This is a genomic window from Desulfobacterales bacterium, assembly GCA_028704555.1.
In the GTDB taxonomy this organism is placed as follows: Bacteria; Desulfobacterota; Desulfobacteria; order Desulfobacterales; family JAQWFD01; genus JAQWFD01.
This window is the reverse complement of the sequence record JAQWFD010000004.1, coordinates 1-57671: the sequence shown is the minus strand read 5'-3', so window position 1 is coordinate 57671 and position 57671 is coordinate 1. Positions and strand designations below refer to the sequence as shown.

General features: G+C 47.3%; 51 protein-coding genes and 2 tRNA genes (1 of these 53 running past the window's edge). 29 read left to right on the top strand and 24 right to left on the bottom strand.

The annotated features are described in order from the left end of the window. The 6 genes in view from PHQ97_02815 to PHQ97_02790 are tightly spaced (at most 37 nt apart) and all read left to right on the top strand, a layout consistent with a single transcriptional unit that may run on beyond the window. Nucleotides 1–10, top strand: the end of a protein-coding gene (locus PHQ97_02815) for a GspH/FimT family pseudopilin (GenBank protein ID MDD4391666.1). 455 nt of this gene lie to the left of the window's left edge; the window shows 10 of its 465 coding nt (coding positions 456–465); its start codon lies beyond the left edge, outside the window; its stop codon occupies nt 8–10. An 18-nt stretch (nt 11–28) separates the two neighbouring features. After that, a complete protein-coding gene (locus PHQ97_02810) occupies nt 29–394 on the top strand; it encodes a prepilin-type N-terminal cleavage/methylation domain-containing protein (GenBank protein ID MDD4391665.1) in 366 nt (121 codons plus the stop codon). After that, complete coding sequence (locus PHQ97_02805) at nt 394–1044, top strand: prepilin-type N-terminal cleavage/methylation domain-containing protein (GenBank protein MDD4391664.1); 651 nt, start codon at nt 394–396, stop codon at nt 1042–1044. The genes PHQ97_02810 and PHQ97_02805 overlap by 1 nt, the downstream gene beginning before the upstream one ends. Nucleotides 1045–1060: 16 nt before the next feature. Next, nucleotides 1061–1570 carry a PilX N-terminal domain-containing pilus assembly protein gene (locus PHQ97_02800; GenBank protein ID MDD4391663.1) on the top strand — a complete coding sequence of 170 codons (510 nt, stop codon included), beginning with the start codon at nt 1061–1063 and terminating at the stop codon, nt 1568–1570. A 37-nt stretch (nt 1571–1607) separates the two neighbouring features. Further along, nucleotides 1608–4631 carry a PilC/PilY family type IV pilus protein gene (locus PHQ97_02795; protein ID MDD4391662.1) on the top strand — a complete coding sequence of 1008 codons (3024 nt, stop codon included), beginning with the start codon at nt 1608–1610 and terminating at the stop codon, nt 4629–4631. A gap of 29 nt (nt 4632–4660) precedes the next feature. Next, nucleotides 4661–5113 (top strand): hypothetical protein, encoded by a 453-nt coding sequence (locus PHQ97_02790; GenBank protein ID MDD4391661.1) that lies wholly within the window; start codon nt 4661–4663, stop codon nt 5111–5113. Nucleotides 5114–5733: 620 nt separating this feature from the next. Here PHQ97_02790 and PHQ97_02785 read toward each other — a convergent pair. The 5 genes from PHQ97_02785 to PHQ97_02765 all read right to left on the bottom strand — a co-directional run bounded on the left by PHQ97_02785 (nt 5734) and on the right by PHQ97_02765 (nt 10927). Further along, a complete protein-coding gene (locus PHQ97_02785; protein MDD4391660.1) occupies nt 5734–6720 on the bottom strand; it encodes a LysM peptidoglycan-binding domain-containing protein in 987 nt (328 codons plus the stop codon). Between the two features lie 596 nt (nt 6721–7316). Beyond that, complete coding sequence (gene groL, locus PHQ97_02780; GenBank protein MDD4391659.1) at nt 7317–8975, bottom strand: chaperonin GroEL; 1659 nt, start codon at nt 8973–8975, stop codon at nt 7317–7319. Nucleotides 8976–9023: 48 nt separating this feature from the next. Continuing rightward, nucleotides 9024–9311 carry a co-chaperone GroES gene (gene groES, locus PHQ97_02775; GenBank protein MDD4391658.1) on the bottom strand — a complete coding sequence of 96 codons (288 nt, stop codon included), beginning with the start codon at nt 9309–9311 and terminating at the stop codon, nt 9024–9026. Between the two features lie 666 nt (nt 9312–9977). Then, a complete protein-coding gene (locus PHQ97_02770) occupies nt 9978–10265 on the bottom strand; it encodes a zinc ribbon domain-containing protein (protein MDD4391657.1) in 288 nt (95 codons plus the stop codon). Nucleotides 10266–10384: 119 nt separating this feature from the next. Beyond that, entirely contained in the window at nt 10385–10927 is a 543-nt protein-coding gene (locus PHQ97_02765) for a hypothetical protein (GenBank protein MDD4391656.1), read from the bottom strand. 631 nt (nt 10928–11558) lie between these two features. On the opposite strand from PHQ97_02765, the gene PHQ97_02760 reads away from it, so the two are divergent. After that, nucleotides 11559–11657 (top strand): aurora kinase A-interacting protein, encoded by a 99-nt coding sequence (locus PHQ97_02760; GenBank protein MDD4391655.1) that lies wholly within the window; start codon nt 11559–11561, stop codon nt 11655–11657. Nucleotides 11658–11877: 220 nt separating this feature from the next. Here PHQ97_02760 and hflC read toward each other — a convergent pair whose 3' ends face one another. After that, on the bottom strand, nt 11878–12831 hold the full coding sequence (gene hflC, locus PHQ97_02755) for a protease modulator HflC (protein ID MDD4391654.1): 954 nt from the start codon (nt 12829–12831) through the stop codon (nt 11878–11880). Continuing rightward, nucleotides 12828–13877 (bottom strand): FtsH protease activity modulator HflK, encoded by a 1050-nt coding sequence (hflK, locus tag PHQ97_02750; protein MDD4391653.1) that lies wholly within the window; start codon nt 13875–13877, stop codon nt 12828–12830. Before hflK ends, hflC begins: the two co-directional genes overlap by 4 nt. A gap of 560 nt (nt 13878–14437) precedes the next feature. On the opposite strand from hflK, the gene PHQ97_02745 reads away from it, so the two are divergent. Further along, nucleotides 14438–14758 carry a DUF721 domain-containing protein gene (locus PHQ97_02745; GenBank protein ID MDD4391652.1) on the top strand — a complete coding sequence of 107 codons (321 nt, stop codon included), beginning with the start codon at nt 14438–14440 and terminating at the stop codon, nt 14756–14758. Next, the gene (locus PHQ97_02740) at nt 14758–15483 is read left to right on the top strand and encodes a tRNA1(Val) (adenine(37)-N6)-methyltransferase (protein ID MDD4391651.1); all 726 of its coding nucleotides are present in this window, start codon (nt 14758–14760) and stop codon (nt 15481–15483) included. The genes PHQ97_02745 and PHQ97_02740 overlap by 1 nt, the downstream gene beginning before the upstream one ends. 125 nt (nt 15484–15608) lie before the next feature. On the opposite strand, the gene PHQ97_02735 is transcribed toward PHQ97_02740, so the two are convergent. Then, nucleotides 15609–16940 (bottom strand): DUF1015 domain-containing protein, encoded by a 1332-nt coding sequence (locus PHQ97_02735; protein MDD4391650.1) that lies wholly within the window; start codon nt 16938–16940, stop codon nt 15609–15611. Between the two features lie 333 nt (nt 16941–17273). Here PHQ97_02735 and PHQ97_02730 point away from each other — a divergent pair. From PHQ97_02730 to murI, 6 genes are all read left to right on the top strand, one after another. Next, nucleotides 17274–17366: transfer RNA gene (locus PHQ97_02730), tRNA-Ser, on the top strand. Nucleotides 17367–17501: 135 nt separating this feature from the next. Further along, nucleotides 17502–17595, top strand: a tRNA-Ser gene (locus PHQ97_02725). A 307-nt stretch (nt 17596–17902) separates the two neighbouring features. Continuing rightward, nucleotides 17903–19582, top strand: coding sequence for a DNA polymerase III subunit gamma/tau (dnaX, locus tag PHQ97_02720; GenBank protein ID MDD4391649.1), 1680 nt, complete (start codon nt 17903–17905; stop codon nt 19580–19582). An 11-nt stretch (nt 19583–19593) separates the two neighbouring features. After that, on the top strand, nt 19594–19905 hold the full coding sequence (locus PHQ97_02715) for a YbaB/EbfC family nucleoid-associated protein (GenBank protein MDD4391648.1): 312 nt from the start codon (nt 19594–19596) through the stop codon (nt 19903–19905). A 74-nt stretch (nt 19906–19979) separates the two neighbouring features. After that, nucleotides 19980–20579, top strand: coding sequence for a recombination mediator RecR (gene recR / locus PHQ97_02710; GenBank protein ID MDD4391647.1), 600 nt, complete (start codon nt 19980–19982; stop codon nt 20577–20579). Between the two features lie 248 nt (nt 20580–20827). Beyond that, entirely contained in the window at nt 20828–21646 is an 819-nt protein-coding gene (gene murI, locus PHQ97_02705; protein ID MDD4391646.1) for a glutamate racemase, read from the top strand. 9 nt (nt 21647–21655) lie between these two features. Here the strand turns inward: murI and PHQ97_02700 are convergent, their stop codons facing one another. The 3 genes from PHQ97_02700 to PHQ97_02690 all read right to left on the bottom strand — a co-directional run bounded on the left by PHQ97_02700 (nt 21656) and on the right by PHQ97_02690 (nt 24955). Further along, entirely contained in the window at nt 21656–22480 is an 825-nt protein-coding gene (locus PHQ97_02700) for a universal stress protein (protein MDD4391645.1), read from the bottom strand. Between the two features lie 13 nt (nt 22481–22493). Next, nucleotides 22494–24152, bottom strand: a complete 1659-nt coding sequence (locus PHQ97_02695; GenBank protein ID MDD4391644.1) for a chloride channel protein — start codon at nt 24150–24152, stop codon at nt 22494–22496. 110 nt (nt 24153–24262) lie between these two features. Beyond that, nucleotides 24263–24955 (bottom strand): PTS sugar transporter subunit IIA, encoded by a 693-nt coding sequence (locus tag PHQ97_02690; protein MDD4391643.1) that lies wholly within the window; start codon nt 24953–24955, stop codon nt 24263–24265. A gap of 369 nt (nt 24956–25324) precedes the next feature. Between PHQ97_02690 and PHQ97_02685 the strand changes: the two genes are divergently transcribed. Beyond that, a complete protein-coding gene (locus tag PHQ97_02685) occupies nt 25325–25510 on the top strand; it encodes a hypothetical protein (GenBank protein MDD4391642.1) in 186 nt (61 codons plus the stop codon). A 150-nt stretch (nt 25511–25660) separates the two neighbouring features. Here the strand turns inward: PHQ97_02685 and PHQ97_02680 are convergent, their stop codons facing one another. From PHQ97_02680 to PHQ97_02670, 3 genes are read right to left on the bottom strand one after another with little or no spacing between them, the layout of a single operon-like run. Beyond that, nucleotides 25661–26425 carry a succinate dehydrogenase/fumarate reductase iron-sulfur subunit gene (locus PHQ97_02680; GenBank protein ID MDD4391641.1) on the bottom strand — a complete coding sequence of 255 codons (765 nt, stop codon included), beginning with the start codon at nt 26423–26425 and terminating at the stop codon, nt 25661–25663. Further along, nucleotides 26422–28335, bottom strand: a complete 1914-nt coding sequence (locus PHQ97_02675; GenBank protein MDD4391640.1) for a fumarate reductase/succinate dehydrogenase flavoprotein subunit — start codon at nt 28333–28335, stop codon at nt 26422–26424. Before PHQ97_02675 ends, PHQ97_02680 begins: the two co-directional genes overlap by 4 nt. 8 nt (nt 28336–28343) lie before the next feature. Beyond that, the gene (locus PHQ97_02670; GenBank protein MDD4391639.1) at nt 28344–28985 is read right to left on the bottom strand and encodes a succinate dehydrogenase cytochrome b subunit; all 642 of its coding nucleotides are present in this window, start codon (nt 28983–28985) and stop codon (nt 28344–28346) included. Between the two features lie 1219 nt (nt 28986–30204). Here PHQ97_02670 and tolQ point away from each other — a divergent pair. From tolQ to PHQ97_02620, 10 genes are all read left to right on the top strand, one after another. Then, the gene (gene tolQ, locus PHQ97_02665) at nt 30205–30930 is read left to right on the top strand and encodes a protein TolQ (protein ID MDD4391638.1); all 726 of its coding nucleotides are present in this window, start codon (nt 30205–30207) and stop codon (nt 30928–30930) included. A 3-nt stretch (nt 30931–30933) separates the two neighbouring features. Continuing rightward, a complete protein-coding gene (gene tolR, locus PHQ97_02660; protein MDD4391637.1) occupies nt 30934–31377 on the top strand; it encodes a protein TolR in 444 nt (147 codons plus the stop codon). 5 nt (nt 31378–31382) lie between these two features. Then, a complete protein-coding gene (locus PHQ97_02655) occupies nt 31383–32282 on the top strand; it encodes a TonB C-terminal domain-containing protein (GenBank protein ID MDD4391636.1) in 900 nt (299 codons plus the stop codon). A 233-nt stretch (nt 32283–32515) separates the two neighbouring features. Then, complete coding sequence (tolB, locus tag PHQ97_02650) at nt 32516–33880, top strand: Tol-Pal system beta propeller repeat protein TolB (GenBank protein ID MDD4391635.1); 1365 nt, start codon at nt 32516–32518, stop codon at nt 33878–33880. 348 nt (nt 33881–34228) lie between these two features. Continuing rightward, nucleotides 34229–34846 (top strand): peptidoglycan-associated lipoprotein Pal, encoded by a 618-nt coding sequence (gene pal / locus PHQ97_02645; protein ID MDD4391634.1) that lies wholly within the window; start codon nt 34229–34231, stop codon nt 34844–34846. Nucleotides 34847–35168: 322 nt separating this feature from the next. Then, nucleotides 35169–36065 (top strand): tol-pal system protein YbgF, encoded by an 897-nt coding sequence (gene ybgF / locus PHQ97_02640; protein MDD4391633.1) that lies wholly within the window; start codon nt 35169–35171, stop codon nt 36063–36065. Nucleotides 36066–36194: 129 nt separating this feature from the next. Then, nucleotides 36195–36689: a crossover junction endodeoxyribonuclease RuvC gene (locus PHQ97_02635; protein ID MDD4391632.1), complete on the top strand. Its 495-nt coding sequence runs from the start codon at nt 36195–36197 to the stop codon at nt 36687–36689. A gap of 447 nt (nt 36690–37136) precedes the next feature. Further along, entirely contained in the window at nt 37137–37760 is a 624-nt protein-coding gene (locus PHQ97_02630; GenBank protein ID MDD4391631.1) for an OB-fold domain-containing protein, read from the top strand. Continuing rightward, nucleotides 37747–38790, top strand: coding sequence for a Holliday junction branch migration DNA helicase RuvB (gene ruvB, locus PHQ97_02625; GenBank protein ID MDD4391630.1), 1044 nt, complete (start codon nt 37747–37749; stop codon nt 38788–38790). Before PHQ97_02630 ends, ruvB begins: the two co-directional genes overlap by 14 nt. Before the next feature lie 62 nt (nt 38791–38852). Then, nucleotides 38853–39674 (top strand): SAM-dependent chlorinase/fluorinase, encoded by an 822-nt coding sequence (locus tag PHQ97_02620; protein ID MDD4391629.1) that lies wholly within the window; start codon nt 38853–38855, stop codon nt 39672–39674. A 51-nt stretch (nt 39675–39725) separates the two neighbouring features. On the opposite strand, the gene PHQ97_02615 is transcribed toward PHQ97_02620, so the two are convergent. The 8 genes from PHQ97_02615 to PHQ97_02580 all read right to left on the bottom strand — a co-directional run bounded on the left by PHQ97_02615 (nt 39726) and on the right by PHQ97_02580 (nt 51928). Then, nucleotides 39726–42212, bottom strand: a complete 2487-nt coding sequence (locus PHQ97_02615) for a response regulator (protein ID MDD4391628.1) — start codon at nt 42210–42212, stop codon at nt 39726–39728. 22 nt (nt 42213–42234) lie between these two features. Further along, nucleotides 42235–43626, bottom strand: a complete 1392-nt coding sequence (locus tag PHQ97_02610) for a response regulator (GenBank protein MDD4391627.1) — start codon at nt 43624–43626, stop codon at nt 42235–42237. Nucleotides 43627–43687: 61 nt separating this feature from the next. Next, complete coding sequence (locus tag PHQ97_02605; protein ID MDD4391626.1) at nt 43688–44776, bottom strand: chemotaxis response regulator protein-glutamate methylesterase; 1089 nt, start codon at nt 44774–44776, stop codon at nt 43688–43690. A gap of 18 nt (nt 44777–44794) precedes the next feature. Further along, nucleotides 44795–47113, bottom strand: a complete 2319-nt coding sequence (locus PHQ97_02600) for a hybrid sensor histidine kinase/response regulator (protein MDD4391625.1) — start codon at nt 47111–47113, stop codon at nt 44795–44797. Nucleotides 47114–47154: 41 nt separating this feature from the next. Further along, nucleotides 47155–49218, bottom strand: a complete 2064-nt coding sequence (locus PHQ97_02595; protein MDD4391624.1) for a methyl-accepting chemotaxis protein — start codon at nt 49216–49218, stop codon at nt 47155–47157. A 136-nt stretch (nt 49219–49354) separates the two neighbouring features. After that, a complete protein-coding gene (locus PHQ97_02590) occupies nt 49355–49954 on the bottom strand; it encodes a chemotaxis protein CheW (protein MDD4391623.1) in 600 nt (199 codons plus the stop codon). Continuing rightward, nucleotides 49951–51465 (bottom strand): hypothetical protein, encoded by a 1515-nt coding sequence (locus PHQ97_02585; protein MDD4391622.1) that lies wholly within the window; start codon nt 51463–51465, stop codon nt 49951–49953. The genes PHQ97_02590 and PHQ97_02585 overlap by 4 nt, the downstream gene beginning before the upstream one ends. Beyond that, entirely contained in the window at nt 51446–51928 is a 483-nt protein-coding gene (locus PHQ97_02580; protein MDD4391621.1) for a chemotaxis protein CheW, read from the bottom strand. The genes PHQ97_02585 and PHQ97_02580 overlap by 20 nt, the downstream gene beginning before the upstream one ends. A gap of 1209 nt (nt 51929–53137) precedes the next feature. On the opposite strand from PHQ97_02580, the gene PHQ97_02575 reads away from it, so the two are divergent. Further along, entirely contained in the window at nt 53138–54028 is an 891-nt protein-coding gene (locus PHQ97_02575) for a L,D-transpeptidase family protein (protein ID MDD4391620.1), read from the top strand. Between the two features lie 27 nt (nt 54029–54055). Here the strand turns inward: PHQ97_02575 and PHQ97_02570 are convergent, their stop codons facing one another. Both PHQ97_02570 and cyaB read right to left on the bottom strand, forming a co-directional pair. After that, nucleotides 54056–54865, bottom strand: a complete 810-nt coding sequence (locus tag PHQ97_02570; GenBank protein MDD4391619.1) for an endonuclease/exonuclease/phosphatase family protein — start codon at nt 54863–54865, stop codon at nt 54056–54058. A 54-nt stretch (nt 54866–54919) separates the two neighbouring features. After that, the gene (gene cyaB / locus PHQ97_02565) at nt 54920–55525 is read right to left on the bottom strand and encodes a class IV adenylate cyclase (protein ID MDD4391618.1); all 606 of its coding nucleotides are present in this window, start codon (nt 55523–55525) and stop codon (nt 54920–54922) included. A gap of 466 nt (nt 55526–55991) precedes the next feature. Between cyaB and rplM the strand changes: the two genes are divergently transcribed. Both rplM and rpsI read left to right on the top strand, forming a co-directional pair. Then, nucleotides 55992–56426, top strand: a complete 435-nt coding sequence (gene rplM / locus PHQ97_02560) for a 50S ribosomal protein L13 (GenBank protein ID MDD4391617.1) — start codon at nt 55992–55994, stop codon at nt 56424–56426. A gap of 38 nt (nt 56427–56464) precedes the next feature. Then, nucleotides 56465–56860: a 30S ribosomal protein S9 gene (gene rpsI / locus PHQ97_02555; GenBank protein MDD4391616.1), complete on the top strand. Its 396-nt coding sequence runs from the start codon at nt 56465–56467 to the stop codon at nt 56858–56860. Nucleotides 56861–57671: the final 811 nt, after the last annotated feature.

Sequence of the window (57671 nt, the reverse complement as noted above, 5' to 3'; positions counted from 1 at the left end):
AATAAATTAATGTTTAATGGATGAAAAGATGCGCAAATTTTTCAATGATAGCGGCTTTACACTGATAGAAATCATGATAGCCATTTTTATCCTTACGGTCGGTCTTCTGGGTGTGGCGGGCGTGGCGATAACAGTTATTAATGGAAACGCATTCAGTAATAAGATTACCACCGCAACAGCACTGACCCAGGATAAGATGGAAGAATTAAGAGGCACCGCCTATACAAGCATCTCAGACGGCGGTCCAGAGACACTGGAGTCCATCTACACGCGGACATGGGCAGTCACAGATGATTCGCCTGTCGATGGCATGAAAACCATTGAGGTCAATGTGAAATTTCAATGGAAAGGCAGCTCACGCAATGTTACGCTCCAGACGATGGCGGGACAATAATGGAATATCTCAAGAGAAAAAGGGAAAAAATACTCCATCCATACCCGGAAAGCGTCTGCGGGTTCACGCTGGTAGAACTGCTGATCGCGATGGCCGTCGGACTGATTGTCCTCGGCGCTATGTACGGAGTTTTTACCACCCACAACAAAACCTTCAGCACTCAGGAGCAGGTAGCTGAGATGCAGCAGAATGCCAGGGCCGCCATGGACATGATGACCAGAGAGATAAGAATGGCAGGATACGATCCGCTGGGCTCGGCAGGCCCAGGAATTGTCATTGCCACATCCAGCTCCATCAATTTCACTCTCGACATAACAAGTACATCCGGCCCCGACGCACCCGATGGAGATACATCTGATCCGAATGAAAATATTACCTATTCACTTTACACAGCAGACGGCATTCAAAAACTCGGTCGAAAATCGAGTGCTGGCGCTGTCAATCAACCTGTTGCAGAACATGTCCAATCTCTTGAATTTGAATACTGGGATGCGAGTGGCACCATAACCAATACCGTGGTGGATATACGCCGGATACAGGTTGCCCTTACGGTCGAAACCGCCAAACCGGATCCTGATTATGCACCCAATGGCGGTTACAGAACATATACACTGACTTCTGGCATAACCCCGAGGAATCTCGGCTTGTAAAAGGGGGCATTTTCCCATGAAGATAAAAAAACGGTTTGACGTGACAGACAATGAAAAAGGAATGGTGCTAGTCGTAGCTATTCTGTTGCTTGCCGCCCTGATCATCCTTGGAACCACGGGCGTCATGCAGACATCAACAGACCTGAAAATCAGCGGCAATTATAAGACAAGCATCCAGACCTTTTATGACACCGAAGGCACACTACAGCATGCAATAGGAACCCCCGACACATGGCTGACCACAGATTTTTTGACGGAAGAAGAAACCGAGGCGTTCTATAAAGTTGATTTGGACAACAATTCAGTGGAAATCCGCTGTATTGAGGCTACAGGAACCGATATCGACGAACTGACTGACGCTGCCAACAACCTCCCTGCCATAAGCCATCGAGACTCACCTCCGGCCGGATCGGGGTACAGCGCGATGCATTTCGAGGTGCACAGGTATGGAATTACAACAACCTCCGCGGGTGGAAATGTCCGGATACAGACGGGGGTGTGGAAGGTGTTCAATAAGGTTCCCTGAGAAAATATCTGAAAGGTCGCACAGAGGAGAATATATTATGAAACGTACACTGTTTATAATAATCATAATGGCTGTCATGCTGTTCATATCGCCGGGAATGCTCACAGCGGATGACACGGAGATTTACGGCACTGTGACCCTTTCAGTCCAGCCCAATGTACTCATCATCTTCGACAACTCCGGAAGCATGGATACCGTCGACGTTGGAGGTGAACTGTACGATCCGGCGATAGAATACGTAGGATCATATACCACCGACAGCGTTTACGTAAAAGAGCAGATTAATAGGAGGTGGGTATGGTCATTGTTCGCGGACGATGTCGATGAACTGGAATGTGAATCGGTAAGAGATGAACTCCTCGAAAATGGCTACGCCAACGAAGTAAGAATCCGGGGGGCCTCCCCCTACGACTGCGATAGGAGCTGGTCAAGGAAAACGCTTCGACTGGGAAATTTCCGGAATTATGACGCGTCGGGTGTCGGCGACGCCAGTTCAAGGATATCCGTGGCCAAAGAGGTTGTCAAAACTCTAATAAATGACACAGAAAATGTGAGATTCGGCCTCATGGTCTTCAACGACTTTTATAACATTGGCTACTACGACTCTGATGCTGATGGGGGGCGTATCGTGAACGAATGCGGTACCGACAAGAGCACACTGACAACCTCAATCAACAACATCAACGCCAATACCTGGACACCCCTTGCGGAGACCCTGGCCGAAGCGGGGCTCTATTTCGCGGGTGCACAAAGCTGGTTTAACGCCGGCACTACTTATACAACGCCCATGGAGGAACGCTGTCAGAAAAACTATATCATTCTCATGACGGATGGAGAACCGGCCAGGGACGACGATCCAAAGCTTGCATCGGAGACCTATATCAACGGGGATACCATCGGTGATTATGACGGGGACGGGAAGGACCCCGGCGACTACGAGGACCCCAAAGGAACAGATTACCTGGATGATGTCGCGAAGTACCTCTATGAAAACGACTGCAACCCAACGCTTGGAACAGGAACCTCTTTTGAAAAGCAAAACATTATTATCTACACCATAGGCTTCAAGACAGATCAGCCACTTCTGCAAGACACCGCCGAGAACGGGGGTGGGGAATATTACACGGCCAACAGTATATCCGGCTTATCGGAGGCATTCGAAGCAATCATGTCCAATATTGCTGAGGTGAACGCGACATTTGTCTCTCCGGTTGTCCCGGTAAGCAGAATGAATCGGACCTATGCGGGAGATCGTATCTACCTGGGGTTCTTCAAACCCCAGCAGAGCGGTGCGTGGTTCGGAAACCTGAAAAAATACGGGCTGGACTCGCAAGGAGAGCTGTTAGACGCAAATGGTGTTTTGGCCACAACATCCACCGGCACAATTAAAGACAATGCCCGATCATACTGGTCAACCTCCCCCGATGGTCCAAATGTGATCTCCGGTGGTATCGGAGACGTCCTGCTCGACCAGACAAGCAGAAACATATATACCTATATGGGCACCCAATCCTCTCTTGCCGACGATGATAATGTGTTTTCAGCAGATAATGCATTGATTACCAATTCCGTATTAGACGTAACCGGCGATTCTGACAGAGAGAGCCTGATCAGTGATATCTTCGGCTACGGCAGTACCTGGATGCTGGGAGACATCCTCCATTCAGAACCCGCAGTTGTTCATTACACTTCAACAAGCTCTTTCATATTCGTGGGGAGCAATGATGGGATGATGCACTGTTTCGATGACTCTGACGGTAGCGAGCTGTGGGGTTTCATACCCCCCGAGCAACTCTCGCGTTTAACGCTGCTTTCCAATGACGATCACGACTATTTTGTTGACGGCGCGCCGGTGGTATATAATGGAAGCAGTCAGAAAGTACTGTTTTTTGGAGAACGGAGGGGGGGAGACCACTATTATGCCCTCGATGTAACATCGGTTTCCGCTCCATCCTACCTGTACACGATAAACCCGGATATATTGGGAGGAGAAACCCTCGGACAATCCTGGTGCAAACCTCAAATATGCACCGTAAAAACCTCAGCCGATTCATCGGAAAGTGTATTCCTGATGGCAGGCGGATACGACACAAATCAGGACGTAGCGACACCCGAATCTTCCGATACTAAAGGACGAGCAGTCTTCGCAATAAATACTTCCACGGGTGCCCTCAGCAGTCTGAACATTAATGCAGGTACTGATGCATCAATGACACACTGCATCGTGGCTGTATCCGGGCTTGACACCGATTCGGATGGCATAGTCAACAGCGTGTACGCGGGCGACCTTGGAGGCAATATGTTCGCCTTTGAAGACAATGACAAGAGTGGCACGTGGTCCGGCAGAAAGCTCTTTTCCGCCCAAGTGACGGATGGTAAAAGGAAAAAAATCTTCTCCGCGCCTGATGGTGTAAAAGAACGTTTTGGTGAGATCATATTCTTCGGGACAGGGGACCGCGCGGATCCCGGAGAGACAGGTGTGGTAAACAGGATGTACTCCATAAAGAACGATTGGGAGGCAAGCGGAACCTTCACAACTATAAAGGAATCCGACCTGGTTGATGTTACCGACGACTTGATACAGATGGGGACCGCTGAACAGAAAATACAGGCTGCCAATGAGCTTGCCGCTTCCAAGGGCTGGTACATACGGTTGGAACACACGGGGGAAAAGGTGACAGCCTCTCCAACGGTCTTTGCCGGCGTTGTCTATTTCACCACCTATACGCCTGCTTCCGAAGCGGGTGGTGGTGACCCGGATGATCCATGCGGGGCTCCGACGGCCCGGGGCACGGCACGTCTCTACGCGGTAAATTATCTTACCGGAGGCTCTGTAAATGACTACAGCAGTGATCCCGAGACCGACGCGGATGGAAATATCGTAGAGTACAGTAAAGATGACCGCTCAAAGGAAATCGGCACCGCCATTCCTACCGCACCCGTTATCGCTGTGCTTGAGGGCGGACCCAAAATTTACATTGGCGTCGAAGGCGGGGTGAGCACGGAAGATCCGACGGTAACAGCGAATATTAACGTATTTTTCTGGCGGGACATTCGCTAACTGGTCATCTATTAATAAAGGAAATTTATATGAATTTACGAACGCTTAGCATAATGTTTGCTGTCTTGTGTGTTGTATTGTCTGCCTCCATAATCTCTGTGCAAGTCGTATCCGCAGACAACAGTTTTGAGATAGACAAATCGGCAGATCTTGACTTTTTCGAGCTTCAAAGCACTATTATGGAAGTAAATCCGCAGAATAATTATCTGATAGCCGGCGAAAAATTTATTGAACTGGCAGACTTCCGAAAGGGAAGAAACCGATTCAAGACCATGTTAAAAAACTCCGACGGAGAAAAAACGTCTCTCGGATCTTTCAGGATGGGGCAGAAAGTTTTCATACGGGGATTTGAACTCCCGAACGGAACCATAAAGGCAAGGGAAATTTACCAATTGCCAAACACCGTAGAAACCAGAAACGATCTTCGCAAGTATTCCTTTTTCGAGAAGGTTCCTGTATGGGAGCCCACAATAGTGAAATAAGTGTTTATCCGTTCGTTTTGTCCGGGGTCGGACCGGGGTGTCCGGGGTCGGACCAAGCTATTTTATTGATATTACAACAAATACATTCCAATAACACATGTTTTCCGGTCTTAGCGTTGCGGTTTTAGGGTCAAAAACAGCGTTGTAAGGAGATTGATGCTCACGGAGTTCAACCGTTTCTTCGGAAGCAATTATGTTACGCTCTTTGACCGTATGATCGGATCTTTCACACAAATGATTTATAAACCCGCAACGCCCCACCGCAACGCCCCATTTTTTCTCCCGGGTATTTGTTTTTTGTAAGGCGGATTGATCACATACCTGCTAATGGCTATATACTGCCGGACAAATTTCAACGAGCCTGTCTCCATTAAAAAAGTCCGGGAACTTCGCTTCTCAATCCGTAATGAATTGTACGGCACTCATGCACAGGTTGATGATAAAATTTTCAAAGAACCCGAAAAATTATTCGCACATGCAAAAACCTAACCGGACATCACTGAAGCTTAATAAAAAAGAGCCCCATTTCCGGGGGGCTCTTTCTTATTGTTGTATTCATCTGTCTCATCCCAAAACCATAGGTTTCCACCCACTCTATCATTACTTCTGTTCAATAGCCTTTATTCCAAGCAAGCAGACCGAACAGCAGCCCCATCAACAACACTTTTTTTCGCATACGTAATCAACACCGTAGATGTCGTCGGCTGTGTCAACAGCACCAGAATTTTACCAAAATTCACAGGGGGAAGCACTGCATCGTCCTTTGATTTCGAGTCGATCCGGAAGTTTTGCTGCTCGTATATCGAGTACGTCTGGCCGGGCTTTATCCCGTCATTTTCGCCTTTATCAATGAAGGCGATCATGTTGTCCCCGGAAAGCGAATTGTTTTCATCAAATCCGATAATGTTTCCTCTGATATCAGCCGGGCTGTTGGTCAGTATAATTTCAGGTGATCTGGGGATGTATGGCATCAGCAGGTCTCCCAGTTGGATGCTTCGGTAGGATTTTATGATCGTGGCAATGGCAAATCGGGGTTCCAGTCGGGTAATCTCGACGATACCGGTCAGGTAATGCTGGATACCGATCATGGATTTATCGGTTTTGTCGATGATCGTTTTAACGGTCCGGTAGATGGTGTACCGGGCTCCCTGACATAACGATACATCCGGGGAAGGTTGAATATAAACGGTATCTCCCTGGCTGATCATTTCTTTGGGCTCCAGAACCTTGAAAATGCGGCCGAGTGGCGGGACCGGTTCTTTTTTGACAAAACCGATTTTGTCGATCAATGAATAATAGTAACCGGGTGCTTTTTTTTCGGTCGGAGCAATTCCGGCTTTGAGCGGCTTGTCAAAGCGCTTGATTGACTCTCCACGGAACAGGCGCAGGCTCTGGCCGGGATAAATCCAATGGGGATTGGGGATCTGATTGTTTTCATGCCAGAGATCCGGCCAGTACCAGGGAGAATCAAAGAACTGTTCGGAAAGATCCCAGAGCGTGTCTCCCCTTTGAATGGTATAGTAATAGCCGACTTCGTGTTTGATGGCCTCCTCGCAGGTGTCCGGGGCTTCCTCAGCGCTGGTTTGCGCGGGCAGGGACGTCAACATTGGAAAAAGGCTTATCAACAGGAGAGCAAGCAAACGGGTAAAAGCAGTTCGTCGTAAGTTGCGGCAAAACGGATTCTTGAACCATGGACGGGATAAGGTCTCCAAAGACATACGTTGCTCCGTATATTTAATGGTACAGGGAGTTAATTTTTTTTGCTTCTCCACGCTTCCGATTTAATCCTGATTGAAGTGAAAAAAGCAATCCTCACACCGGAGTATGGGAATAGTATCTTCAACTCTCTCCGTGTGGAAAATTTTTCAATAGCGTAATGGGGCTTGGTTCTAACTTCGGCCAAATTTATTTTTACTGCGTTGCAGCCCGTTCTCGGCATTCCCGCGAAAGCGGGAATCTAAAGGCCGTCCGAACTGGATCCCCGCCTTGCGGGGATGACGCAATGGCCGTGATAAAACCAACCCTGCGGAATGGATACGAGTATTAAAATTATCAGATGATTTCTAACCAAGTTCTGGATAACATGTCAAGCATTTCCACTGCGTAAAAAAAAAAGCCCTTATGCAAATTGATGCATAAGGGCTTAATCTCTTAATTCATATAGTACATGGCTGTTCCGGCTATATATCTGAAGCAGCAGATGTTACATCATGCCGCCCATGCCGCCCATACCGCCCATACCACCGCCCATGCCACCGCCCATACCACCGCCAGGGGCCTCAGATTTTGGTTCAGGCTTGTCAGCAATCATGGCTTCAGTGGTCAGCATCAGGGATGCTACACTGGCAGCGTTCTGCAGGGCATAGCGAACTACTTTTGTCGGGTCGATAACGCCGGCTTTAATCAGATCCTCATAGATATCGGTTCTGGCGTTATAACCGAATGAGCCCTCAGCATTCTTGACTTTATCAATCACCACCGAGCCTTCTAATCCGGCATTGTTGGCAATCTGGCGCAAGGGCTCCTCAATAGCCCGCATGACCACCTTAACCCCTAATTTTTCTTCCGCGGGCATTTCAATTTTTTCAAGGGTTTTGATGCAGCGCACCAGGGCGACGCCGCCTCCGGGAACAATTCCTTCTTCGACAGCTGCACGGGTTGCATTGAGTGCATCCTCAACCCGGGCTTTCTTTTCTTTCATTTCAGTTTCTGTGGCGGCGCCGACGTTAATAACGGCTACACCACCGATGAGTTTGGCCAGACGTTCCTGCATTTTTTCACGATCGTAATCGGAGGTGGTATCCTCGAGCTGTGCACGAATCTGTTTGACCCGGCTTTCCAGATCGGCTCTGGAACCGGCACCGTCTACGATAGTGGTATTGTCTTTGTTAATGGTGATACGTTTGGCTTTACCCAGTCCATCAAGCGTAATATTTTCGAGTTTTACGCCAAGATCTTCTGAAACGACCTGCCCGCCGGTCAAGATGGCGATATCTTCGAGCATGGCTTTCCGTCTGTCGCCAAAACCCGGAGCTTTTATGGCCGCTACCTGAAGTGTGCCGCGCAGTTTGTTGACAACCAGGGTTGCCAGCGCTTCGCCGTCAACGTCTTCGGCAATAATCAGGAGCGGTTTGCCCATTTTGGCCACCTGCTCGAGAACCGGCAGCAGGTCTTTCATGCCGCTGATTTTTTTCTCGTTTATCAGGATAAACGGATCTTCCAGAGAGGCAACCATTTTTTCAGGATCGGTGACGAAATAAGGAGACAGATAGCCGCGATCAAACTGCATACCCTCGACGACATCCAGCGTGGTATCCATGGATTTGGCTTCTTCAACGGTAATAACGCCTTCTTTACCGACTTTGCCCATAGCCTCAGCAATAATGTTGCCGATGGTTTCGTCATTGTTGGCGGAAATGGTACCGACCTGAGCGATTTCTCTCTGGTCTTTGGTGGGTTTGCTGATATTGCGAAGTTCCTGAATGATAGTTTCAACAGCCTTGTCAATTCCACGTTTGATAGACATGGGATTGTTGCCGGCGGCGACCAGTTTCTGACCTTCTTCATAAATCGCTCTGGCCAGTACCGTTGCCGTTGTGGTTCCGTCACCCGCCATGTCACTTGTTTTGCTGGCAACTTCTTTGACCATCTGGGCGCCCATATTTTCAAACTTGTCTTCGAGTTCGATTTCCTTGGCAACTGTAACACCGTCTTTGGTGACAGTCGGGGAACCCCAGGATTTGTCAATGACGACATTTCTTCCTTTGGGGCCGAGAGTGACCACGACTGCATCGGCAAGAGCCCTTACCCCGTTGAGCATCGCTTCGCGGGCTTTCATGTCATATTTGATAATTTTAGCCATTATTTGATATCCTCCGTTAAAAAAATTATTTGTTTAAATATCGAAATATTATTCGATTACGCCAAGAACATCATCTTCTCGCATAATCAGGTATTCGTCACCTTCAATTTTGATCTCTGTACCGGAATATTTACCGAACAATACACGATCTCCGATTTTAACTTCGAGGGGAATCCGTTTCCCGTCATCTGCAAGTTTGCCGTTTCCTGCGGCGATGATCTTCCCTTCAGCCGGTTTTTCTTTGGCCGTATCAGGGATGATGATTCCGCCTTTAGTCGTTGTTTCTTCTTCGACCCGTTTGACAAGAATACGATCATTCAGTGGTCTGACATTCATTTTCTACTCTCCTTTTCTCGATAAAATAATAATGTTAAAATGTTATTTTTTTACATCAAGGTTGTTGATAATCATCTATCAACCGGCTTTTCTGCTTTTTTAAAGTAAAAACTATAATCATCCATTTAAATTTGTAAATATCTGCAGGAGTACCTTTTCAGGTAATCAATAAACAGGTGACATTGTATCCATGTTAGCATGGCTGTCCATATGCATTACGAGTGTCGGGATGCAGCAATCCTGTAATATTCCTCAAATAATATATAAGCAGATACGATTTACGAATTATGTTGCTTTCCTGATGCAGGAATTGATCAGTGATCAGGATGTTTCGTCCAATCAAGATAAGGAAATATCTCAGGTAAAGAGCCGGCAGTTATGAGAAAATATATATGAAATTATCCGGTTGCCGGTCGGCTTCGAAAAATATCGGACGATGGTTTAAAGGCCTCGGCAAGAATAAATTGTGCATACGGGTTGCAATTGCTTTTTGATACAACGCAAAATACGGACTAAAAACAAGCAAGGCGGTGCATTTTATTCTTGCCGAGGCCCTAAAAGATGAAAAAGATCAAAGCGAACTGGATTATAACTCATTGAAGTCCCATATAGACTTGCCATCAGTAAGCGCTTAATATAGTCGGGACTGCATTCCGTTCCGATTTGTTATTTAGCTGCATCGGTCGTTTTTGTTGCGGCCGTTTTCGTATCAATCGTTTTCGTATCGGTTGTTGACACTGCTTTTGGTTTTGAGCACGAGGCGCTGGTTGTCGAACCCTTTGCATAATCGGTTACATACCAGCCGGTTCCTTTGAGATGAAAAGTGCTTTGAGAGATAATTCTGTGGACTTTGCCTGAACAATGTTTACAGGTTGTCAACGGTTTATCGGAAAATTTTTGTAAAACTTCTTCAACTGCCCCGCAATTTTCACATTCATACTCATAGATTGGCATCTTGATAAATCTCCAGCTGAAATTTTATTTTTTTTATTTTCTTTATGCGTTGCTCTGTTCAAACAATGTCACAAATATAGTGAGTGTTTTTTCATTGTCAAGCGGCAGGGAACAATTTTTCAAGTGTTTTTCAAGCCATCAAATTCTGTTCGCCATTGGCAATAGAACTTTAAAATTTTTGAGAGGCCAGGCATACGGATTGGCTCAAGGATTTCATGGGTTTTTTTATGAACTCTCTTTTCTTCAGACATTTTTTCATCTGGTGAGGCGTCAAAGTGTTGCAAAAAAAGATTGAATCTTACAATATGTACTAATTCATGAGTGATGATATACAGTAAAAAAGGCTGGAGCTGGAGTTCATCGGATGAATCCTCAACGGCGGATAAAATGCGGTGATCCTGTATGCAAATTTTGTAAAAGTCATATGCTGATGACCCCAGTACATGATTTTTGCGCTGCCCGACATATCGGACAATTTGAGCAAATGGCCCGTGGACAATTTCATCGGTTCGTAAATCAGTCAATGTTTTTATGTCATAATTCAGTCGCAGCCACTGATTTGCTGAAAATTTGTAATGATTGCTCACCAGCTCTTCCGCCATGGAAACAGAAGTGCTTAGCAATGCAAAATGGTCAGAGTTGAATTTGGGAAGGGTATCCATACTTTTGAAAATTATCATAACCTATTCGATGCTGCAACAGTTGAATTGTATCCGCCGGCAGATAGCGTCCATCCGGAACCCTATAGTACCAGAATAGTTTTCACGCAAAGTCATTAAGGGCTCACTCAAAAATAACTTCCCATTTTAAGCGTCGATGCATCCTGCCTGGCTGCGTTACGAAAGCTCGGAATATGCTTGATATTCATGCACTTTCGTGCATTGCCAGACAGGCGCCTCAATACTTAAAATTGCGAACTTATTTCTGAGCGAGCCCTAAGACGTAAAAAAGTGTTTTAAAATTTTGCGGGCCCGGGTCCTGACCTCGCAGGAATGCGCTTCGCATTGTGCGGGCAAACGCACATGGGAAAAATAGACATTTATGGATGGAAGTTGTTTGCTTTTTTCGGATTACGCACTGAACAAAGTCTCACATTTTTGACGAAAATGCCTGCTTTGTCCGGGGAAACAGGCCGGAAGTTGTTTCTGCAACAGCAGGGGAGCTCAGAATGCCAGCGCTTTTTCCTGTGGCCAGCGAGGACAAAATATTGCAGAAAAATATGGACAATCGATCAAATTTAATGATATGAATTTTGGATTATAGATATAATTCTAACAGAACGGGGGTGATTTGTTGGGAAGTGTTATTAAAAAAAGAAGAAAAAAAATGAGCAAGCATAAGCATCGAAAGCTTTTAGTACGTACGCGGCATCAGAGAAGGAAAGGTAAATAAAGGCAGTAAATAATGATACCTGGAATTTCTTGCGTGTCTTGGAAAAAGCACCAGAGAATAAATATTCTGGTGCTTTTTCCTTTGGTCAGGCAGTGCCTTTACGAAAACCGATGATTCTTCAATGTGGGCGAGGAGCGTTGGGCGAAAATTTTGATACACTAAAATTTTCGCCCGCCTTAAGCCATAAGCCAGTTAAAATTATCGGGTTTTTGTTAGGACCCTATTTATCGGGTTTTTCTGAATAGGACTTAAAATATTTCATAAAGTCAGAGTCCGTTGAGAGCACGAGGGAAGTGTCCTGATTTAATGATGTGTTATAGGTTTCAAGCGTTTTGATGAAAGAAAAGAACTCCGGGTCAGCTCCATAAGACTGAGCATATAATTTTGTTGCTTCAGCATCGGCCTTTCCCATGATTTCCTGTGCTGTTCGATACGCTTCGGATTGTATCCGTTTTAAATCCCTTTCTTTTTCACCTCGGATTTTTTGTGCTTCTCCTTTTCCTTCGGAACGGAATTTTTCAGCGATCTGTTTTCTTTCCGCAATCATCCGGCTGTAGACTGATTCTCTGACCTGTTCGACATAATTGATTCGTTTGATTTTCACATCGACCAGTTCTATCCCGAATTTGGCCAGTTTGGGCTGAGCATGTTCCAGAATGCCCTGGGTGATCTTTTCCCTGCCGGTTTTAATGGAATATGCCGGACGCTGGGTTTGCTCGACATCATCAATCCCGCTTTCAAATGTATCCAGCTCTCGGTTGCTCTTTCGAACCGCTTCGATAAGCCTGTAGGATGTAACAAAATTCCGGGTTGCCGGATCGATAATATCATCTAATCTGGCGGTTGCTGTGACGGTATTGTTTACCGTTTGAAAAAATTTGATCGGATCTGTAATTTTCCAGCGGGCAAAGGTATCGACCCATATATAGGTTTTATCCAGCGTAGGAATCTGTCCGGGATCGCCGTCCCATTCCAGGAGATTTTTAGGAAAGTAATTGGCATTCTGGATAAACGGAATCTTAAAATACAGCCCGGGCTCAGCTTTTGGAGATCCTACCACCTTGCCGAATTGAGTGACGACAACCTGCTCTGTCTCATCAATGATATAGGCCGAGGAAAAAACCAATGAAATTACCGCTATTATAATTATAAGGAATAAGTTTTTATATTTCATTTTACGGCACCGTTTTGGGTTTCGAGTTGTTTGCCAAGATTAAGCAGTGGTAAAAGATTATTTTGATCTGCATCAATAACATATTTCTGGCCGATTTTGGGAAGCAGCTCTTTCATGGTTTCCAGATACAGTCGTCTTTTGGTAATGTCTTTTGCTTTAGCATATTCGTTATACATGGATGTAAATCTGGCCGCGTCGCCTTTTGCCCGGTTGATTCTATCCAACGCATAGCCTTCGCTTGCCTTGATGGTTCTTTCAGCTTCACCCTTGGCGGTCGGGATGGCTTTGTTATAATCTTCCTTCGCCTGATAAATCATTTTTTCTTTTTCCTGAACAGACTGGTTCACTTCATTAAATGAAGGCTGTACAGTGATCGGGACATTGGTTTTTTTCATTTCGATCGTTACAATATGGATACCGCTTTCGGCATTATCCAATTCCTTTTGAAGGAGGCTGATCGTTTCTTCCGCGATTTCTTCCCGTTTGCTGATGACCTCGTTGATGCTTCTGTCTCCGACTACCAGTCGCATGCAGGCCTCTGACATGTCGTTGAGAAGACGGCCGATGTCTTTAACTTTGAAAAGAAAATTATACGAATCCTTGATTCGGTACTGAACAATCCATGGCACCTGCGCTACATTCAGATCCCCGGTCAACATGAGCGATACATTGTCATCTCCAGACTCCGTTGTCGAACGGGTTGTGAAGCCGGTAGTGATCGTCTTGAGGCCGAATTCTTCTTTATAAACCCGTCTGACCTTGACTTTGGTGAGTTTTTCAAGGCCGGTCGGCAATTTGAAGTTGAGTCCGGGCTGGCTGGTACGTACGTATTTGCCAAACCGCTGGATTACCCCGACTTCATCGATATCGACTGTGTAAAACATCGAAGATCCCAGTATAAGCGCTATCAGTAAAATTAAAATGATAAAAGGGAGTCCGGAAAATTTAAATCCCTTTAACTTTTTAACAATTTCGTCCATCTGGGGGGGGGCACTGCCCGGTTTTTGCTTTTGCTGTTCTTTTAGTTTTTCCCAATCCCAAGTCATTGGTAAAATATCCTGTTGATGCAAGTTAAATGGTTACCTTAACAGTAAGGCGTGTGATGACGTTTTAAACATATATAAACTATAATTGTGTTTTTTACAATAAAAGGCTATGTACTGTCCGGGCTTTTTTCAGTGCAACGGGATCATTTGTTGAGCATAGCGGCATTGAACGGGTTTGAGTTAATGATTATCGCTGTTATTGTAAATGGCGGCAATTTAGCGCTTAAGATGACTGTGAAAAAGTACAGTTCGGCTGGATTAATAATTGCCGGGCATGCTTTTTCCGCTTTGTTTTTTTCCGCTTATGTAAACTATCTAAATTACCAGTTCGAACAAGTCAAGTAAAAAGCACGATTCAAGACGGACAGCCGTTATTGCGTATGCCTTTTTAATCGGCATCTTTCTGAAACATACTATCCGTATATCGTTGCGTCCGGAAGCAATTGAAGAATTGCTGCGCTGAATAATCGGAAACAGATATCATGGACAGACAGGTTTGAACAGGATATGGTAGAAACGTGCCGAGACCCTGAAAAATATTGATGATGAATGATACCGTTATGACGAAGAGGAATAAAAATTCTGAGGCAGTCCATGTCGGCGCTGTCGTGACACAAATTCTGGCGAGATGTCGAAATGAATCTATTGGTCTGCTGGAGCGTGTCGAGACCCGATGGACGAGTCTGGTCGGTGAGGCGGTTGCCGCAAATGCCCGGCCGGTAGCGATAAAAGGCCGTTTGCTGTTGATCCACGTCAGCAGCTCGGTATGGCTTCATCAGCTTGTGTTTTTACAAAATGATATTCTGGACAAAATAAATGAAGATATCGGGGATGACAGAGTTCTGGAAATCAAATTCAAAATCGGAACGTTTACATCTTAATGACCTGTATGACCAATGATACGTTTTTAAACGGGCATATCCGGATCAGGCAAAACCGGTGCGGGTACCGGTTTTCTATTGATGCGGTATTGCTGGCCCATTTTGTCAATGATTTTAAGCCCGGAGCGTATGTCCTCGATCTGGGTACCGGCTGTGGTATTATTCCATTAATTCTGGCATTTCGTTATCCTGAAATCAATTTCTGCGGTGTGGAGGTCCAAAAAGAACTGGCTGAAATTTCAAGGATCAATGTCATGGAAAATCAAAAAAAACATCAGATCCATATCCTGTGCCAGGATATGAAATCGTTGCGTCTTGATATGTTTCCAACTCCAGTGGATTGTGTGGTGACAAATCCTCCGTACAGAAAAAGTCAGTCAGGACGTGTAAACCCGAATCAACAGCGTGCGGTCGCCAGGCATGAAATCCAGATTACGCTCGATGAGCTCTTGTCCACCGCCAGCCGGTTGTTGAAGCCATCGGGTGCGTTTGCAGCCGTATATATGGCAGAACGGTTGACCGATATGCTTACGCAAATGAGGGGTGTCGGTATCGAACCCAAATGCCTTCGTCTGGTGCATTCCAGAGAAGGTGAGGAAGCAAGGCTGGTGTTGATCAAGGGGCTCAAGGGGGGGCGCCCCGGCATCAGGATAGCGCCGCCGCTGGTGATATATCGCAACGATGGTTCGTATACGGATGAGCTCCGGCAAATGTTTGAACCCTGATGCCTGCTGGCTGAACTTTCAGTAATTCGGCTTTTGGATTAAAACGCGGTCTTCCGGCCCCGGTAATCCAATTTAAAAAAATCCCCTGCAAGGTTCTGAGTCCCTGTGATGATTTGATTTTCGTCTCACTCTGCTTGCAGGTGGTTGATCACAAGCCCCGTTAATGCTTTTGGATAAAAATAGGTTGATTTTCGGGGCATGGTCAGCCTTTCTTCGGCAATTTGACGGACTTGGCTGATTCGGGTCGGATTCAGAATAAAGCTCATGTCGCAGTGGCCTGAGAGAACCTCATCAATAGCTTCGTTGTGACTGCTTGAATAAGAAAACAGCCTTTCATTGTCCAGTCCGTTCTGATCAAAATTCAGAATTTTCATAAATACAAGCCGGGTTAAAACAGTCACATCCAGTGACATCAGGGAAGGGGGCAGCTCATTAGCAAAAAGTTTCTGCATGATGTTCGGCTTTAATGTCATCAAATGGTATTCGGGCTGGTTTTTGATGCATACCCCCAAAGTGGGTGCTAAACTGTCTGACCGTAATTGTGAGATTAAATTCTCCCGGGTTTTTTTGATATTCTCCCGGTTAATTGGTATGGATTTGATTTCAAAATACTCTGCCGCCTTTTGGATAAAGAGTGTCAAGGCGGAATCCGGGATCTGTTTCAGCATCCGATGGGTCGGGAGGATTACCAGACCGGAATCTTCCATGCTGCTCAAATACATCATGACATAGTTGGCGGGGTGATTTTCGTTGAAATCAGGGTTTGTTTCTGAAAGCCAGTTTCTGTAATTCAAGGCGGTTTCATATCGATGATGGCCATCGGCGATGAAAAGGCTTTTATCATTCATGGCTTCAGAGATAAATTGCTGAGCGTCCGGATCTGTAATTTTCCAGAGCCGGTGTCTGTGATAGCTCTCGTCCGTAAGGTCTACGACTGCCGGGCTTGTGCAGACCGAGGATTTCATTGTGCTGAGAATTTGATTCTGATCGGAATACAGGCTGAAAACCTGGCTGAAGTTGGCGTTACATGCTTTTATTAGTTCCAGTCGTTCCGATTTGACTCTGGAAAAGGTTTTTTCGTGAGGAAGAATAATTCCGGAATCAAATGGTTCGAGTTTTACCAAAGCGATCAGTCCAAATCGGGTTGCGCTCATATCGCCTGTTTCAAAATCCATCGCCGTCAGGTAAAACACGGGAGATGGATCTTTTATCAGAATGCCCTGCCGCAGCCATGTGTTGAAATCACTTGCGGATCTTGTGTGTCTGTTATTTGTGTCTATGTCCGCATCCGATGTTCTGCCCAGTATCAGCCGGATAATATTGTTGGGATGACGATCGTAGAGGCATTGCTGTTCCTGCTCGGATATAACATCATATGGGGGGGATACAACGTTTGCCATGTTTTTAATTTTATCCGGGTTATATCGTACCCCTCTGAATGGAAGTATAGTTGCCATGATGGTATTTCCCTGTTAACGGTTAAAGATGTTTAAAAAATGACGGATTTGCAAAGCGTCCGCTTCCGGAACGGCCGTGTTCCATTTTTACAGCGGTATTTTTAATTCTCATCGAGTTGAGTATCCTCGACGTTTGCCAAATCTGGTTCAGCTAATCCGGTGTTTTAAATCAATCTAAAACTGTTACTAGAAAGTAAATCGTTATTCAAGTTAAAAAATGGTTTCCACTGAGTGCCTTCAGAAATTCTGATTTCACCCGGATGTTTTGGATATTTGGGTTGACAATATCCGGTATTCAGGCTATTAGACCATTTTAATATTGAGAAGGTGATTGGAGAGGTGGCCGAGTGGCTGAAGGCCCCGCTCTCGAAAAGCGGTATCCTGTCAAAAACGGGATCGTGGGTTCGAATCCCACCCTCTCCGCCATAGATAGCGGGAGAGCTTGGCAACATCTTGACAGCTGAAAGTTGATAGAGTTTTATCATATTGAGTAAAGTGATCCAAGCATCCTTATCGATATAAAATGATTGTTAACGTCCTGTATTGTTCAAAAATACATGCGGAGAGATGTCCGAGCTGGCTGAAGGAGCACGACTGGAAATCGTGTGTACTGCCAAAAGCGGTACCGAGGGTTCGAATCCCTCTCTCTCCGCCACATCCATAAATGTGGCCTTTCTTCCGGATTGAACCTGCGCATTTTTTTATTCCTGTTGATTCCGACAAAAAAAAAGAGTACTAACCATTACAGTAGTTTCCGGGATAACTTATATCAGGATTCCCAGAACCGGGTAAATCTGAGGGCCGGAGGCTTGGCGAGTTTTTCGTTGTGATTATGTGAGTGATGTTGGGATGCCATCCCAACGGAAATGTAATGGAATTTGCGAATTTTTCCAATCCGTGGTTTTGATTGATCGAGATGATTGCGTCAACGATTTTAATGAATGAACGGCAGGAGTGGTTAGATGGCCTATCTTGTTCTGGCGCGTAAATACCGTCCCCAGACGTTTTCCGAAGTGATCGGCCAGGAACATATTACCCGGACGTTAACCCATGCCATATCTTCCGGACGGGTGGCTCATGCCATATTGTTTTCAGGTCCCAGGGGTACCGGGAAAACAACGGTAGCCCGTTTACTGGCCAAAGCGATGAACTGCGAGGCGGGGCCAACTCCAACCTTCTGCAACTGCTGTCAATCCTGCAGGGAGATTACAACCGGGGGGGCCGCCGATGTGTTTGAAATTGACGGAGCTTCAAACAACAGCGTGGATCAGGTCAGAGAGTTGCGGGAAAATGTAAAGTACCTGCCAGCGCACAGTCCATATAAGATTTATATCATCGATGAAGTGCATATGCTCAGCATTGCTGCGTTTAATGCTCTTTTAAAAACACTGGAAGAGCCTCCGGCGCATGTGATGTTTGTTTTTGCGACTACGGAGCCCCAGAAAATTCCCATAACGATTCTTTCCCGTTGCCAGCGGTATGATTTCAGGCGAATCGGAATAAATGCCGTCGTAGAGCATTTGAAGAAGATCTGTTCAACGGAAGACAGCCGGATTGATGATCAAAGTCTATGGCTGGTTGCCCGTGAAGCCGGTGGAAGCATGAGAGATGCGCTGAGTCTCCTGGATCAGGTGATGGCATGTTCGGACGGGGCAATAACCTATGAGTATGTACTCACTGTCCTTGGCGGAATTGACCGGGAAATTATTTTCGCCTTTTCGGATGCTGTGCTTAAGGGAGATATTCCCGTCATTCTGGATATGATTGACGAGGTCTACGACAGGGGACATGATCTGAAAAAGTTCTATGAGCATGTTGTTCAGCATTTCAGAGATTTGATGGTCGTTAAAATGGGCAACGCCGTAACCAGGCTGGTGGATTTGCCGGAATCTGAAATTCAACGCATGCAGGATCAGGTCAGACCGGTTTCAGCGATTTTTTTGACACAGATTTTTGAATACGTTTTCAATGAGGAGACGACGGTTAAATTTTCGGTCCAACCGAAACTGGCATTGGAAATCGCCTTTATCAAGGTGGCGCATATCCGGCCGGTTTTGCCGATCGATGTCCTGATTGAAAAGCTTGATACGCTCCGGCAGCATATCTATGACCATGGCGTTGATTCATATGGCTGTGACGACAAGGCCGCCCCCTGTTCCGATCAATACAGCGACAGGGCGGGGCAGAAACTGATTCAGGATCAGGAGGCACTTGAACAGATTCATGATCCGGTTCAAGAATTCGTTGAACAAAAACCGCAGGCCGATTTGTCTCCCGATTCTATCTGGCAGCGGATTGTGGATATGATAATGGAAACGCATCCGCCACTGGGTGCGAATCTGGCCGCATGCCGTCTGAAATCGTTTGACGGACAACGCCTGGTGATCGAAGTCAACGGCAGTGGTTTTAATTTAACCATGATTCGACGCGAGAAGAACATGGCGGTTTTAAAAAAGATTTGTCATGAGGTCGCAGGGGAAAAGCTTGATATCGTTATTCACGAAAATATCAGCAAACAGGATGACCGGCAAAAAAAAAATCAGGATGACACCCGGTTGCGTCAAGAAGCTTTGAGTCATCCGGTGGTGGCGGAAGCTTTGGAAATATTCGAAGGTAAAATTGAAGATATCAGGATATTATAGGAGATTTTTATATGAAAGCCATGGGAAATATGATGAAACAGGCGCAGAAACTCCAGGCCAAAATGTTGAAAATGCAGGAAGAACTTGGAGAAAAGACGGTTGAAAGCGCCTCGGGCGGAGGGATGGTAAAGGTTGTCGCCAACGGAAAACAGAAAATTGTCTCTATCGATATCGAAAAGGAAGTCGTCAACCCGGATGACATTGACATGCTGCAGGATCTGATATTGGCTGCGGTCAATGACGCGCTTTTGAAATCACAGGAAATGGTATCAACGGAAATGGGCAAAATTACCGGTGGCCTCAATATCCCCGGATTGATGTAGCAACCGGTTCAATCGATCTTTCGGCGGATTGTTTCCAGAAAATTCATTTTTACTTCTTGATTCAAAGGACGTTTATGAATCATTACCCGGCATCTATACTGAATTTGATAAAATACCTGTCCAAACTTCCGGGTATTGGGGAAAAGACCGCAGAACGACTGGCACTGCATATTCTTCATATGCGGAATAACGACGCCCGGCTGATGGCTCAAAGCATCCTCGAACTCAAAGATAAGGTACGTTTGTGTGCCAAATGCTACGCGCTCAGCGACAGTGAGTTATGTCAAATCTGCAGTGATCCGTCAAGAGAGACAACGGTGCTGTGTGTTGTGGAACAGCCCGCTGATATGGTTGCGATAGAAAAATCAGGTTCGTACAAAGGCCTGTATCATATTCTTCAAGGCGTTCTTTCTCCCATGGATGGCGTCGGGCCGGATGATATCCGTGTCGAAGAATTAATTAACCGTATTGGAAGGGAAGCCATCAAGGAAATCGTTCTCGCGACCAGTACAACTCTGGAAGGTGAGGCGACGGCTTCTTTTATAGCAAAACGTCTTAAAACATATCCGGTTCAGGTGACACGAATTGCATCCGGTGTTCCGATCGGAGGCGATCTTAAATATGTGGATCAGGTGACGTTGAGACGAGCCATGGAAAATAGACGGCAATGCTAGTGTCTCGGCTGAAACACCGTATGGGACAGGGTTATGTTTATAACCATGACCTGTAAAAAAATCTGCCGCAGATTTACGCGGATGAACGCGGATATAAAAGAACAACTCAAAAAAAGTTTTGGTTATTAATCATAAAAGAAAAATACGCGATGATCCGCGGCAAAATATTTTAAATTGCGTCTGTTTCCGAGGCGTTTGAAATTTTGATTGAGTGAATGCTGATACATGCGGTGCCGGAGTAGTGAATAATGATAGGAATATTTGATTCGGGTACAGGCGGACTTGCTGCTGCCCGAACCATTGCGGATTGTCTTCCGGGATATGGTATCATCTATTTTGGAGATACGGCTCGTACGCCATATGGGACTAAAAGCCCTGAGGCCATCGCCCGGTATGTCATTGAGGGATTGGATTTTCTGGTAAGCCGTGGGGCAAAACTGATTGTTGTCAGTTGCGATTCGGCATCCAGCGTCGTCTCATCGTCCGTGCGTGACCGATATGATGTGCCGGTATTGGATACCATAACCGCAGGTGCGGAATATTGCCTTGAACGATCAGGCGGGCGGAGGGTTGGAATCCTTACGTCCAGGGCTACCGGGTTGAGTGGCGTTTTCGAGCGCCGGATAAAGCAGCTTGATTCACGCCGGAAGGTGTTCTGCACCCCATGTCCGTTGCTGGTTCCGCTGATAGAAGAGGGGTGGGAGAACAAGATGGAAACCATCCGTATTTTAAAAACATATCTTCATCCCTTAAAGGCTGTGCAGGTCGATACATTGATTCTTGCATGTTCTCACAGCATTCCGTTACAATCGGTTATTCAAAGAAAAATGGGTAAACGGGTGAAAATCGTGGACTCATCCGTTGCCGTTGCAGCGCATGTCTGTCATTATTTGGACACCCATTCGGAGCTGAATCAGTTGTTGGATAAAGCCTCACAATTAGCAGTTTATGTGTCGGATATTACCGATCAGGTTAAATCCGTTGCAAATCAATTTTTTAAACACGATATACCGCTTGAGCGGGTTGACCTGACAGTCCCCGTGAGTCCTCTGTCCTCTGACTTCTGATCTTTGCTATTACAGGCCTGCAGTGTATTTGGGCCCGACGATGAGCAGATTGTTTAAAATGGTTGATTGTATTTTTTCCATTTTGCTGCCAAAAAGCAGATTCTTCCACAGGCTGTGGCCGTAAGCACCTAATATCACGAGCGCGTCATGGGGGATATCGTAGAGATAATCTTCAAGTTTTCCCTTCTCATAGATCTTCCAGTCGTTGACCAGGCTTGCCATGTCATCCCCCAGTTGTTCCTCAATAATCGCTTTATATGAATCCGGTTTTTTGTTTTCGGTATGGGTAAATACGTCCAGCGGAATCCCGGTGGCTCGTTTGATACGTAGACCCAGTTTGAGGGCATTGAGCGCATTGGATGACCCCCCGAAAAATACCATGATTTTATTCCATTTTTTAAAGACAGGGCTGGTGATGAGAACCGGAAAATGCGCTGACTTAATAATGCGTCTGACCCGGGGGCCAATATAGCCCAGTCCGATTTTGGAGGAGAGGTCGCTGATGCTTCTGGGGCAGCACATAAAGTCAAAATTAGTCGGAATATCCGGAAGGGTCGATGCGGTATACTGCTTCGGGGTAAAAAAAACCGGTTCAACGCCCCCTTTCTTAAACAGTTCAGTGACGTGCAATCGGGCAGTTTCAGGAGATGTCAGGTAGGAGTTGTCAAGGTCTATCTGAACCACATCGTTTTCAAAATACATTAAAAAACGTGTTGATTCCGGGAGGTAAATTACCGGGGAGGCTTCAATCTTATCGCATAAATATATGGATTGAAGCAATGTTTCTCTTCCCAGAGGCGTATTCCTGAAAATATGAAAAACTCGAGTTTCCATCTGAATTCTCCTTTTATTGGCAGATGCTGGTCTGCACCATGAGTTCTTTACGATATTGATCAAGCAACGTGGCTTTTGATATCATTCCGATAAATTTTTTATTTGATACAACCGGCATGCTGAATAAGTGAAGACTATCCATTTTGTGTAAAATGTCGGTTAAATCATCATCGGGATGAATGATTTCCACCTGCGTATCCATGATTTGTTCCAGAATTACCGCATCATACATTCCGGTATTGAACAGAAACGGGCGAATATCATCCAGATGAATCATTCCGATAAAGCCTCCGGTAAGTTCATCGTTTACCGGATAATAATTACGATGAGATTGCTTTATGATATTAATGAAGTCACGTAGCAGCATGTTTTGATGAACCGGGATGCAGTCTTTTTCAAGCAGTTCGTATACACGTAAGTCGGTCAATACGCGTGCGTCAGTACCGGGTCGTAACAGATGCCCTTTTTTGACCAGTTCTTTTAAATAAAACGATGCGGGTTCCATATAATGACAAAGGGTGGTTGATAAGGCGGAAACGGCAATCAGGGGCAAAATCACATCGTAGCCGCCGGTAATTTCAATGATCAGAAATATTCCAGTCAAAGGGGCCTGAAGTATTCCGCTGAGGAGTCCTGCCATTCCCAGCAGGGCAAAACATCCTTCATTGACCCATGATACGGACGGCCATAGTAATGAAATGAACCGGTGATATGCCAGTCCAGACAGACTTCCGATGACCAGACTTGGAGCAAAAATGCCGCCGGAACCGCCCATGCCTAACGTTAAAGAGGTGGCAATGATTTTTGCGATCAAAAGCAGCGTGACAAATCCCAGGCCGGGAGAAAATACGCCTTCAATCATATTGCGAATTGGAGAGTAGCCTTCTCCGAGAACCATCGGGAGAAAAATTCCGAGCATCCCGACGGCGCAACCTCCGATGGCAGCGCGAACCCAGATGGGTGCCGGTATTTTCGGGCTTATTGCTTTTGCCAGTTCAACCGTCCGTGTAAGCGTGATGGATATAATGGCGCAGAACAGGGCAAGCCCTATGCTGGCAAGTATATCACCAGGCTCTATATGAAACAGACGATGATCAAAAGCGATCTGATTTCCCTGAAGAAGTCGGCTGATTTCTGCGCCGGCGACAGAGGCAAAAGCAATCGGGATAATGTTTATCGCTGTCCATTCTCCCAAAACTACTTCGACTGAAAAAACGATTCCGGCAATGGGCGCATTGAATATGGATGAAATAGCCCCGGCCGCTCCGCAGCCCACGATGGCTATGCGTTGACGGTCGTTCAGAGAGAATAATTTCGCAATATTCGAACCGATGGCAGCCCCACTCATCACGACAGGGGCTTCCGGACCGGCTGAGCCCCCGCTGCCGATGGTTAAACAGCTCGAAATCAATCTGGAAAAGCTGGATCGTAATCTTAGCAGACCGCCATATCTGGACACGCTGTAAATGACTTCAGGCACGCCATGCCCGGCGCTTTCCTTCATGATTTTTTCTAAAAACAGCGATGAAAGGGCGGCTCCGGCAGCCGGGATCACAAATGCCCACCACAGATGACGATAACTGCCAAGCCATTTCAGGAGGGCGATCAGCGATTTGTTAAGAACGATAGCGGCCATGCCGCTGCAGGTACCGACGATGATCCCGATGATCATCAGCAAGAGACGATCATCCGTCCGTATAGCTGACCATATCGCAGAAGACCGCCAATATTTCGGAAATCGAAAATGATTAAACATCTTAAGACGGATTCTTCCTTGATTGATTACGGGTTCGGCTGGTCAAGATGTTCTTCGAATTCTGCGATTTTGTGAAACAGTGTGTCCGAATCCGGGCTTGTTTTTAGAAATTGGATAAATGATTTGTCACGTAAACAAAACGCAAGTCTTGACAGCAGTTGTAGATGAGATGCTGTGGAATCACATAAAATTAAAAACATCACAAAAACCGGTTTGTCATCAATCGCGTGAAAATCAACCGGATGTTCCAGAAAAAATGTAAGGATTTCGCTGCGATTTGCCATGCAGTGAAGTGGCGAACGGGGATGCGGAATCGAGACTCCGTTGCCGATGCCGGTCGATGACAGATGCTCTCTTTCTATCAACTTTTCATAAAGGGTGTCTCTGTCAGGCTCTGAAATTCCCGCAACCTGATTCACGGCTGATTTGAGAACGGATGCTGTATCATTACCCTCGAGTCTGTAATAAACACCACCGGATTGCATTGCCTTTCCGAGCGTGTCCATTCGTCGGGTCTTAACGGTCGCCGAACGGGTTATTGGCGAAGATAGAAACGAAATGTGGTGGTCCTGAGCCCACTTTTGTAATGTTGGCATATTAAAAGCGGCAGTGCGACCATACGTCTTGATGACCGGTATTCGTCCCTGACGTATCCATCGCTCCAGAGTGTTGACAGGCAGTTCGAGCCGTTCTGCTGCTTCGTGAATTGTTAATGTCATGATATTTTCCTGATTCATAGCGTTATCTGCCGTCATATTTTCGTCAATATGGCGGCACCATCCATGTGATATAATTTTATATTTTCTGAAATCGGTATAAATGGTCTGGAAACTGTCCGAGTTGTTATAAATTCTGAAGGCGTATAACGCGGAATATCCTGTCAGATGATCCGGTGACTGTGCGAGCATCTGTCCATCTGTTAACCCGAAATTTAAATAAATAGTCTATCGGGCTATAGATTGCAATATTTTATTTCTATCGAAGGGCGTGTTGTTGTAAATCCTGTCCTGAATTTCGGGCTTGATCATAACTGCGGCCGTATTCTCTTACGTGTAGTTTCGAAGTCCCGGCCGTTGCCGGCGTACGACATGGCACGATCGGGGGAAAAGATGCGGTGCCATGAAGCGTTAAGAAGCGCAAACTGTTTGAGGCTTGCCGAGTTTTTGCGCTTTAGCTTCCATGGCACCGGCATCCCCCCGTATCGTGCTGGAGAAGCCGGAAACGGACGGGACGTTCCTCACGACGTTATGGCCGCAGTTATGATCAAGCCCTGAATTTCATATCGCGGGAGGAGGAATAAAAAAGGGATAAGGGGGGTTGGCATAGATGATTATCAAAAGGCGGCCCTGGATCATAATCCACAGGCCGCCTTTATGACTTGAACTGCTGTTTTAAAAAAGATTTAAAACATGTGTGTGCTTTGACTACATGACTTCAGAGCCAAAACCGGCTTTAATGAATTCACGGTTGAGTCTGGCAATATTGACAATCGTAATTTCTTTCGGGCATGCTGCTTCGCATTCTCTTTCGTTGGAGCAGTTTCCGAAACCGCATGCGTCATGCTCTCTGAGCATACCCAGCGCCCGGATGGCTCGCTCGGGATGCCCCTGAGGCAGAAGCGCAAGCTGTGATATCTTGGCACTTGTAAACAGCATTGCCGATGCATTGGGGCAGGCTGCAACGCAGGCGCCGCAGCCGATGCATGCAGCGGCATCCATGGCTTTTTCGGCAAGTTCGTTGGGGATACGGAGCTGGTTGGCTTCACCGCCCCCCCCTGTATTGACAGATACATAGCCGCCTGCCTGAATAATTTTATCCAGGGGGCTTCGATCGACAATCAGGTCCTGAATGACCCTGAAGGCTTTTGCCCGCCATGGCTCGATAACAATGGTATCGCCATCTTTAAATTTTCTCATGTGAAGCTGGCAGAGAGTGGTCGCTTTTTCCGGGCCATGCGCGCGTCCGTTTACCACGCAACCGCACATACCACAGATACCTTCTCTACAGTCATTGTCAAAAGCAATGGGGTCTTTGTCCGCAAGAATGAGCTGTTCGTTAACAATATCAAGCATTTCAAGAAACGACATGTCTACAGAAATGTTATCGGCCTTGTATGTTTCAAAACTGCCCTGGGCATTCTCATTCTTTTGACGCCATACCTTCAATGTTATGTTGATATTATTCGTCACTTGTAACTCCTTTGTGATAATTGTACGTTTTCAAAAGTGAGAGCTTCCTTGTGCAGAACAGGATCTTTGCCATACCCGGAGTATTCCCATGCAGCTACGTAACTGAACTCGCTATCCTTACGCAGCGCTTCGCCATCATCTGTCTGGCTTTCTAACCGTAAGTGACAGCCACATGATTCTGCGCGGTTCAATGCGTCGGTACACATCAATTCGGCAAATTCCATATAATCGGCCACACGAATTGCAGATTCCAGACTGCGGTTAACTTCTTTTTCTGAGCCGGTAACCTTCACATTCTGCCAGAATTCATCTCGCAGCGTCTTGATTTTTTCGATAGCGCCTTTCAGGCCTTCCTCAGTTCTGGCCATTCCACAGTAATCCCATACAATCAGGCCAAGCTCTTTGTGGAAATTTTCAGCAGTTCTGTTGCCGTTGATAGTCATTAATTTGTTAATGTTTTCTTTGGCAGCATTTTCAGCCTCTTTGAATGCCGCGTGATCTGTCGTTACCTTCTGTAAGCGAGATGTCGCAAGATATCCGCCGATGGTGTAGGGAATGACGAAATAACCGTCTGCCAGGCCCTGCATCAGGGCGCTAGCGCCGAGACGGTTTGCACCGTGGTCCGAGAAATTGCATTCGCCGGTGGCAAACAGACCCGGAATGTTGGTCATCAGATCATAATCAACCCAGAGTCCGCCCATGGCGTAATGGGAAGCCGGGTAAATCATCATCGGTTTTTCATACGGATTGTCGTCAACAATTCGTTCGTACATTTCAAACAGGTTGCCGTATTTCTTTTCAACGACATCCTTGCCGTCACGGTTGATCGCATCGGTAAAATCAAGATATACCGCCAAGCCTGTTGGGCCGACGCCGAGCCCTTTATCGCATACGTCTTTGGCGTTTCTGGATGCCACATCCCGGGGAACCAGGTTTCCAAAGCTGGGATATCGTTCTTCAAGATAATAATATCTTTCGGATTCCGGAATTTCGTGTGCAGCTCTCTTGTCGCCGGCATTCTTGGGAACCCAGACGCGGCCATCATTCCGGAGACTTTCGCTCATCAGCGTCAGTTTTGACTGATAGTCGCCATGTACCGGAATACAGGTGGGGTGAATCTGCGTGAAACAGGGGTTCGCAAAATAGGCGCCTTTGCGGTAGCATTTTAATGCAGCGCCGACATTACAGGCTACCGCGTTGGTTGACAGGTAGAAGGCATTTCCATACCCGCCGGTTGCCAGAACAACGGCATCTGCTTCATGGCGCTCGATTTCGCCGGTAGTTACATTACGGACGATGATACCGCGGGCTTTACCGTCAACAATGACTACTTCCACCATTTCGCGGCGGGTAAACATTTTGACTTTGCCGGCTTTGATCTGTCTGGACAGAGCGCTGTATGCACCGAGAAGCAGTTGCTGACCTGTCTGGCCTCTGGCGTAAAACGTTCTGGATACCTGTGCGCCACCGAATGACCGGTTGGCAAGGCCACCGCTGTAATCTCTTGCAAAGGGTACGCCCTGGGCCACGCATTGATCGATAATGTTGTTGCTGACCTGCGCCAGACGGAATACATTTCCTTCTCTGGATCTGAAGTCGCCGCCCTTGATTGTATCGTAAAACAGGCGCCAGACGCTGTCGCCGTCGTTTGTGTAATTTTTGGCTGCATTGATACCGCCCTGGGCGGCAATACTGTGCGCCCGACGGGGGGTGTCCTGGATGCAGAACGATTTTACATTATATCCAAGCTCTCCGAATGATGCAGCAGCAGCACCACCGGCCAGGCCGGTTCCCACAACAATAATGGTGAATTTTCTCTTGTTGGCAGGATTGACAAGCTTTAATTCGAAACGGTGTTTATCCCATTTTTCTGCTAGAGGACCACCTGGAACTTTTCCATCAAGCATCACTGACCTCCTTATGCAATAAGCGAAACGTAAATCGGAATAAAGCCAAAACCTACTCCGACCACAATACTGAATACAATCCCAAGTCCCATAATTATCGGCATATATTTTGCATGATTAAGGCCAAGGGTCTGAAAACCACTCCAAAAACCATGACTGACGTGAATGGCTACGATTACCACTGCAATAATGTAAATCAATACAAATGCAAAACTGACGAATGTTTGGGTCAAAATAATAAAGTCATTGATGTTTGTCTTGTCGACGAATCGAAAAGTAAACAGGTGAAGAAGAACAAACAGCAGAATCAGGATCCCGCTGTAGGGCATGGTGGCCGAACCGATTGTACGGCCGCCGGCAGCTTTTTTTACCTGATAGTTAACCGGACGGGACTGAAGATTCTGATAGAAAAGAGTCAAGCCCGTCAGTATATGGATCAGCGCCAGAATGACAAGGCCCCATTCTGCAACAGTAATGAGCTTGCCCAATGCATGAAGGTGATCGACATAAGACAGGAACATTTCTTTCCCACCATAGATCGTCAGGTTACCGATCAGATGCACTACCAGGAAGCCGCAGAAGCATAGGCCGGTAATAGCCATCATCAGCTTCTTCCCAATGGATGTGCCTAGGGTGTTTGTAAGCCAATTCATCTTTTCCTCCGTTTCTGTGATTTTGGTTAAATAAAACTGCTGTAACGCCGTATCAAAGTAAATTCTTTAGTCATTTTTACATGCGTTGTCAATAAAATTTTTGAATCATCAAAAGTATCAGTTGATTTAAAAAAATATCAAAAAAAGTACTTATGCATGTTAATTTAAGTTGTTAAAAAGCAGACCGAATTCTTGATCTTTCCCGTTTCTCCGGTTTGTATTCCCGTTTTCCCTGAATTTAAAAAAACCGGTCTCGTGTCAGTATGAATAGGGCTTCAAATAAGGAATGGGAAAGTCTTAAACAAAGATCTGTGTTTTTCGGATCGGCTGAGTATTTTTGTTTCAGTTGAGTTTTTGCGAAACCAGGGATGAAAAAATAAACATGAAGAGGGCATTATGACGTATCGTTCATTTCGGGGAACTGCGGGTGAAAGATAAAAACTATACAACGGTGTCCCGTCAGTCGAACAGATAGCATTGGCGATATCGGCCTTTCTCCGGCGCATAAGTCGTGCTTGAACGGAAACTGCCATTTTCTGAGCCGGGTGAAAATTTATACCTTTAAAATACAAAATGTATTCATGCGGTCAAAATTTTCAGCTGCCTTGAATCTGGAAAAATTATCGCGTTCAGTTCAGACACGAAATAAATGTGTTATTTGACGCAATGTCTTAATATAGAATATTATCGTGGATATGAAAAAAATTCATATACTATATACCGGCATCTGTAAAGCAGAAATATCAAGCATTATTTTATTCCCGGATAGCAGTCTCGTTTTTGGCTGATTTGATTCACTTCCGGATAGTAACTCGTGCTCATCTTTTCAAAACCAGAGTTATGGATGACCATTATTTAAGGTTTGAGGTCGGTTTTTCTTTTATGTGGGCAGCAATCCGGAGGCGCTTTTTTCCTGGCAGGGCTTCTGTACCCATAAAAAATGTCCTATATACTCCTTTTGCTAAAATTTTCACCGGCCGTGAATTTTAAAAATACAGCCGGTTCATGGATGGGCGGTCGATCTTATGGGTTGTTATCGATTTTAAGATTCAATTCCGTGAAAGGGGATAAACCAGATCTTGACACTGATTTTTATTTCAGATAATTTTAAAAGTTGTGTGTTAATGAGGTTAAGGTCCAATGGAATATTAACAGCTGATGGCTTTTGAAAGCTCGTCAACAAATATAATAGCATTTTTATATATTCGGGGTATGTTAAATGGGTAATTCAGAATTGAGCTTGCTTCACATGATTACCAATGCCGGGTTGATGGTGCAGTTCGTGTTGCTCTTGCTGCTTTTTTTTTCAGTTACGTCATGGGCGATTATCATTGTTAAATACCGCTATGTCAAAAAGGCGTACAGACAATCGGTTGAATTTGCGGATTATTTTTGGAAAAGCCGAGATTTTTCAGCCTCCTATGCGAAAGCCAAACAGCTGGAGGGAAGCCCTGTTGCCCGGGTGTTTCGAATCGGCTATGTCGAGCTGAAAAAAACAAGTCAGGCGGGTGGAGTGTCCGCTGCCGGGCAGTCTGATTCGGAAGGGGGAACGCATGGTGGAAAAATTGTCGGAATTGATAATATTAAACGAGCGCTCCGGCGTACCATCAATACGGAAATTACCCGAATGACCCAGCTGATCCCGTTTCTGGCCACGACCGGTAATACAACTCCGTTCATCGGACTGTTTGGAACCGTATGGGGGATAATGAATTCATTTCATGGTATCGGGCAAAGGGGGTCAGCCAGTCTGGCCGTGGTAGCGCCCGGTATTTCCGAGGCGCTGATCGCAACGGCAGCGGGTTTGGCCGTAGCCATCCCCTCTGTAATAGCCTTTAATTATTTTACTCAGAAAATAAGAATTATAGAATCAGAGCTTCACAGTTTTTCTTCGGATCTGCTCAATATTATTGAACGTGACATGCTAAGAAGTAAGGAATCGTAACAGATGAATTCGGGCAGCAACAACAATCAGCTTATGTCTGACATCAATGTAACGCCGTTTGTAGATGTGATGCTTGTCCTGCTGATCATTTTTATGGTAACTGCGCCCATGATGGTACAAGGGGTGAATGTGTCTTTGCCCCAGACTACTTCACAACCGCTTCCGGCAAACGATGAAGCGCTTATCATCAGTATTGATAATAAAAATCAGATTTTTATCAACGACATGAACGTGTCATTGGACTTTCTTCAGGAAAAACTTAAAAATATATTGGGAAGCAATACTGAAAAAAATGTATATCTCCGGGCGGATAAAGATATATCCTATGGAATGGTCGTTCGGGTGATGTCCGAAATAAAAGGGGCGGGAGTGGAGAAACTGGGTATGGTGACTGATCCTCTGGATGACCGCAAAGAAGGCGCAAAACCGCTGCCGTTGGTCGGATAAACTATATGCAGGCCCGCACGAAGTTTCTTGACAACATGGAAGGAGGCGAATTCCGCCATCTTTTACCGACGCTGGCTATTTCTATAGCGGCCCATGTCATATTGTTCCTTTTTATTATGGGCGCGACGAACTATATGCCGGTCCGCCGTTATCATTCATCCCCTGTCATCGATGTCAATCTGGTTTCTCTTCCTTTGCCGGCGGCTTCTTCTGCTCCTGAGCATCCGGCTTCAATGAAGACACCGCCACCTGTTCAGAAACAGCAGAAAATGTTACCAAAATCCAAGGTTATGCCCGCTGTGCACCCGGAACCGGAAAAAGTTCCTTCTCAGGCGGTTTCCGTTGCGCCTGCTAAAAACAAGAGCAAAACATCTTTGAAAAAGAAGACATTTAAACCTCGGGAGATCGTAAAAAATGCAATTAAACGTATTGAAACCGAGGCGGAACAATCCAGGCCCAGAGTGTTACAGGAGGCGATCGAGTCCCTGAAGACCAAGGTTGAGAATCAACAGTCACCGGTCGCCTCGCAGGATGTTCAGGCAAAGGGTTCTCGGGAAAAATCCGGTAAGGGCTATATGGGGGGTGGGGGTGCATCACAAAATACGGCTCTGGAGCAGATCGATATCTATAAGGTGGAACTGACATATTATATTGAAAAAAACTGGGCGTTTTCTGAACAAATGGCTGGCGGGAACACTGAACTTGAAGCCGTTCTGGTGATTAAAATTATGCCGGATGGACAGATCAGCGATACCTGGTTTGAGAAAAAATCCGGCAACAGTTATTTTGATGACTCCGCCTATAAAGCAGTGGCCAAGTCTAATCCGCTCCCCCCGCTTCCGGCCGGATTTTTGAGGCCTTATTTTAATGTTGGGCTTATTTTTACACCATCAGGGCTTCGGTAAATTCGTCAGGCATTCGGGATTTATTGGCAACGATGCCGGGCAGGCGATTGATGATAAAATTATTCGAACCGGGTCTGCTACTTCAACGTCAAGGAACTGCTCGACGGCATTCAGCGCTTCAAGCCATGGCCCTTTGTGAACGCTGCTCGGCGGTAAAAGAAACATTCGAACCAACCCTTTGCAGCGGATTTCTCAAGCCCGGCCGTTGAAGGACATAATGTATGGGATTTATCATGAAAATTACGAAACGTATCCGTATTAAAAAGTCGTTTATGGCAGTCATTCGATACTTTTGTTTGATTCAGTTCATTCTGCTGGGATGCCTCAACCTGCCGGCAGCTTTTGGTGCTGAGTATGAATACATTGATATTACCAATCCCTTTTTAAAAAAGATTCCGATAGCGGTTCCCGTGTTTAAAACTACAGTCGGATCGGAAATCGAAGGTGTAGCTTCTCAAAAATCGTCGGATCTCCTTTATCAGTCGCTGGAATTTACCGGATATTTCCGATTGATCCCGCGCGATGCCTATCTTGAAGCTCCTCAGACCGGCATTATCGGACCGAATATCAAATTCAGGAACTGGACAGCTGTCGGAGCCGAGTTGCTGATTACCGGTGGTCTTTTGATAAAGGACGACATCATTGAACTGGAACTTCGGCTATTTGATACATTCAAGGAACGATTGCTGATCGGAAAAAAATATAAGGGCGTGGTTGCTGATCAGAGAAAAATGATTCGCCGCTTTTGCAGCGAAGTTGTTTTTTTGCTGACCGGAAATAAAGGAATTTTTAACAGCCGGATTGCATTTGTTTCGTCAGGTACCGGAAATAAAGAAATCTATATTTGTGAGTTTGATGGATATCAGCCAGAACAAATTACACACAATAACAGTATCAACCTTTCTCCCGCGTGGTCTTCAGACGGGAAATGGATTGCTTATACTTCTTATGCCAAAGGCAATCCGGACCTTTATATCAAGCACCTTACCGAAAACCGGGGTACGGTGATTTCCAGGAAAGGGTATAATATCTCACCGGCATGGGTGCCAGGCCGGTTTGAATTGACTGCCTCTCTTTCATTTTCAGGTGATCCGGAAATTTACCTGTTGACCGGAAACGGAAAAATGATTAAAAAACTGACAAATAACTGGGGGATCGACGTGTCACCTGCCTGGTCTCCGGATGGCCGGAAAATGGCATTTGTATCTGACCGGTCCGGAACGAAACAGATCTATATAAATGATTTAGCAACTGATCAGGTGACAAGGCTGACCTTCCAGGGCAGAGAAAATACGGAACCGAACTGGTCGCCGATGGGGGATCGGATTGCTTTTTCTGCTGCCGAGCACAGCAACATCGATATCTGTACCATTAATTCCGATGGGTCCGGGCTGATTCAGTTGACCTATAATTCAGGAAGAAACGAATCGCCATCATGGTCTCCGGACGGAAGCATGATGGCATTCAGTTCGACCCGCGAAGGAGGACCCTCCAGAATTTATGTCATGACCGCGTACGGGACAGATCAGAGGCGGTTGCTGAGCCTTTCAGGGCAGCAGTCCCAGCCGGGATGGTCGCCCCTTGACATGACTAATTAATTTTTGCCATCCATCGGTCGAATGTGACGTGGCTATTGAAATTTTTATTGTGTGGACGGCATTTAAAGGTAGATTTTTTTAAAATCGGTGTTAGATAAATGTGTTTATGAATGACCCTCAGTATCCGGGTAAACGCAATTTAAAAATTAAAACTTGTTTTTGGTTGAATTAAATCAGCTAAGGAGGAAGAAAACATGTTAGAAAAAAGGTGGATAGCCCTAAAAAGCAGATTTTTTTAAACCGGTCATAGATGAATATGCATTATCAATGAGTCTTAATATCCGGGTAAACGTACCCCAGAAAGTTTAAGCTTAATTTTGGTTGAATTAATTAGTTAAGGAGAAAAACATGTTAAAAAAAAGGTGGATATCCCTGTTTTTATTTCTCATCGTTCCAGGTCTTCTCTTTACGGTCTCCTGTGCTAAAAAGGCAGTGAAGTCCGAACTCGGAATGTCTCAGGCGCAAGAGGATGAAGCTGCCCGCCAGGCCCGTCTGGAGGCTGAAAAAGCCCGGCAGGATGCCTTGAAACAAGAGCAGGAGGCGGCCGTCAGATCGATCGAAGAGCAGCGGTTAAGAGAGGAAGCGGCTGAGGCTCAGGCTGAAAAACTACGCCAGATCCAGGAAGCCAGAGATCAGTTCATTAATGAAGATATTTATTTCAGTTACGATAAGGCGACGCTTGATGCAGAGTCTCAGGATATCCTGAAAAGAAAGGCGCAATGGCTGCGAATGAATTCGACTGTGTCCGTGATTATCGAAGGACACTGTGACGAGCGGGGCACCACTGAATACAATATCGCCTTGGGGGACAGACGTGCTGAAAGCGCACATAAGTTTTTGATATACCTCGGTATTGATTCATCGCGACTGACTACAATCAGCTACGGTGAGGAACGACCTCTGTATCCGGGCAATACGGAGGAAGCCTGGTCGAAAAACAGGCGAGCGCATTTTGTCATAAAGTAATCCGCAACGTAATTTGCAGCCTCGTTTTTATTCATAAATGGCCTTTTCGAAGTCTGCGCTTATCGACTCACTTTTTGAGTAAATCTGCGGGATTGCTTGTATGGCGTACTTCAGTATGCCTCATCGCAAGCCCTTGATTCCTTTGACCCTGGGTAGATAAGCGCAGACTTCGAAATTCTTGTTTCCGGATTGGCAACATAGGGGTGCCCACCCGGTGAAGACCGAATTTATGGATGGGCACTATCCTCGGATGAGAACCCGTCTGCATGTCATAACGCGGCAGGCGGGTTCATCAAATTACTGGGACAAGGTCACTATGCTTATGAAACACAAAATTTTATTCATGATCGCAGGCGTCATGTATTTTATGGTATCCGGGTGTGCGCTTCAGGAGGATATCACCGTTTTGGATGACCGGATTGCCCGCGTGGAACAGAAAAACGCTACCTTGCTGAAGAGCCAGACGGATTTGAAACAGCAGTACGATAATTTTAAAAAACAAAATCAGACTCTTCAAACCGTAATGAATCAATATACGTCGGTCAGCCAGGAAAAAGAGCTGGAACTCAGAGATCGATCCGCTGGCATGCAGGCACTGCTTGACAGTCTCAGGGAAGAAAATAAGGTCATCAGCGGCCGCCTGGAAGAGTCGCAATATCTGTTGCAGCAGAAACTGACGGCGCTGGAACATGCGGGCGCTAAAGAGGATGAAAGTCTGAATAAATTGATGCAGGATCTGGATGCATTGGAAAAACGGATTGTCCAGCTGGAAAAGTATCTGAATTTTGAAGCCTCCGAAATAAAGCCGGGTGAGAAAAAAGCGGACGGACCGGCTGAAAAAGTGTTTTCCGAGAGCGAACTGTATGCACTGGCAAAGCAGGCGTTTGATCAAAATAATTTTGAAGCCTCCCGACAAGGGTTTCAGCGGTTACTGAAGTTGAATCCCAAGTCTGATAATGCAGATAACGCTCAATTCTGGATCGGTGAAACCTATTATTGTGAGAAATGGTATGAAAAAGCTATTCTGGAATACCAGAAAGTGATTGAAAACTATCCCGGGGGCAACAAGGTTCAGGCCGCGTTACTGAAACAGGGCCTGTCGTTTTATAATCTGGGAGATAAGGCCAATGCCCGTCTTATTTTGAACGAGCTGATAAAAAAACATCCTCAATCCAATGAAGCAAAGGTTGCTCAGCAGAAATTAAAGGTTTTCCAATAGATCGGTCAATTTCTGCAAACTTTTAACGGGTTGTATTTTATTGATATCGCAGTTCCGGCGGCCGAATGGTTCCAAAACATCAGATGCAGGTGAAAGGGTAAAATATGATGTTTTACCCTGATATTTATTATGGTTACGGTTATAGGAATTGATCCGGGACTGGCGTCAACGGGTATCGGAATCGTCAGTGGCGAAGGCCTGAAGATTCAAAGCTTTTCGTTTGGCGGCATTTCGACCCCGAAAGATACGCCTTTAGCACAGCGGCTCGATCTGATTTTTTCGAAGCTCGCGCACGTCCTGGAGACGGTGCGTCCTGATCTGATGGTGGTTGAAGATGTGTTTTCGCTTGACCGGTATCCGAAGTCAGGCATTTTGCTCGGGAAAGTTACCGGGGTAATTCTTCTGGCCGGCAGCCGCTGCAATGCGCCGGTGATCGAGGTGCCGGCCCGTGAAGCAAAACAGGTGCTGACCGGCAGCGGTCGCGCGGATAAAAGGCAGCTTGAAAAGTCGGTTCGTCATCTATTAAAATTGGCAATGCCCATTAAACCGGATCATGCATCTGATGCCATGGCACTCGCGTTGATCGGTTTATTCCGTTATAAACATCTGATGCCGGCCCGGTAGCCGGTACTGCATTATTGATTGATTTATCCTGTCGATGCAAAAAAACGTCTGGAGGTTATTACCATTCGTGATATCCGGATATAGCAATACTGATTTTTCAGCTGTTTGTCATTGTTAGTGCCTTGTTTCTCAAACTCTGGGAAAAAAACAAAAAAATTATTTTGTATCTTAATAGCCGCAAAAAGTTGCAAAAGTTGCAAAAAGACGTACGTATCGCAAAAAAAATTTGTGACTTTTGTGATTTTTTGCGGCTGGTATTTTACGGAGGTGCTTGGTTTCTTTTGCCGGGATACGACTGAGTTCCCACGGGGATGATGAAATGGCCGATGATAGAACCCATCCCCAAATTATGAATAAGCATAAAATGTGGCTGTTTGGGTTGCGGGCGTAGCCCGCCTTGGGTTGTTTTATTTTTTACTATTTTGTTTGTGCAGCGTTGGGCTTAACATGATTGGTTATATCGAAGGTAAACTCCTGAAAAAGGAAGATGACCGGGTACTGATTCTGGCGAATCAAATCGGCTATGAGGTTATGGTTCCCGTTTTTGTCATGAAAACGCTGGAATCAAAACCCGTTGGTGATCAGCTTTCGCTCTATATTTATTATCAGCAGACTGAGCGTCAGCCCCGGCCTGTGCTGATCGGATTCAATCTGGAAGAAGAAAAAGAGTTTTTCCAGCAGTTTATTTCAGTCGGCGATATCGGTCCGTTCAAGGCGGTTAAAGCATTGGATATTTCCATCCATGATATCGCAAGCGCGATTGAAACCAAAGATGTGGACAAGCTTAAGCAGTTGAAAGGAATCGGGGCCAGAACCGCTCAGAAAATTATCGCGGCGTTGGAAGGAAAAGTCGGTAAATTCATACGGGTTCAAAGGGAAGCCCCTCTGGCCGTAGGGCAGGAGCACATCACTTCCCAGGTGCTGGACGTATTGGTTACACAGTTGGGGCATAAACCCAATGACGCCAGGCAGATGATTGCCCAGGCGTTTAAACGCAATCGTTCAATTTCAACTCCCGAACAGTTGTTTGACGAAGTCTACAGGGGAGAGCGGTTCCATGGCAATGGATGAAATTTTGACATATTCTTCGGATAAATCCGGAATCCTAACGGGCTCGTCCCTGCCGGTTGATGTCGATCCGGAAATTCAGTCCCTGCGGCCGGAAACCATGGCAGATTATGTCGGACAGCGTGAAACGGTGGAGACCCTCAAAATCGCCATCGAGGCGGCAAAACAGCGCAGTGAACCCCTGGATCATGTGTTGTTTCACGGTCCACCGGGATTGGGGAAAACTACCCTTGCGCATATCATTGCCAATGAGATGGGAGGCAATTTAACCGTTACATCCGGACCTGCGTTGGAAAAAGGCGGGGATCTTCTGGGCATTCTGACCCATCTGGAATACGGGGATGTGTTGTTTGTGGATGAAATCCACCGGACGCCAAAAATTGTTGAAGAGTTTTTATATCCGGCCATGGAGGACTTTGCAGTTGATTTTGTGTTTGATAAAGGCGTTCACGCCCGCAGTCACAGATTCAAGCTGAACCATTTTACGCTGGTTGGTGCCACCACCCGTGTCGGGCTTTTGTCTTCTCCGATGAGGGATCGTTTTGGTATTTTTAAAAGTCTTAACTTTTACAGTGAGGATGACCTGGTAAAAATTGTTGAGCGGTCCGCATCGCTTCTGGAGGTGAAAATTGACATTGATGGCGCTTTTGAACTTTCCAGACGTTCCAGGGGTACGCCCCGTATCGCAAACCGTCTCCTGAAACGGGTCAGAGACTATGCACAGGTGAAAGCAGACGGTACAATCACCAGAGCCCTCGTTCAAGCGTCTCTGAGCCTGGAAGGTGTGGATGAGATGGGGTTGACTCATCTGGACCGCTCTTACCTGAACACCATTATCGAATTTTATGGCGGCGGCCCCGTAGGAATCGAGGCGATTGCCGCAACGCTTCAGGAGGAGACCGATACGCTGGTTGATGTGGTTGAACCCTATCTGTTGAAGATCGGCTTGATCCTCAGAACCTCATCCGGCAGGCGGGCTTCTGACGCCGCCGGTAAACATCTGAATTGCAGCCGTCAGAAATCTTTGTTTTGAGAAGCGCGACCGCTTCGTAAATTCAGATGGTTGGTTAGTTGTACGATCAGGGGGGGGGGCGCATGCCAGTTATAACGCTTTTAACGGATTTCGGCCTTTCAGATGAATATGTCGGTGTGCTCAGGGGCGTTATCCTGTCAATGAATCCATCGGCTGTCATCGTCGATATCTCGCACCAGATCGATCCGCAGGATCTGATGCAGGCCGCTTACATCATCCAGGCAGCATATCCTTATTTCCCGAAGCATACCATCCATGTTATTGGGGTAGATCCGGGTGTTGGAAGCCGGCGGGATATCATTGCCCTGGAATGCGGAGGGGCTGTGTTTATAGCACCGGATAACGGTGTGTTAACCTTTGTCATGGATCATAACCCGGTAGAGAGTGCTGTTCGGTTGGACCAGCCGGCGTATTGGCTGACATCCGTTAGCCGGACATTCCATGGCCGGGATATTTTTGCGCCTGTTGCCGCACACCTGTCCATGGGACTTGATATCCGGAAACTGGGAACGGCTGTAAATCCAAATGAACTGGTCCGGTTACCGCTTACAAAGCCATATGTCTCCGAAAGCGGTGAACTGATTGGACAGATCATGTCCATTGACCGATTTGGAAATTTGATAACCAATATCGATACAGTCTGCCTGGAGGGTTTTAACGGACAGCATCTGTTCCGGCATCTGGAGATCTGTATCGGTGCCTGCAAAATAAAAGGCCTGTCTGAAAGCTACAGCGAAGCAGGGCCTAAAGGCGCTCTTTCGATTATCGGGAGCCGGGGTTTTCTTGAAATTGCCGTAAATGGCGGCAATGCAGCCCGCTGTTTGGGTGCGCGGAAGAATGATTTGATACGTATTCAGATACCTGTTCGAGATGCTTCCGGTTGAATTGCCCCGTTTACTTTGGTGAACCCGGATTAAAAACCGCTGTCCCTTTATCTATTTCCATGTATTTTTGAATGTGTATCCTTTCTCCCGGAAGAGACGCAGACAGGCGTCCACCACCTCGGGATCATATAAGGCGCCCCTGTTTTTTTCAATTTCATCCAATGCGATATCAATGCCGAGTCCCGGGCGATAGGGTCGGTGAGAAGCCATCGCCTCCACCACGTCGGCGACTGTCAGAATGCGGGATGCTTTGAGCGTTTGTTCCCCGGATAATCCTTGCGGATATCCCGAACCGTCCATCCGCTCGTGATGCTCCAGAACGATCCTCGCAATCGGCCATGGAAATTTGATTTCCTTCAGGATATCGTATCCGGCCTGGGCATGCTCCTTGATCAAGGCGAACTCTAACCCGGTAAGTTTCGTCGGTTTGCTCAGGATCTCCGCGGGAACGGACATCTTTCCGATATCGTGAATCAAGCCCGCAATCTGGATGCCGGCGATCTCGTTTGCGGTAAGGTCCATCTCTGAAGCGATGGCCAGTGCCAGATCGGCGACGCGCCGCTGGTGTCCTGCGGTGTAAGGATCTCTCGTTTCAACAATGGTCGCCACGGTTTTAACAAGCGACTCCATGGTATTGCGCAAGGATAGCTCGCTTTGCCGGAGCTTCTCCATGAAGCGCCTCCGGGCGACCGCGATGCCGATACTGGCGCCGATCCCTTCGAGAAAATGGATCATGTCAGGGGTGAATATATTCTGCCGCGTATCGTTCAGCTGCAGAAGGCCGATAATTTCATTGCCAGAGCGCAGGGGAATCATCGCTATGGATTCATACCCCTCTTGATTGCAAAGGTTTTTCATGCTGCACGGGCATTCCTCCTTGGCGGTCGAGGTCAGAAACATTGTGGCGTTGTTCGTCCAGAAGCTTCCACCCTCAGTGAAAAATGGCAGGGAAGGATCGGTCCGTCCGCTAAGAATATTTCTGCACACACATTCCAATTGCGGGTTGCTATTGGAATCAGGAATCATTTCATCGGCGGTCTCGCGTGTGCAAAGAGAGTTTTGCGTTTCCAGGAAATGGTCGGGAAAACCGATGGTCATATAATAAGGGTAATCTTCTTCCTCCCGGAGCCGTATCCCGATGGCTTCGAAATCCTTGTTCTTTTTCAACAGGTGAAGAATATCGTTGATTATTTCCTGAGTATCCTTCGGGCGGTTGAGCATATCGAGGACCTCTTTGGACAGTTTCAGCCGTAACTCCGAATCTTTGCGTTCGGTGATGTCTTCGATAATGCCCTCAAGGCATTGTAGAGTGCCTTTTTCGTCGCTGACGGTGTGCGCACTGAGCGATATCCAGATTCGACTGCCGTTTTTACGATAAACCTGGCGTTCAAAATTGATGATTTCTCCTTTTGCCTCCATGATGCGGGATAGTTCGCCGGCATCATCAGAGTTTACGTAAATCTGACGGGCAATGTCCGTTACACTCGCCACGAGTTGCTCCGGAGAGTCGTAGCCGAATATCCGTGCGAGAGCAGGATTGGCAGTGATGAATCGTTTCCCGAGTAAACTACGGAAGATTCCCTCGTGGGCGTTTTCAAAGATGGAGCGGTACTTTTCTTCGGCCTTTCGGATCTGGATATACAACGACGTGTTTTCCAGAATGGGGGAGATGATGCTCACCAGAATGCTCAGCGCCTTCAACTGTCCTACTGTAAATGGACGTTGGCTTTTTGTGATGCTGACATTCAGAACGCCCACCAGTTTGCCCTGGGAGATCATCGGCATGGAGATGGCCGTGTGAGTATCGGCGCGCGGCTGGATCGGTGCCATGCGGGGATCGTTGACTGCTCCCCGCAGTACGAGGGACTCGCGGTTGAGGGCTACCCAGCCGGCGATGCCCTGCTCGATCGGCGTGTGCTTTCCGAGATTTTCCGTGTTCCCTCCGCGGACGACCGCCACGTAAAGCTCTTTTTCGTCCTTCGTCGGCAGCATGATGCTAACTTCATCGGCGATGCACTGTTGAATCGCGGTATCGGCGATTTTGTTCAGAATCGAATTCAGGTCGGAGGAGAGGGCGATAACCTTTCCCAGTTCGTGAATGGCCACGGTCTCCTTAAGCTGCATGTTTTCCAGGCGCAGATTGCGCATCTGCATGGCGCGGGAGAGCAGCGGCAGAAGGGTGTTGAGCTTGAAAGGTTTCAGGATGTAATCGCAGGCGCCGGTCTTCATCGCTTCCACGGCGGTTTGCACCGTACCGTGTCCCGTCATGACGATGCCAATGAGATTGGGGTCGATTTCGAGCCCGGCCCGGATCAGATCGATGCCATTCATGCCGGGCATCATCAGATCGGTCAACATCAGATCAAATTCCTGCTCCTTGAGGACAGCCAGGGCTTCGTCGGCATTCAGAAATCCCGCTGTCTCATATCCCTGGTCCGCCAGCATCTCGCAGAGAGCGCTCATCAGTTCGGCTTCATCGTCCACGACGAGGATGCGGCCGATGGTGTCATTAGAGTTTTCTTTTGCGATATTTTCCATGATCTGCCTTTCTCGTTTTCGTTTATGGATCCATCAAACCGATTTCATTGCCCTGATCCATTGCCGACAGGGTGATCAGAATTTTCGTTCCTTTTCCGGGAATTCCATCGCTTGCTATGTCAAGCGACCCCCTGTGTTCCTCCGCGATGCGCCGGCAAATGGCCAGCCCCAGCCCGGTGCCCTTTCCCTCCGGTTTTGTAGTATAAAAAGATTCCATGACCTTGGGAAGGATCTCGGGGGGTATTCCAATTCCCGTGTCGGCAATTTCTATCAAAATCTTTTTCCTTTCGGGATGCGCCGTAACACGGATCGTCAGCGTTCCTCCCTTCGGCATGGCATCGCTCGCATTCGTAAACAGGTTCAGAAACAGCTGCCTTAATTGCTGGCGGTCCGCGAGGAGCCACGGAATATCGGGTTCAAACTCCTTGATGACCCGGATATCGTACTTTTTGAGGTGATAAAGAATCAGTTCGATGGATTTTTCAATTTCTTCGCATATATCCAGCGTAGATATCTGTTTCTGGCTCCGGCGGCTGAACTGGAGAAGGTTGGTCACAAGATTCCCCATCCTTTCGACTTCCTGCCCGATGATTTCCAGCGCCCGTCGGCGCTTATCGTCCGGGGATGTCTGCGCAGTAAGGGATTCGATCCGGAGACTGACGGTGGCCAGGGGATTGTTCAGTTCGTGGGCAATGCTGGATGCCAACTCCCCCATTGTCGCCAGTTTGGCTGCCTGCCAGAGTTGTTGTGTAACGGTATTGAATTCCTCATTTTTAGCCAGCAGAGCTGCCTGGGCCGTCTTCCGTTCGGCAACCTCGATATGCAGAGTTTCGGTTCTTTTCCGGACCCTCTCCTCGAGCTCCGTGTTGAGTTTTTTGAGTTCATCCTGCGCTTTCATTAAGTCGGAATTTTTTGCGATTGCCGTTTCGTATGAGGAAAGCAGGAGGTTGAGAATTTGTCGTCTGTTCGATGTGATTACATACTTTTTATCCCGATAGGAAAGATGAATGCCTTCCGAATCTTCCTCTCGATCGTGCAGATTTTCGTTATGGAGAAGGTTATCAATGGTGCTGAGAAGGTATTTCCCGTCGTAAGGTTTGGTGACGAATTGATCGGCGCCGCATTGCACGGCCCGGATGACATCCTGCGGATCCGACAGAGAGGTCAGTAAAATGACCGAAATGCTCCTGAGCCTTTCATCTGCCTTGATATTATGGCAAAGTTCAAAACCATTCATTTCGGGCATGATGATGTCCGAGATGACAATGGACGGCCGGGATGAGTCGATGGATTGAAGGGCCTCACTGCCATTGGCTGCCATCGCTACCTCGTAGCCGTTCACTTCAAGTATATGCTGCAATTGCATGGCCTGGGTGATGCTGTCCTCGGCGATGAGGATCTTTATTCTGTTCATATGTTCCCCCCTCTCTTTTCTGTCCCCCGATTTTTGATCCATTTTGTGTTTTCCGGGGAGGTCACTCTCTTGCCCCGCTTCTTGTTTCCTGGATCATTGCCCGTTCATTTTTTGTCCTTGGCAATCCGGAAAGAAATTTTGCGATTTCGGCAGGTGAAAGGACATATGCGGCCGCATTAATGGCGACGGCCTCTCCCGGCATCCCGTAAACGACGGAACTCTCCCTGTCCTGGGCGATGGTCACCGCGCCTCTTTGCCTCATTTGTTTCAACTCCTGAGCGCCGTCTTTCCCCATACCGGTGAGGAGCACACCGATTGCGTTTTTTCCAAAGACCTCGCTTACCGATCGGAACATCCAGGACACGGAGGGCCTCAGGCCATTTTCGGGTTCGCTGCTGCTGAGAATGATCCTTCTCCCGCTTCCCACCCCCATCTGGAAATCATCCGGGGCAACATAGGCGCACCCCGGCAGAAGATATTCGCCATGTGCGGCAATTTTAACGGAGCGTTTGGAAGCATTGGCGAGCCAGTCCGCAAAACCGTGGACAAATCCCGCAGCAATGTGCTGAACTATCAGCAGCGGGGCAGGAAAGTCTTTCGGAAGCTTCGACAGAATCGCTTCGATGGCCGGCGGACCGCCGGTCGAGGCGCCGATGGCAACGACTTCCAGCTCCGGCGCCATGGCGGTGATCATGCCGGCTGTCGATTTTCCTGAAATCTCGCTTTGCCTCTGCGGCCGCCTTCGGATCACCTTCACTTCCGACATCAGTTTTACGGTCCGGATCAACTCTTTCGAAAGTTTTTTGTAATTGGGATGGGCGATTCCCACAGGCTTTTCGATTGCGGTCAGTGCCCCGGCCTCCATGGCCCGGAAGGTCTTTTTTACCTCTTTTGGGTCCCAGCTTGCCGATACGATCACGATCGGCGTGGGGGTCGTCTCCATGATGATCCGGGTGGCTTCGAACCCGTCCATGTTCGGCATAATGATATCCATGGTTACGACATTGGGTTTTTTTTCCCGGACTGCCCGGACGGCCTCCCTGCCATCGCGCGCGGTTCCGATGACCTGAATCGCCGGGTCGGCAGAGAGAATAAAAGTCAAAAGTTCCCGCACGACCTGGGAGTCTTCAACGATAAGCACTTTGATCATTTTTCGCTCCTCAAGGTTTTAGATAAATCTTCTGAGCGTCTCCAGCAGATTGCTCTGATCAAAACCGCTCTTCTCGATATAGGCGTTTGCCCCCACGTCGATCCCTCTTTCCCTGTCCTCGCGGGACCCCAGGGAGGTGACGAGGACCACGGGAAGTTCCGCCAGCTTTTTGTCGCCCCGGATTTTTTCCGTGAGATTGAACCCGTTCATCCGCGGCATATCCACGTCCGAAACCACGGCGTCAAATTTTTCCGTTTTCAGCTGGGAAATGGCGTCAATCCCGTCCACGGCGGATTTGACCCTATAGCCGGCCGTTTCGAGGATGTTTTTTAACAACATTCTGGAAGTGATCGAATCTTCCACGACGAGGATGTTTTGCTTTGCCGTCTGGCCACCTTCTCTCAGCACCGTCGGTTTTACAGGTCGAACCGCGGATTTTGCCGCAGACTTGACCAGGTCGGAAACGTTGAGAACCGGCACGACCTTTCCTGACCCGAGAATGGTTGCGGCGGCAATATTTTTGACACGGGAAAGGGGTCGGCTCATACTTTTGAGGAGCATTTCCTGTTCGGTCAGTATCTCATCGACACGGAAACCAATTCTCTTCCCCCGGGACTCCAGGATCAATACGGTGATGACGGGTAACTCGCTGCTTCTGTCCGAAAGTTCAAGAATATCGGAAAGCTTGACAATCGGGATTACGACTCCTTCCAGAGACAGGGTGTTTCGATTCTCGATGGTCCTGATTTCCTCCTGTTTGATCCGAACGGTCCTTTCCACATCCGTCGTGGGGATGATAAATGGGCGTTCGGCGGCCGTCACAAGAACCCCTCTGAACGTTGCGACGGTGAGCGGCAGGGTCATTTTAATCGTGGTTCCCTTATGGCGGTGTGTTTCAATCGATACCCGCCCGCCGAGTTTTTCGATTTTTTCCCGGACAATGGCCAGACCGAGTCCCCGGCCGGAGATATTCGTAATGATCGGGCTGGTGGATATACCGGACTGAAAAATGAGGGGTAGAATCTCTTTTCCGGTCAGTTTCCGGGCCTCTTCCGGTGATACGCTTCCGTGTTTGAGAGCAGCTTCTTTCAGGCCCTCCAGATCGATTCCGTCTCCGTCATCAGAGAGGAGAATTTCCACCCGGTTGTCTTCGTCGCGGCAGACACCAATTTGGATCATTCCCCGAGATGGCTTTCCGTTTTTCTTTCTCACTTCCGGCTTTTCGATCCCGTGGTCGATCGTGTTTCTGAGAATATGGATGAACACGCTGTGCAATTCTTCCAGTATCCTGCGATCGATTTCGACTTCTCCCCCGCGGATCGACACTTCCACATCCTTACCCTGGTCGCGGGAGAGGTCCCGCAATAGTTTTGGGAAGGACTCGAACATTGTCGAGAAGGGGAGCATCAGGATTTGTTTCACTTCTCCCAGCAGATTGTCCACCATCAGTCCGGTGGCATACTGATCGTGGTCGGATTTTCTACGGATGTCTGCCAGCCTGTTTTTCATAATTTTCAAGTTGTTATGAGTCAGCTCGTTGAACTCCAGGAGTTTGGCAAATCGGATATCGTCCTGCCGTCTTTTTCTGTCCTGACTGTCGTTTTTTTCCTGCAGACGGCGTAATTCGCAGATGATCGGGTATGTCTTTGTCCACTGCTTATCCCACAGCTCAAAAAGATGGGCCAGATCGAGTTGGTCCTCCAGATGCCTGTCAGCCATCAGTTTCAGAGAAAGCATCTCCTCGCTCTGTCTTAAAAGAGAATCCAGCTTTCCCATCGAGACGCGAATCGTTTCGGGCATTGCTTTTTTCTGCGTTCGAGCGGGTTCATCGATTTTCCGGTCAGGGGATTCAGGGAGTTCCGGGCCCGGAGGGAAATCCTCTGGTCCGGAACTCCGCGATTCATCCCGGAGGTGCGGCGGGTCTTGCGGAATTGTCGGTTTTTCCCGGATATCGTCCATGCCCGCCGTTGCCAATGTTTCTGTAATTTTCGAAATTTCAGCCGGACCGGCAACGGTTTCCTCCGGCGGTGAGAGGATGATTGCATTCAGCATGTCCACCGACCGGTGCAGGGTGTCGAACAGCGGGGGGGTCAGATTGATTTCCCGGCGTTTTAATCCGGAAAAAACACTTTCGAGGGACTGGCAGATGGTCTCCATGTCTGAGCGGCTGACGGCGCGAGCAGCCCCTTTCAGGCTGTGGGCTTCGCGGAACACCGTTTCGATGATCCCTGCCTTCACCTGCAGGTCCAGATCCTTCTCCAGCTCGATGATCCCTGTCGTGATTTTTTTTATGTGCTCATCCGCCTCGATCTTGAAGGCCAACAGGAGCCTTTTCATGAATGCATCATTTTCCCCGGTCATTTTCTATCCCTTCGCCTTCACACTTTATAGAACTTCACGATGTCCTGCAATCTTAGCCCGAGGTTGTTGAGGTCGTGAGCGGACTGCTCGGTCTGCTTTGTGCTGGCCGACGTCTGTAAGGCGGCCTCCCGGATATTTTCCATGGCCGAGACGACCTGATCCATCCCGATGAGCTGCTGCTGGCTCGAGGCGGCAATCTGGATGGAGGCATCGCTCGCCTCCGTGACGCTTTCCGCCAGAAAATCGATGGCTTCCCCGGCCTGTCTGGAGAGACTCACCCCCGCCTCGACCGCCTTGCCTCCCAGCTCCGTTGCCATGACGGCCGAACTGATCGCCTTCTGGACGTCGAAGAGGATGTTGCGCACCTGGGTGGTCGCCTGCTTTGACTGAGCGGCAAGACTCCGGATCTCCTGGGCGACTACGGCAAACCCTTTTCCCTGCTCGCCGGCCTTGGCCGCTTCGATGGAGGCATTTACGGCCAGCAGGTTCGACTGCTCGGCAAGGTCGTTTACTGTGGCGATGATCTCTCCGATTGCCTGGCTCTGTTCGCTCAGCCGGACGACCATGTCGGCGATCGATTCCACCTGCTCCTTGATGTGGTTCATCCCCTGGATGGTGTCATCAATCGCTTTGAGCCCTGTCTGCGAGATCTCGACGGTCTTCCGGCCGAGTTCGGAAACGTGTTTTGCTTTCTGCGTGCTTACCAGTGCGGTTTGTTTGACCTCTTCCACGGTGGTCGTGGTTTCACTTACGGCGGTCGCAGTCTCGGCAGCGCCCGAGGTCAATTGCGAGACGGAAGCCATAATCTCGCTTCCCGATGATGCCAGCACATTGACGCCTTCCACAATTTCCATGATCTGCTCTCGGAGTTTTACGACCATTGTTAAAAAGGCGTTTCCAAGGGCGTCCGCTCCGGAGAGGGGCGTTGCCTCAACGGTCAGATCACCTCCCGCAATTTTTTGTGCGACCCGAGTTTTGTCTTTGAGAGACTGGATCATCCCGGTAAAGGCCCGGGCGAGGTCACCGATTTCATCCTGGCGGTTTTTCGAGGTGATCTCCACACTCAGATCCCCGCCGGCGATCTTCCCTGCTGCGCCCACTATATGAATCAGGGGACGGGTGATGCTGCGTGCAAAAAAGAAAAAGATCAGGGAGGCTATGACGATAGAGATCATGCCGATGAGAATGATGGCATTCCGGGTAAAACGGGCCGGGGCGTAGAGTTCCTCAGTGGGGATGGCGGTAACGATCCTCCATCCGGTGGCGGATAAGGGGGGGGCGATGGCGGCCGTCTTCATGCCATCTAACTCATATTCTGTAATTCCCGATTGGGCGTTGCCGATCATTTGCGTGATGTTCTCCATGCCCTTGATTTCGGAGACATTGACCTTCAGGATGTTTTCCTTTACGGGGCAGTGAATGAAGAGGCCTTTTTGATCGACGATGTAGGCATAGCCGGTTTTGCCGATCCTGATCCTGTCCAGAATATCGGAGAAAAATTTGAGTTCCATGATCATTACCACGGACCCCGTGATCTCTTTTCCTTTGGAATCGTATATCGGGCAGGCCGCCGTGCAAACCACCCTGCCGGTTGCCCGGGAGATGACGACGGAACCGATATTGGGTGTTCCCTTGAATGCCTTGTCGAGATAATCTCTGCCGGCAAGATCAACTTCGTTGAATTTTCCGTTGTCGGATGAGGCATAGACAATTCCGTTTCTGCCGGTCAGCACCAGGCTGGAAATCCGGTCGCCCTCGGCCGTTTTTATTTTTGTGAGCTCTTTCTGAGCAAGAAGGACCTCGTCCTGACTGCTCTTCTCTCCGGCCGCCATCACTTTTTCGGCGGCGGTGATGACGCTGCTTGAGTAAGAGATGTTCCTGACCGTGACGATCTGCTCGTTCATGCCGATATCCAGGGCGGCGGCCAGACTTTCGGCAATATTTGCCATATCCGCTTTCCCCATCCCGGAGATGCTTCGGGAAGACTCGTACACCGAAACGACGCCGATGATGATGACGGGAATTACCAGAACCAGGAGTCCCCCGGTCAATAACTTTGTCCCCAGTTTTATCTGTCTCATAAATTCTCCTTATCGATTCCTGATTGTGATGACCCCAGCATCACGAAAAATGCCAAACCGGTTTCCGTTTCCATTGTTGTTACATGTCGTCTTTCTCTGTTTTTCGGTTTATGCCGATTGAAACCTCGATAGGGCTTTATCCCTCCACCTCTTCATGGATGATGAGCTTTCCGTCATCGAGAAATTTTCCCATATCCAGAAGGATGATGCCTTCTCCGGTAATCCCCCGGATATACCCGGCGTGGATGCCGGTCATGGTCGGCAGCGGCGGGTTCAGACCGCCTTTGGAGATATTTCGGATACCGATGATCTCATCGGCGAGAATCCCCAGCGTCATATCCTCTTGCCGGACCACGATGATTCTGTTCAGATTGGTAATCCCCTTTTCCGGAAGATCTATAAACTTTTTGATATCGAGGATCGTGAGGATCTGTCCTCGGATATTGATGATGCCAAAAATATAGTCCGGCGTACAGGGCAGGGGCGTCAGCTCGGTCAAGGGGTAGACTTCCCTGATGAACCGGGTCTCGATGGCATACGTCTCATGGGCGAGAAGAAACGCCAGCGCCTCAAGATAGTCTTTGGTTTCTCCCTTTTTTTCAGGTTCCCGGGCAAGACGTTTCGCCCTTGAGCGGAGAATGGCTCTTTTTCCCTCGGCTGTCGCCTCCAATATTCCGGAAGCAACTGCTCCGCGATTTTCCGTAATTTCCGGAGTTTTTATTTGAGTCTTTTTCATGATATCTCCTGCATCCTGAATGTTCCGATAATTTCCGCAAGCCTGCCGGCCGTAATTCCGTCTGACTCTGGAATGATCTCGTCGGGTCTATATGTCGACAGGATCTCGGTAACGTTACCGAAGTATTTTTGCGCGTCGGCCATTTTCCCCGAACGCAGGGAAAGATTCCCAAGGGCAAAGTGGGCCAGAACGAAATTTCGGTTGAGGTAAAGCGCCTTTTTCAGGGAAGCCCTGGCCCTGTCCTCTTTTTTTTGTTCTTCGAGAATGGTGGCGAGCAGATAGTACAGATGGGCATTGCATTTATCCGCCAGGACGGCTTCTTCGCAAAAGCAGAGGGCTTCCTCGAGTTTTCCCTGATTTGCGAGAACCTTCGCAAAAAGAACACAGGCTTCCTGATTTTTTCCGCTGTTCGAGAAAAGTTTGCGAAGTTTTTCTTCTGCTTCCGGATAAAGACCGTTTTGGAACAGACCAGCTGCTTCCTCGCAGGGAGTCTGCGTTGCTTCACCGGGCTTTATCAATTCGGCCTGTACTGTGCGCCATGGTTGTTTCTCCGGACGGCGGCGTTTTTCGGTCTTCAGAGGTGTTGACGGGCAAGGGAGGTTTTTTCTTTCCACAGGTTCTGCAGCTTCTTGTACGATCGTCGTTTTATGGGCGTCCTTTTTATAAAATGTCGAATCCGGAAAACGGATCGTCACGAACGGCGAATGGATCAGGAGCACTGTTTCGACGGGGCTGACGATCAGACAGCCGCCATCGAGAAGGGACCGGTGGAAGCGTTCGACCGCCCGGCTGGTCTGCCCGGGGGCAAAATACATCAGGACGTTACGGCAGAAGATGAAATCCATGGCGTTGGTGTTGTTCTGGAGCGCGGGGTAGTGATCCTCCGACAGGTTCAGATACGAGAAGGTGACCCGTTTCCTGATTCGTGCCTGTAACCGGTGATGGTTTTTGTCTGTTTTATCGAAGTAACGCTCTTTGAACCCGGGCGGGTTGCTCCGGAATGACCAGTCCGAATAGATCCCTTCCTCCGCCTTCCGGAGTGCGCCGGTGTTGATGTCCGTCGCGAGAATGGTTACATTCCAGTCTTTCAGGTCGGGGATCAGCCTGTCGAGCAGGATGGCAAGAGAGTAGGGTTCCTCGCCGGAGGAACAGCCGGCGCTCCAGAATCGGAGGCGTTTTTCCGTCTTCCGGCGGGCGGCGATTAAACCCGGCAGGAGGGATTGTTCCAGGATTTCAAAAGCCCTCCTCTCCCGGAAGAAATAGGTTTCGCCTACCGTGAGGTGGGCTGCAAGCATTTTAATCTGGTTTTGCGTCGGAGAGAAAGAAAGGAGCCATTCGATGAATTCCTCCACCCGATCGAAACCGAAATCGGCCATGGCTGCGGTCATTTTTTGCTGGAGTCCCGCCCAGTTTCTTTTCGAAAAATGCAGCCCGATCCTGGCCGTCAGGTAGGCTGCCAGCCGCTGCAGAAGCGCTTCGGAAATGGTGTTGTTATCCCTCTTTTCGTTCATCGGGATTCAACGCCTCCATCGCTTCGCCCAGGGCCTTTTCCTCCGGGAGGGAAAGAAATTGTTCCAGATCGTGAATGAGGATCATGCCGCTTTCCGATTTCATGACACCTTCCACATACTCGAGTTCCGGAAGGATCTGTTCAGCCGCGATGATTCTCTCGTGCGGGATCTCAATTACGTCGTCTACCGAATCGACAATGAGTGCTACCGTCCGCTTTGCTGTGGTTGCGATGATCATCTGGTCATCGAGATGCACCTCTCTCGGGGGCAGGCGGAAACGACGCCTGATGTCGAATACGGGTATAAGTGTTCCCTGCAGGTTGATGATGCCGACGACGATTTCCGGCGCCTTCGGCAGCGCGCTCACTTCGATCATCGGGATAATTCGCTGAACAGCGGATACGTACAGGGCTATTTTTCGATCGTCCAGACAGAATGTAAGCAGCTTGTCCAGTCTTTTCATAGGTTTTTCTCCAGTAAGAAACCCGCATCCGCCATGAGGCCCTTACGCAGATTAAACAGGCAGCATGGCGAGCATAAGCATACGCCAACAGAACCGGCTTAATATACGGATTGTCGTTGATTATGTTGAATGACATTTTTTGCTATTAAACCGGCAATCAAATATACAAATGTCTTTTCCAAAAAAGACTTATTTTATAAAGGTCTTCGTGAATAAGTATTTTGCGTAAACAGTTGCCAGGTTAATATCATAATGTTATTACGATAAGTCGGAGTGCAGGCGGGGTATTTTCTGTCGCTGTGTGAAATTTGTCTGTCTAAGCTATCTGGATTTTCATGTATTTCTTTAAGCATTTGATACCTGTTTCTACCTGTTTGATAAAAGAATTGATGGAAACTTATTAGAATTCGCTTCAGAGCTTCAGAATGGTTGATACAAGTGCACAAAATATACTTGAAGGTTTTATAAAGTCAATATATTTTTATTACCCCCTCAGGGTAACCGAATTTGTTTTTTTTAGTAATTGGCCCGTGGAAATAAGAAGATTTTTAAATGAGCGTTTGTAGGATGAGCCCCGAACCGTGAGGCTGATGCAGGGGCAGCGTATCTTCATTTTTCAAGGCTGCCAGCGCGATCCTTGTCTTGAACTCAGGGGGATACGGTTTACGTTGCTCATTGTCAGATCCTCCCTTTTTTAGGCTGAGGTAGCGCTTATCACGGTGTCCTGTTTTTTTGGACCATCGCCTTCATGAATACAGGCATGGGGCTTGATCCTTGTGAAATTGCGTCCCTGTTTAAAAATTTCATTGAGTTTTACGCAAACGGAAAGTATTCTGTCTGAAGGGCTTTAACGATCGGACGGCATCTGTTCCTGCACATGCAGGTCTGCATCGGTGCCTGTAAAATAAAAGGCCTTCTCGAAGTCTGCGCTTATCGACTCAATCTCTGCGGGATTGTTTGTGCGGCCTCAGGGCAACTTGGCTCAATCCCCTGATTTTTTATGTCTTGGGTGAAAGATCTCGTTTTGGGATTGGAAACATACTTTGGTGTCCATCCGGTTATAACCGAATCTATGGATGGACATAGCTATGGTTCGATTTTTGCCAAATGCATGATTACTTTATACGGTCTGTCATAATCCTTTTGTTGATTGTTCCTGCAACGGTCGCCTGCAGCGGTTCAGCATATATTCCGGGTGTAATTGTATCGATGAGCTCAGGAACAGGGGCGGGATATGCGCTGATTGTGGACAAAAAAGCTCAGCGGCTGCATCTTTACGGATACAATGGCCAGTCATATCAACAGCTGGAACAGTTTGACTGCTCAACAGGTAAAAATCCGGGTCCGAAAATTCAATCCGGAGATCGCAAGACCCCCGAGGGGATATATTTTTTTACGGAGCGATTCAATAAAAAATATCTGACTCCGATATATGGAACCAGAGCCTTTCCGATGGATTACCCCAACTCGTTTGACCGGTTTTCGAAACGAAGGGGCTATGCCATTTGGATGCACGGAACAAACAAAGCGTTACGGCCATACAATACCAATGGCTGCATCGCCTTGAGAAATCAGGATATCGACCATCTGGATCGTTACATTGCGCTAAAATCCACACCCGTTATCATTGTTGACGCTCTTGAGTATCTGCCGGCTGGATCGAATGATGCCACCAAACGCGCTGTGATCGATTTTATTTCCCGATGGAATAATGCCCTTTCGGCGTGTGACCTGAATACGTATCTGGCATGTTACCGTTCTGAGGATGACGACCGGATGTCATGGTGGGAAAAGTGGCTGGAGAGCAGGAAATCATCATACGGGTTGAGCCAGATGAAAACCGGGATGAATCAGGTGTCCATTTTTGCATACAAGCAGACCTTTGTCGTTGTATTTGAACAGAATCTTAAATGTGTTGGTGTAACGTTTCCGGTGGGCCGAAAAAAAATGTTTTTAATGCAGAAAACCGGGGGCTTTGAAATTGTCGGGGAGGAATACCTTTCCCTGGTAGATGATTTTCCGGTGCCTGAAACCGGTATGCCCTTGATAACGGCATGCCGTTATCTGATGGAAAGATGCAACCAGGGGCCCATGCCCTGAAATGAATCTGAACGAGTGGCTCAATATCTAAGGAGAACGCCAGCTGAATCCGGCAAACAGGGGGAAATGATCCGAAGGATACCTGCCGTCGATGGCGTCATGAATCACTCCATATTCAATCGGCCGCAAACAGCCGCGGTACAGGATCCAATCGATGTGATTGCCGTTTACGTCTCCTTTAAATCCATGATGCGTTCCGGGAAATGGGCTACTGAAGACATTTTTGAATAAATACCGGTGATCCAGAAACGGTGGGTTTCGTTTGTCGGTAAAAACCCTGTAGCACGGGCAGAACGGAGATGCGTTAAAGTCGCCGAATAAAATGGCCGGCAGTTCGGAAGGCAGTTGTGATAAACGGTTCATGATCATCTGTGCGCTGTGAGTCTGCACAGAACTGCTGAAATCTAAATGAGTATTGATGCATAAGAGCCTGCGGTCGTCATATTGAAATACGCCTATGGTACATTGCCTTGCCCAGAGGCTTTCAGGGGACCGGCTCGGCACCGTGGGAGTTGCGCTTAAGTAAAAGTGATCATAATGAATACATTTCCATGGGTTGCGGTAGAAGATAATGTTGTTTTGCCAGAAGGAAGGCGCCGGTACGCGTTGGCCGATGAAATGGTATTCGTCCAGAATATCATTGAGAAAATCTGTCTGAAAATCATTGGCTTCCTGAAAACCGATGAAATCGGCCGGATACCGTTTTAACAAAATCGGGAAAATTCTTTTGCGCCATGTCCAGCTGTTCGAACCGTCATCGGCCAGGCCGAAGCGAAGATTCAATGTCAGAACGGAAATAAAGTCTTTGCAGGTGTTCCCACAGGTTAAAAATGTCATGGGTGCTGTCTGATCCTTACCGTGCCGGATTCATCACATTGTAAATCCGGGGCATTACACCTTGCCAAGCCATGGAAGAAGATCTGAAACATTAATCCGGGTACCGCAAAAATTACTGAAGGTTAAATCAGAGAACGTTAAGCTCAGTTTTTCCTTCAATCGTTCAAATATTCCGAGATAATTTAGCAGAATACGGTTTTCCCACTTGAAACCCAAGGCGCGAGACAGGTCTTTGATGTCATTTTTGGGGCCTTCTATTTCCAGAAAATCGCCATAAGGCATCGTATCAATGCAGATGAGGCTATCGCTTAACCGGTAAGTCTCCCGCCATTTTTCATAAACCTGCTCCTGATGAAAGCCCAGTGATTCCAGAATCTGACTCATTGTGGCAAAGTCGCTGACTTCGACTTCCAATTCTTTGGAAATTTTGAATTCTTCGTCAGCGTTTCCGTGCCTGGATTTGAAGGTCAGGGTTGCTCGATCGTCTTTTCGGAGCCGGAGCAGACATTGGTTTTGAATAAGGCTGTGATGCTGATCCTCAAAGCGTATATTGGTTTCAAAGTTTCTGCTGAGATATGTTGCGCCCAGGTCGAGAATAAGGTTGCGAATCGAATCAATATTTGTTAGATAAAATTTAACTTCTATTTCCAATGGTTCCATAAGGCCTTTCTGATGTTCCGACCATTGAGGGCTTTCATGATCGTTGATACCCATTATGTAACAGGTTGCTGCTAAAATTGAGCTCCCAACGAAATCCGATTGTTTTCCACGTTCAGCACGGGCGGAAATTTTAACCGGAGGCAAGCATTCAGCAGCCCGGGAATTAAAACCTGAGCCTAACGCTCATGGGGAACGGCAGTTTTCGTTCCGGCACGGTTTGTCTGTTCACTGACGGATGAAGGGCGCCGGTGCTTTTTTATATAAGGGAAAATACGGCGTGTGTCAAATGTGTGAAGGGTAAATTTTTATCTATGTCGAACGCTTTTTGACATGGGGGGAGATCATTTCATGAGTGTGTCCCGATTGGCTCCCGGGATTTTGGGGAGAATTTTATTTTTCTCCTTGACACAGACAAAATTTTTAACTAAATAATTCAGATTCTTTTTAAGCATAGGAGTAACAAACCGTGAAAAAATATACGTATAGTGCAAAAGAGTCAGACAACAAGGGTAAATGGCTTATTGTTGACGCTGAAGGTGAAGTGCTTGGACGACTGGCAAGTGCGGTGGCGGCCCATTTAAGAGGAAAACACAACCCCCTGTATACCCCCCATGCGGATACCGGAGATTCGGTGATTGTTATCAATGCTGATAAAATCAAATTGACCGGGAGGAAATGGGAGCAGAAGAATTATTATCGTCACAGCGGGTATGTGGGCGGATTGAAGACGATCACGGCAGCAAAACTTATGGAAAAAAGACCGGAAGATTTGCTCCGTTTTGCCGTAAAGGGGATGCTTCCGAAAAACACGCTTGGGCGGAAAATATTCAAGAAGCTGAAAGTCTATGTAGGTAGTCAGCATCCACACGATGCCCAGCAGCCAGCCGTACTGGATATATAAACAACAGAGGTTGAAAAAATATAATACCGGAGTATTCCATGAACCAAGAAAACATTTATTACGCAACGGGAAAACGAAAAACATCTATAGCAAAAACCTGGATAAAACCGGGCAAGGGTGAGATTACAGTCAATAAACGGCCGGTAGATGAATATTTTCCGATTGAATCCCTGAAGGGTGACCTGCTTCAACCGCTCCAGTTGACCAATACCGTTGACTCCTTTGATATACGTGTCAGCGTTATCGGCGGCGGAATTTCGGGACAGTCCGGAGCGATTCGTCATGGTATTACCAAAGCACTGCTTCTTGCAAATCCTGATTTCAGGCCGATTTTGAAAAAAGCCGGTTTTATCACCCGTGACTCCAGAGCTAAAGAAAGAAAAAAATACGGTCAAAAAGGTGCAAGAGCCAGATTCCAGTTTTCAAAACGTTAATCTTTCATGGACTGGCGGTCGAATATGGGAACAGGCGTATATAACTGTTCCCTGTTGAATCGATCTTCAAATTCCTTCCCTTTGTGAATCTATACCTGTTTCTTTTCAACTGTTGAAAGCGACACTCATTGTCAATGCAGATTCGGCATTGACAATGAGTGTCGCTTTCTGCCTTCAGGTCCTGACCGTCCGGTGGGTTTCACTCAAATTAAAATTTCGAGTTGAGTCCAACGATTATTTTCGGGTGAATCATCCATCATGTCCAAGTCGTTCATAGAAGCGTTTTTTGTCTGACTTCTGCGTGTTTTTTTGTTTAAACACTCCTGAACCGAAAATAAAGAATCTGAGAAAAAACTCCCTAAGTATTCCGAGCTGTTGTAACGCAGTCAGACAGGATGCGTCGGCGCTTAAAATGTGAAGTTATGTTTGAGTGAGCCCTAAGCCACTCAAGATAGAGTGTCGGCTATTTGTGCGCCGGATGAGTTATATATTGATATCGGGGGCATTCTCACGTTATATAATAAAACGGTCAGGCCTGTGCTGTTTGTTAACGATGGTGCATTTGAAATGCGGCTTCGATCATTGCTGCGGCCATATTTTCGTACGCTTAGGGCTCACTCAGAAATAACTTTACATAATTAAGTAGAACTATATCAGTTAATCAGATTATAATGTTGGCAATGACAATTGATATTATCTTTAATTTTAGAGTGATAGAGATTGACTCATCAGATCATTTTATGGTATAGTTTCCCTTTAAATCATCATCTTAAAGGGAAACTATACCATAATGAGCGAAAAAAAACTTGAT

Coding starts and splice junctions, on each gene's coding strand:
- PHQ97_02805 (MDD4391664.1), top strand. CDS start 394: ATGGAATATCTCAAGAGAAAAAGGGAAAAAATACTCCATCCATACCCG.
- PHQ97_02585 (MDD4391622.1), bottom strand. CDS start 51,465: ATGAACGAAAAGAGGGATAACAACACCATTTCCGAAGCGCTTCTGCAG.
- PHQ97_02575 (MDD4391620.1), top strand. CDS start 53,138: ATGAGCTCAGGAACAGGGGCGGGATATGCGCTGATTGTGGACAAAAAA.
- murI (MDD4391646.1), top strand. CDS start 20,828: ATGATAGGAATATTTGATTCGGGTACAGGCGGACTTGCTGCTGCCCGA.
- PHQ97_02695 (MDD4391644.1), bottom strand. CDS start 24,152: ATGATCATCGGGATCATCGTCGGTACCTGCAGCGGCATGGCCGCTATC.
- ybgF (MDD4391633.1), top strand. CDS start 35,169: ATGAAACACAAAATTTTATTCATGATCGCAGGCGTCATGTATTTTATG.
- PHQ97_02735 (MDD4391650.1), bottom strand. CDS start 16,940: ATGGCAACTATACTTCCATTCAGAGGGGTACGATATAACCCGGATAAA.
- PHQ97_02615 (MDD4391628.1), bottom strand. CDS start 42,212: ATGGAAAATATCGCAAAAGAAAACTCTAATGACACCATCGGCCGCATC.
- rpsI (MDD4391616.1), top strand. CDS start 56,465: ATGAACCAAGAAAACATTTATTACGCAACGGGAAAACGAAAAACATCT.
- PHQ97_02610 (MDD4391627.1), bottom strand. CDS start 43,626: ATGAACAGAATAAAGATCCTCATCGCCGAGGACAGCATCACCCAGGCC.
- PHQ97_02655 (MDD4391636.1), top strand. CDS start 31,383: ATGCAGGCCCGCACGAAGTTTCTTGACAACATGGAAGGAGGCGAATTC.
- dnaX (MDD4391649.1), top strand. CDS start 17,903: ATGGCCTATCTTGTTCTGGCGCGTAAATACCGTCCCCAGACGTTTTCC.
- ruvB (MDD4391630.1), top strand. CDS start 37,747: ATGGCAATGGATGAAATTTTGACATATTCTTCGGATAAATCCGGAATC.
- PHQ97_02790 (MDD4391661.1), top strand. CDS start 4,661: ATGAATTTACGAACGCTTAGCATAATGTTTGCTGTCTTGTGTGTTGTA.
- groL (MDD4391659.1), bottom strand. CDS start 8,975: ATGGCTAAAATTATCAAATATGACATGAAAGCCCGCGAAGCGATGCTC.
- recR (MDD4391647.1), top strand. CDS start 19,980: ATGAATCATTACCCGGCATCTATACTGAATTTGATAAAATACCTGTCC.
- PHQ97_02770 (MDD4391657.1), bottom strand. CDS start 10,265: ATGCCAATCTATGAGTATGAATGTGAAAATTGCGGGGCAGTTGAAGAA.
- PHQ97_02580 (MDD4391621.1), bottom strand. CDS start 51,928: ATGAAAAGACTGGACAAGCTGCTTACATTCTGTCTGGACGATCGAAAA.
- PHQ97_02670 (MDD4391639.1), bottom strand. CDS start 28,985: ATGAATTGGCTTACAAACACCCTAGGCACATCCATTGGGAAGAAGCTG.
- tolB (MDD4391635.1), top strand. CDS start 32,516: ATGAAAATTACGAAACGTATCCGTATTAAAAAGTCGTTTATGGCAGTC.
- PHQ97_02620 (MDD4391629.1), top strand. CDS start 38,853: ATGCCAGTTATAACGCTTTTAACGGATTTCGGCCTTTCAGATGAATAT.
- hflC (MDD4391654.1), bottom strand. CDS start 12,831: ATGAAATATAAAAACTTATTCCTTATAATTATAATAGCGGTAATTTCA.
- PHQ97_02630 (MDD4391631.1), top strand. CDS start 37,137: ATGATTGGTTATATCGAAGGTAAACTCCTGAAAAAGGAAGATGACCGG.
- cyaB (MDD4391618.1), bottom strand. CDS start 55,525: ATGGAACCATTGGAAATAGAAGTTAAATTTTATCTAACAAATATTGAT.
- PHQ97_02605 (MDD4391626.1), bottom strand. CDS start 44,776: ATGATCAAAGTGCTTATCGTTGAAGACTCCCAGGTCGTGCGGGAACTT.
- PHQ97_02690 (MDD4391643.1), bottom strand. CDS start 24,955: ATGACATTAACAATTCACGAAGCAGCAGAACGGCTCGAACTGCCTGTC.
- PHQ97_02795 (MDD4391662.1), top strand. CDS start 1,608: ATGAAACGTACACTGTTTATAATAATCATAATGGCTGTCATGCTGTTC.
- tolQ (MDD4391638.1), top strand. CDS start 30,205: ATGGGTAATTCAGAATTGAGCTTGCTTCACATGATTACCAATGCCGGG.
- PHQ97_02635 (MDD4391632.1), top strand. CDS start 36,195: ATGGTTACGGTTATAGGAATTGATCCGGGACTGGCGTCAACGGGTATC.
- PHQ97_02745 (MDD4391652.1), top strand. CDS start 14,438: ATGACGAAGAGGAATAAAAATTCTGAGGCAGTCCATGTCGGCGCTGTC.
- PHQ97_02570 (MDD4391619.1), bottom strand. CDS start 54,865: ATGACATTTTTAACCTGTGGGAACACCTGCAAAGACTTTATTTCCGTT.
- PHQ97_02810 (MDD4391665.1), top strand. CDS start 29: ATGCGCAAATTTTTCAATGATAGCGGCTTTACACTGATAGAAATCATG.
- groES (MDD4391658.1), bottom strand. CDS start 9,311: ATGAATGTCAGACCACTGAATGATCGTATTCTTGTCAAACGGGTCGAA.
- PHQ97_02800 (MDD4391663.1), top strand. CDS start 1,061: ATGAAGATAAAAAAACGGTTTGACGTGACAGACAATGAAAAAGGAATG.
- pal (MDD4391634.1), top strand. CDS start 34,229: ATGTTAAAAAAAAGGTGGATATCCCTGTTTTTATTTCTCATCGTTCCA.
- PHQ97_02590 (MDD4391623.1), bottom strand. CDS start 49,954: ATGAAAAAGACTCAAATAAAAACTCCGGAAATTACGGAAAATCGCGGA.
- PHQ97_02600 (MDD4391625.1), bottom strand. CDS start 47,113: ATGAAAAGGCTCCTGTTGGCCTTCAAGATCGAGGCGGATGAGCACATA.
- PHQ97_02700 (MDD4391645.1), bottom strand. CDS start 22,480: ATGGAAACTCGAGTTTTTCATATTTTCAGGAATACGCCTCTGGGAAGA.
- tolR (MDD4391637.1), top strand. CDS start 30,934: ATGAATTCGGGCAGCAACAACAATCAGCTTATGTCTGACATCAATGTA.
- PHQ97_02595 (MDD4391624.1), bottom strand. CDS start 49,218: ATGAGACAGATAAAACTGGGGACAAAGTTATTGACCGGGGGACTCCTG.
- PHQ97_02785 (MDD4391660.1), bottom strand. CDS start 6,720: ATGTTGACGTCCCTGCCCGCGCAAACCAGCGCTGAGGAAGCCCCGGAC.
- PHQ97_02740 (MDD4391651.1), top strand. CDS start 14,758: ATGACCTGTATGACCAATGATACGTTTTTAAACGGGCATATCCGGATC.
- hflK (MDD4391653.1), bottom strand. CDS start 13,877: ATGACTTGGGATTGGGAAAAACTAAAAGAACAGCAAAAGCAAAAACCG.
- PHQ97_02715 (MDD4391648.1), top strand. CDS start 19,594: ATGAAAGCCATGGGAAATATGATGAAACAGGCGCAGAAACTCCAGGCC.
- PHQ97_02765 (MDD4391656.1), bottom strand. CDS start 10,927: ATGGATACCCTTCCCAAATTCAACTCTGACCATTTTGCATTGCTAAGC.
- PHQ97_02685 (MDD4391642.1), top strand. CDS start 25,325: ATGGCACGATCGGGGGAAAAGATGCGGTGCCATGAAGCGTTAAGAAGC.